Raw genomic sequence first — 56,201 nt, 5'->3', positions numbered from 1 at the left:
TACTGGTGAAATGGTTCCCGAAGATAACAGCAACGAACATGATAAAAATAATGAAAGCACGGAAGGAAACGTACATCAGAGTCATTGGAATGAGTCAACGGAGCGACCAAGTATGGTTGTCATCCGGTCATTAGCAGCATGCTCTGGAAAAGATCCACTAACATTAGACCCAATTAACCACAGTGCTGATCTTGAGGCGTTAGACAAGCTATTCGGAAATGGAAAAACCGATATCAGTGTCTCATTTTCTGTAGATCAGTACGAAATCACGATTACTGAGGGATGTATTGAGGTGAGAGAGTGTCCATGAAAGAACTTGCCACTGAGATTCACAACGTCTTGGATCGTATTGTCGGGCCTGATCTGAAAGCACTTGGGTATTATACACCAGACGATTATGGAGCGATCTATCTTTGTGACGAGATGCGTGACGAGTACACAGAAGACGAGGTTGAAGCCATCCTCAAAAATGCCCTACTCGAGACAATCAGCCAACCTGCGCACGAGGATCTACATGACGAGAGACTATATGTAACAATCCGAGTCTTCGAGAAAAAGGCTGACATTACGATAACAACCGGAGAAAATTCTGGAGTGATTTTTGCACTCGATCCAGAAGGCGAATACTCCTATCAAGAAATTATTGATACGGTGTACGAAACAGTCGATTTGGACTAACGCACTAAGCGGGTACTCTGTTAAGAGATGAGGGAGATTACTCTGATAGTGAATATAGCTTCTGACGGGCATCTTGAAAGCTCATTCTCTGCACTATCACCCCCTCTTCCTCGAGTCTTGCGATAGCATATCGGACAGTTCGAGCCGCTAAAAGCGTCTCCTCTACAAGTTGTTTTTGGGTGAGTTCGTCTTCGTATTTGAGGACTCTATACACCAGTTTTGCGCTGGGTGGCAATTCCCCAAGTGCAGTTTTCTCTGTAGTATGGGTCACGAGGTATGCTATCATTCCCTTCTAATTGGGCGGCTTAGAGAGTTTCGGTTCATTCATCAGATGCCTTCGGATTTTAACAAGTAAACACTCGACACGGCTTTCGGCATTTACTTATATCATGTCACATGATGGCACAGTATGGTAGTGCGAATAAATGTAGAAGACGAAGCCGCCATCGAACTATCTAATATTGATGTCACTGTATATGGTGATTCTATAGAATTTTCGGTAGACGGAACAATTTCGGAGGTGCCAGACGAGATCCTGACCGAACTCTCAGGCGAACAGCTATCGCCAGTAGAAATATCTTTCAGGCAAAAATAATATATCGGAACAACTATCTTAGGCTAGCCTAAGCGTAATACTATACAGATGACGGAACACGAAGCAGAGACCTTCTCAAATACTCCTAATAGCATCCAAATTGTTGAAACCATTGCTGAGCAAGATGGCAGAGATCCGACCGAGGTTGACTTCACGCTGAATGACCATGTGGATCCTGATGCGCTTAATTCACTCCTTGAGACCGGATCTGAAGGATTAGTTGTCACGTTTACAATTGACGACAAAGTCGTTACAGTCGCCAAGGATGGGACAATCGAAATAACAGACGAAGAGTAGCCAGCTGGTTTTTCAACAGCAAGAGGGAGCCATAGAACACTTCGCATAGCGTTCCTTTCGCTCAATTTGGACCGAACTATCCGTTCACTACACGCACGTATATCCGTTAATCGAGTTACTCGTCTTTCCAAATAATTCCGTTAGTTGCCGAGGTCAACACAGTCTCATCATCCGCGTTCTCACAAACAACGTCTGACGTGAATTCGTAACGGTCATCTCGTTCCTTAACTGTGTCAAACGTTGATCGACACGTGATTGGTTCGCCAGTGTAGACCGGCTGATGAAAGTTGAATTCCATCGTACTGGCTAACACTTCGTTGTCGCTACCCAGTTTCGTCGGCAGAGTCGCGGTCAATAATCCCTGCACCATCACCTGTCCGTCTTCATCCGGCTCGGTATGACGGGGTTGATCGTCACCAGTGAGTTCTGCAAACTGCTGCACATCTTTAACTGTAAACGTTCGCTCAAATGTTCTCGTCTCACCTTCAGTTGGCTGAGTCATCGGAATCGACTTCGAGAAAGAGACTCGTAGTATAACAAGATAACGTTGACGAGATAAACGAGTTGTCTGCATGCAACGTTCCCTTCCGCTACTGACGCGCAGTCTGGGAATTGCTTGGCTATACTGAGCAAGATGTGCTTCACCTATACTTATCGAATCAGGGTGCCTACATAGTAGGTGTGAGAGCTGTACTATGACACCCTCCTTAACTGATTAACGCTCGGTACTCATCCTCCAACTCAACCAGATACATCTCCGAACTAATCCATCCATCCCAATCACCCAATTAGAACAAACACCTGCAAGCTCCGAACATATCTCAAACAATCCCCTCATCAAACCCTCACTCCCGATCCACTAACTGCACCTCACGGGAGATCCTAGTACAAGACTCAATATTTTATACCACAGCCGGCTTACGAGATTTATGCAAGAACGCGGCCTTCACATTCTCGAGTTTCCTGCGGATCACCACACGCCCATCTCAACCTAATCTCTCTTCGGTAGCTCACTACCCCTCTGCTTTAACCATTGACCAACTCCTTACCGTGGATCTTCAGACCTGGTGAGACTGACGCCGATTCTAAACCAACCATACCACATAGTATCCTATGTAACTTGCTTAACAGCACCTATGAAAACAGAGACGACTTCTCCGTAGAATATTTTAGAGATACTCCTCCTCCCACTCAAGGCGCTCACTGATCAACTCCGCCCCATCATCAGTAATCTCATAGAAGTTAGTCCGACGATCCAGCTGGCCTTTCTCGACAAGTTCTTTGTTGACAAGGATATCCAAGTTCGGATACAGCCGCCCATGGTTAATATCCGTACTATAGTATGTCTCAACCTCATCCTTCACATCTTGGCCAGATGGCTGGTCAGTGCCAGCAATCACGTACAACAGATCTCGCTGGAATCCCGTCAAATCGTGCATTGGCAGGTACTCAAATACTCTCATCGGTCAAGCAGCTAATCGTAACTCGCCACATACATCCTATAAGCCTCTCTCTACACGCCCTACAAGCTGCTTCTACGATTTCTACGGTAGTTGCGTAGCCGCCTCCGGAATTTATAACCCATCTACAACCTCTAGTCTATCTACCGATGACAGATCTGATAGATACCCTCTCTACAGAGAATGTGGTTGCTTCTACTAGTATTGACCAAGAACTCAACTTAGAAGCATTATCAAACGATCTTAACGGAGTAGACTATAATCCAGAGCAATTCCCCGGCTTAGTCTACAGAACACAGAACCCAAAAGCCGCATCTCTGATTTTCCGCTCTGGAAAATTGGTCTGTACCGGAGCATCCTCAGTCGATGATGTGAACTCCGCTATTTCCATAACCTTCGAACAACTCCAAGAGCTAGGGATCGAGATATCAGATGATCCCGAGATCATCGTTCAGAATATTGTGACTAGCGGAGATCTAGGGGGTACATTGAACTTGAACGGGGCTGCTATCGGGCTTGGGTTAGAACATATTGAGTATGAGCCAGAGCAATTCCCTGGATTGGTTTACCGTGGCGAGGATTTAGATGCGGTAGCTCTCCTCTTTGGGAGCGGGAAAATCATAATCACTGGAGGCACGGAAATCGATGAAGCAAAAGACGTTATTCAGAATATTGCCTCAAAGCTTCAAGACTTAGGTCTGCTGTAAAGTAGAAATGATCAATATATCCCAAAGGCTACCGAACCAGAGATGAAAGGAGATGCCTGAATGTCAAAATTGCGGCACTCATGTTACTGTACAATATGCTCGTGTGTTCACTCCGGATGGCGTTGATGAACCACGGGTCTGTCCACAGTGTCCCGATAAACTTCGAGATGGCGCAATTATTCGGGAGGCAAAATCACAACGCCGGGGATAGAATACACCGTACTCTACACCGGACATGGCAGTCCGTTTTTCTTCAACTTGATCTCGGCTGACTTCCGCGGTTGCTATAGGACGCTTACTAAGCAAGATAGGGAACAGAAGGTATACCTTAGGCCACCCTCTATTCTATTAGAACTGGTTCATCACCTTTCTTGCAATTTGTTCAGCTTCTTCCCCACGCTCTACATCCATCCCGACAGCAATCTCTTTGACCCCTTCACATGGATCAATCAGAATCACCCGGTGAGCGTTAGCAAAGCCCGGCTGTTCGTAAGTCTTGTACGGATTCACTCTCACTTCCGCTCCCGACTCTTCGTGATCGAATCGAGCGATCAGCTTGAAGTTCCCGGAGAATTTGTATGTGGTAACTTCCCATCCTTCAGGAAGATCATCTGGTGGCTCTGCTTTTCTCATCGTTTCCCCTCTACCTTCGCAAGTCCCTCTTCAAGCGTGCCCTCAAACCGCCAGTCTGCGAGTTCAAATGCTCGTTCTGTCTCCTCTCGAGAATCCCGAGGGAAATCATCGCGTCCTGCTATCTTGACTCGCCAATCTAAGTACTTCGTGTCTGAGACCTCCACCACGTAGAGGAAATCCTCATCTCCGTGGATCCCGCTTGCTGGGTCTTCTACGCCGTGGCCGAGAAGATAGGATGGAGTTGGCGAACACTCCTTCCAAGAGTCAACCTTGAGGACTTCAGCAACCGATTTCGGCGATTCGTTGTAACTCCCACTCTTGTCTCTGAAGGACTGTTCCAACGACCAAAGCTTGTCTACGAAGACGAATTGAGCAGCCGTATATGCTGCAGTCCTCTTTGCCATTGTTACCTGCAAGAGTCGTTTGAGGTGATCGAGATTCGAGAGGACGTTTTCAGGATTTCCATAGGAATGACGGAAAACCTGAGAAGCGTATTCCGATTCTTCTTCAGTGAACCGGAGTTGACAGCGGCAGCTCATAGCGAATACCTCGTTGGATCAAGATCGGTATTTCTCGAGATTGATCTGACTCGTTTGACCTGATATTCGCCGGTTGCTCGGTCGCTCTCACCCCACGAACAGATCGGACAGCCCTTTCCATGTAATAACTTCTCGCGTTTTCCCATCGACATCTCGTTACAGAGATAGTAGAACCCCCACGGCTCGCCACACAACCCACAAGTAATGTCGTTCATCATTCATTCCCCCATGTCTGTACGACTCGATACGAGTAATTCTCCTGGCTTGGCCCACATACTGCGTGTGTGGGTCGCTATACTATCGGCTAAGCAATTCTTTTGGACTTTCATAGGTAGTAACCTCGAGAATCGGCTGAATTACGCGTTGTATAGCCGATTCAATACTTTCAGAACCACACCAAAACAATCAAATTTTTTAAGAGTAGTTGAGATGAGTTCCAGACTGTGCCGACACAGATGGTTCTCTATTGTGTAGGTGCTCGGCGCAAGATCACATAATTATGACTCGGCGGTGCCACCAGGCCCGAACTTTCGATAGGCCCGTTTCAGGTCTTCCTTCGTGAACCGGAGATATTCTTTCGTCGTGTCGAGAGAATTATGACCCATGATGTCAGCTAAGTTCTTAATGTCCATTCCGTTCTTGAGTGATTGAACAGCGAAGCCATGTCGAAGGCCGTGAGGAGTGATCTTATGCCGAGGATTTCCATTTGCGTCTATATACATCGTCTCCTGAATTCCAGCTGCTTCCGCAGCCTGGAGCACGGTACGATTGATCTGCTGAGGGTGGAGTTGTTCACTTTGCTCAGTCAGGAATATATAGGGTGACTCTTCGGCGTACATCGAGCTATTTCGGAGGCCGCCATCAAGCCAGATATTCAACCGATCACTGAGATCTGATTGATAGAAGACAGTCCGGTTCTTCCCGTTTTTACCTCTTACGTCGATGTAGCCCTCGTCTCTATTCAAATCGCTTATCCTGAGATCCACGACCTCTTGTCTGCGCATCCCTGTCTGCCACATCAATTCTATCATCAGTTCATTTCTGATTGTCGGGCTAGGTACGTTTTCCAAGAGCAGGTCTTTTTGCTCCGATGTGATGTAGAAAATCTCCTCTTTCAACTCCTCGCTCTTCCGAGAGGGTTGTTTGTAATCGACGATGTCTGCTTTGTCCAGGTTCACATCGTCTGCTGGATTTTCGTCTAGGCTTTTCTCTTTTTCATGAAGAAAGGTCAGCAAGGTCGAGACTGTCGAGTACCTATCTATGACCGTTCCATTCGAGTAGCCTTTGCCAGTGAGGTAGATCGCGTAATCCTCGAGATCGAGCGGTTCCACCTCAACCAATTCGCTCTGGGGATCCCGTTCAAGCCACTCTGAGAAGAGGATGAGTCCATATTCTCTCGTTTGAATCGTCGTCTTTGCTTTTGTTGCTCGCACTCGCCTGAGGAATTTCGTTGCCTCATCAAGAACGAGACACTCTACGACATCGACGTTCTCGCATGGGTTGGTAGTGACCCTCCCTTCCTCCGCCAGATAGCCGTAGTATCTTGTGAGACTCCAGAACACGGTATTCCTGATCTCGTTGTAGGGCTGTTCCCAGTTGTGCTTGAGCCACACAACGAACTCTCTCAGATTAGTCCCTGTGACCGTTTCAGCTTCCAGTTCAGTGGTATCGAGCCACTGAGAATAGAGGGTGAGGGCCGTCGTATGGGACTCAATCGTAGACGCTGCTAATCGGCGCTCTTTGCACTCTTCGATGAAGGTGTCTTCAGAAGCTATCATTGTGCTCACTCTCGTTTGTAGTAGTGAACGATCTCGTCCTCACTCTCTGTTTGACAGATTGAGTGAGTCGTATTCCGCAATCGTTGGACAGCCATCTCGACAGCGGATTCGTCTGCGTCCAGATGTTGAGCCAGATCTTCAACCGAACCAGTATTTCCAGGCTTCCCCTCCAGCTTCTTCGCCTCTGCTTTGTGGATATCGTGGATCGAGGTAGGTAGTTGCTGATAGACGCGAGTAACCAACTCGTCAAGGTCATCATCACCATAGCGGTTAGCTTCGATAGCTGAAAGCCGCCGATCCATCGAACTGAGTTTGGTGGTAATCCCACTCAGCTTCTCGAGAATCTCCTCTGATGAATCGTCTTGTTGATACGGAGATTGGGGTTCGCCATCATTGGCCTCTGCTTGAGCTATCTCTTTTTCGGCTGCCGTTCTGAGGAAGTGCGAGAGGGTTGCATAATCGCTTTTCTCGACAAACGACTCCCATCCTATCTTCTTTGCATCATTAACTCTAAAGTTGACCTGTTGCTTTTCATTATCTTGATTAAGATCTTGCTGCCCATTGTTTTCTCTATGTGTCTTTCGGTTATTTGACATACCATATAATGGTACGTTTGCCAATTATATAAAATGTATGGACGTTCATCGACATTCAGAGGATGTATACAGCAGATTTCAGGCGGTAGAACGATTTCTATCCGTTTATACCGAGTCGGGTGTGTTGTCGCTGCTAGAGTCGCGCGAGACGGGTGTTTTGCTCGCGTCGGTGGTGTACAACAGCCAGTCACTGGCGGCGTCCGTTGCCGTAATCTTCAGTCGATTGTGCTTCGCTTCACGATCGGGATAGCAACCGACCGTGACCTCGAATCACTCCATTGCCTCCTCGAGCGCCCGAACGATGTTTGCCTCTGGTTCGACGGTATAGAGGTGAGTGGAACGGAGTTCTCCAGTAAACTCGTCAGCTACGGCCGCGAACATAGCTTTCAGTTCATCGGGAATCCCCGGCAGGACATAGCCGTTCTCGAGAATACAGCCCGGTGAGAGGCCCGCGTCGTTCAATAACGGACGGCTCCGTTCCGGGAGTGCGGCCTCAGCCTCAGTGTCCACGTTGAACTCCTGATCTGGAAGTCGTGCTTCGATTTCGGCCACTCGCTGTTCGACCGGTGATCGGACCAGTTCCGAAATGATCAGTTCGTGGTCGAACGCGTCTGCAACTGCCTCTATCGTCACGTCGTCGGGGGTACCACCGATCTCACCGGTAACGATAACGCCGTCGAACGTCTTGCTGTATGCACTGACATGGTTGGCGATAATTTCACGACCGTCCGGTAGAGTGACGACTCGCGTAACCGAGACACTGCGATCGATAAGCTGTATCGCTAGGCAATTCGCGTTCGTGTTCACAACGTCACCGATATCCCAATTCAGCGGTACAGTGCCGTGGGATTCCCGCGTCTTCAGGCGCGGGAGGATGTCAATCTCAAATATCATAGCCCAGGAAACGGGAGACACGGATCATCGCTGGAAACGGCGGCGGGTGTTGGGCCAAAATCCAGTCGAGGGCGATACACATCGTCCAAATCACGTCATGGGGTGGCAACCTTACTGCTAACTACCTGATTCAAGGGGGACGGCCTGTGTCTACAATTAGGCGGACCAACCCTCCACGAATATACCTCTATCTAAACGTGAAACAGATGCATCAAAATTCATAGCGGACAATATCATCTGCACCACACTCTGGGCAGACCTCAGCATCAGACTCCACTGTTTTCCCGCAGCGGCGGCATTCAAACAAAGTTTGGTGTTGGCTTTGTCCGAAGATGCATTTCCAGTTAAACATAGAAATTAGCCTTGTTCTGGTGTGTATTCCAGCAAATTCTTATGGGGTATTAGAGAACGTGTTTTGGTGACAGGGCGTATGGAAAACGTGACCCCCATTTTGTTCACGTTCTCCAGTGCATTCCTTAGAGTGGCTTTCCCATATAGGTGATCCAACCACAGTGAAAGTAGAGAAGGCTCTGATACTACTCTGAAAGTTCGAGTACAGATTTTATTCACGACGAAACACGGAACGGACGTATTCACTCGCGGTGAGCACGTCACGACCGAGTGCCTTGTCTGTGGCAAGCAACCGACGCTTGTGAAAGGTTTTGGTGACGACCGCGAATGGATCCATATGGGAGACGATCGGAGTTGCACGCTCGAGGTGACCGACCGATGAGTAGCCAAATCCCCGACGGCAAGTACACGAATCTCTACTGTCCAGAGTGCCAAGCCCACCCAGACGATATCGAGGTCGTATTCGACCGCGAGGACTGGTCGGTACTTCGCCACCCCTACTGTCTCACGCCGCTCAACGCAGCGATCGACGCCGACCAGCCGGTCCAGGCACGCCACCCACCAAACGGGACGTTCGACGACCGACTCTTTCAGACCGACGACTAACTGACTGATTTTCACTCGGAACGAGGGGTGTTACACTCGAAATCCGGTGTGTCTCGAAAACACCGCGAGCGGCACGAGTCAGGAAAAACGCCCGCTCGCGGGGTATGGGGTCGGATTGTGTCGCGCGGTTGGAACGCGACATACAGACCAAGGACCGCTATCCTGTTGAATTCGGTGCCTACAGGGATTGGACCGTCGCTAGCCTGTCACTACAATAGCTATCAAGCGCTAGCCGAAAGCCAAGGCTGGCCGTCATGTCTGTCGGTCGGAGGTTGCTCTGAGGTTGCTCTGTTGCCCCCTTCGAGGCCGACTGTCACGGTGACGGCTGCTTTCTGAAAGCCAAATCACGGATCCGGGTCACAACACCGAACACTGTATCTGAACTGATTATGTGGATAAATTGTGTGTATCTTGTATCTGTATATGATCGATATCATGCAGACACGACTCGACGGTGGCGTGAAAGCGCTCGCCGAGTACTGTCGAAAGGATCCGAACGATATCTACGTCGACCGCTGCGATTATGGTGACGCACATCTGAACAACATACTCAAGGCCGGTGCGACGGAGACGAAGACGTTTCGAGAGATGAATCGAATGCTCGAACATTACGCGACGACCGACGTTGTGCCGCTGTTCGAACTTGCCAATTCGCAGCCGTTCTCGGAGTATATGTAGTTTCTCACCCGCTGATATCGGCCCGGGCCACTATCCCACGCGACAGAGATGTCCCACACGGTCGGTTGTGGCGGCCGGCCAAAAAGGGACATCAGAGAACCTCGGTATTCGCGTTTTCCCCTTTCGCCGATGGAATTACGCCTCTCGAGTCTCGACTGTCTCGTATGTCCAACGCCCTTGATCCTGACGACCTCGAGTACGTCGTCGGTCGTGCCCGCCGATTCGATCTCGGCGTCGTCGATACCATACTCGGCGTAGGTGTTTCCGTCGTAGGTTAGTTCGATCGACAGCTCTTCGAAGTTGTCGTTCGAGTCCGTCGTCGCCGTCGTCTCGTAGGTGATCGTTCGGTCCTCGTCTGCGCTCGCGTTGAAGCTGGTGACGGTGTCCGTCCTGTCGCCTGCAAGGTCGCCAGTGCTTGTAACGTCTGCCGCTGCCGAGCCCGCGAACGCTGCCATACCGCCGGCCATAACGACCGACAGGCTGGCGAACAGCGTTGCGACTCTGTGAATGAAGTCTCTCATTAGAGTTGTGTTGAATGGAGTGTGGTTGATTGTCAAACTGTACTCAAGATCCCGGGCAGGGGTAGTAGGGTGGAACTGGAGGCAGAATCGGTGGTGGGACGGTTGGAGGCGGGGGGACCCGACGTCCAATGGATTGAGCCTCTATTTATCGTCATCCTCAGCTCGTTTTTCACCCATCTCGATGTAGCCGCAGTTCGACGGGATGTCGTCGTGTTCTTACATTGTGGGGGATTAGTGCGCTACTCGTTTGTCGCTGAACTCGGAGTCCGTTTGTGGCCGATTAGGCGACGCAATACGATTACTCTCATCGGCACAAATACCGATCGTTCGGGGTTTTGCGGTTCGTCTCCAGACCCCATCACTAGACAATTCATATCTCTCCAGCGCGATCTCGCGGTCAGGTCAACGAGTCGAAAGAAGGGGTGAATGTGAAGGCAACAGAATCTCCCGGATGAGTAATCAGTATTTACACATGACCTTCGCCTGGGACGATCGAGTGAGAACGATGCATGGTCGGGGGAACGTCCGTGAGCGAGAGTGAACCAGGGCCGGACGAGGACTCGTCCGCTGACGGATCAATCGTCACCGAACAGACCCCGACGCCGGAGATTCTTAAATCGCTTATCAGAGCGGAGAACACGAGATACGCCGCGAAACAACGGGGCTCGCACTGTCAGGATTCTCGGCCGGTCTCGACATTGGGTTCGGACCATTGTTAATGGCGGTGATGTTGACGCTCTCACAGGGAGGGTACGGTGATCTCGGAACGGAGTTACTACTGGCGAGCGCGTACTCCATTGGCTTCATCTTCGTCATCCTCGGACGATCGGAACTGTTCACTGAACATACGACTATCGCGGTGATGCCGGTGCTCGCTGGTCGAGCGACGGCCCGTGGACTGGCTCGTCTTTGGGGAGTAATCTACATCAGCAACGTCGTCGGGGATACGCTATTCACGCTGCTCGTCGTTACATTGATGCCGAATTTCGGTGTCGCATCACCGGAAGCATTCGTATCGATCGCGCACAAGCTCGTCAACCATGATCTCGAATGGCTGTTCGTCGCTGGTATCTTTGCGGGCTGGCTGATGGGGCTGGTGGCCTGGCTGGTGACGGCCGCACAGGGAATGGCAGGCCGTGTCCTATTCGTGTGGCTCGTCACCGCGTCGATCGGCATCCTCCACCTCCCCTACTCCATTGCGGGGAATGTGGAGGTACTGTTCGGTCTATTTCTCTCACCGACGGTCACGCTCGCGGATTACATCGCGTTTCTCACCCTCTCTACGCTTGGGAACGCGATCGGCGGCGGCGTGTTTGTCGGACTGTTGAAGTACGGTCACGTCGTCCGCGGCGGAGGCTGAGAAGAACCCGCTATCGCTCGTCGGGTTGATCGTTTGATGCGGACATGTGCGTTAGAATCTGCGGTTAGTCGATGTCGGTGGATTGCGTCGTACATCGGGCGATGGGTGCGCGTGTCTAATTGTAAGGTTTTTCTCCCAAATTGGTTACTATTCGATTAGGTCGTCGCCATCGTCGCGCCAGTCGAGAAAGATTTGGATCTTTCTGAGTCGGTAATCGAACGAATCATCGAGCCACCACGTCCCGCGCTCACGCGCTGTCCACGCGGATCGGACGCTCGACACATGTGAACTGTCGAAGGTGCCGTTTTTGTCCCACTGTAATTCCTTGTCAAGAAACGATCCGAACTCAGCCCCGGAGATTGTATGGGCCGGGACGCGCCGGCGCTCGCGGTCGCCTACGTCGGCACGGCCATCGTCTCGGGAACAGACGTCGCCATCGAGGCTGCGGACATCATCCTAATGCGTGACGATCCGGTGGACATCGTGAAGGCGATCCGCATCTCGGATGCGACGCTCGTGAAGATCAAGCAGAATCTCGTGTGGGCGCTGGGGTACAACACGGCGATGATCCTACTGGCCTCACCCGGCCTGCTCCAGCCCATGCTTGCTGCCGTCGCGATGGCGTTCTCGAGCGTGTCGGTGCTGTCGAACAGCCTGCTGTTCCGCCGGTACACTCCCGACTACAAGCTGTTCGGCCACCTTCGCTGAATGTCCTCCCCTCTCGACGGATGTTCAATATTTCTCGAGGAGGTCATAGACACGTGATATGGGATCTCGACCATCATGGTAAGAATCGTCCCTCCTCGGCGGTACCGTCCGCACTGTGGCGGTCGTAGGGCAGTATCTGTTCCTCGCTGTCCCTGTCTCTGACGGGCAACTGTCGAGAGAGGGGGACGTCTTCGTCGAACGTGTGTTCGTATCCGTCTAGGAGTGACATGATGATCATCTTGGAGAGCGCGTATTGATTGTACACGCTCCCTCCACTCCTCTGAGCGGGTGAGCAACACCACGGTCGATCGCGTCGGAAGCACAGAGGGCTACAGAGAACCCAAGTGGTACAATCGAGAGGCTCTACTGAAATCCTTAGAACATGATAGGTTTGGCACCCTCTGCGGTAAGTACAGGCGGCTCAATTGGTTCACTACGGCAGGCAACGTCGCTACTCGAGGGAGTGTAGGAATCACAGGCAGCAGAGCCGTCCCAGTTGAAGCTGGTATTTAGCAGCCGGTTGAACCGGTGATCGTGGCTACGGGAGCGGAGAGGAAAGGCGTTGCGTCGTCTGCTACGGACAGCTGGATACGTCCCATCTCGAGAATATGAGATGGCCTTGTTTGCTCTGTGGAAGAGTTGTATCGATCCGTTCCTTTTTCTCTCGAGTATAGAGACTATCCCTTTTCGGATGATATTGGGATTAGTTCCGGGGACTGCGACAGGATCGGCGGCAGTGGGGCCTCTACACTTGGAAGTCACAATCTCTGGTATAATTCTGTACTGCTTGGAATGACACGTGACAGGACTAGAGGGGACTGTATCCTGTATTCGACACGGTACTCGAAGGACTGCCACCGTGACGGTCGGCCTCGCAGGGGACAACAGACCAACCTCCGAACGAACGGCAGACGCGATGGCCAGCTCTGGCTTTCGACTAGCACCTGATAGCCGTTATGGTGACTAGCGTCGATTCCAAGTTGCTTGGAATCGGAGTGGGGTTAATATGGGTCCAAGAGAATATACCTCATGTCGCGTATTCCCACACGCGACGCAAACCGATAGGCACCCACCTGCCACCAGTTGTCCGAACTTCTCAACCCTGTCCGGCGGCGGGCTACCCCTCCCGCCGTCGGACCTTCCGCTGGTTGAGCTTTCCTACCGACCACCCACCAATATCTGTTGGCGTTGGACTCAACAGGCTAGCGTGCCTTCTACCACCTGTCGCGTCACCCCCACACGCGACCCACTCGCCGTACCCCCAGCATCTTTCGGCGAGTGGTTTTCAAACGCCGTGTGTCCGGGCCACGAAGTTGATAACACCTGCCATGGTAGCCCCGGGTGTCGCGTCCAAGGTATGCGCGACAGTCTGTTCGATCATCCCGTCCGGCGGTAGTCGTTGCCAGACGCTCTCGCCGGGCTGGGGGCTATTCGGATTTTGGGAGTACGAGCTGGTTAGTGAGAATTATCTTATTCCTCAAGTCCGACAGATCCGATCTCCACCAATATCAAACCATTCGCGATCGTCGCCGAAGTCTTTCACGAGGGCGGCCTTCTTGAGTACCGGAGAGTCGGTCGCTACTCATCGATCGTCCTCCGAAAGTCCATCAATCGCAGCGCCGCGCTCCCGGCGTATTCGACTGCACTCACCGCGATCGAACAGAGTGAGCGAGCGGGCCGACGACCGACCCGTAGGGGAGGGAGGAGTGCTTTTAATAAACATTTTGCTCTGCGCTCCCTCGCTGTCGCTCGGTCGCCCGGAAAAATATTTGCACACCTACGTATCGGTTGGTTTACTGAAATCGGAAGGAAAACAGCCCTCTAAGAATCGTTCTATGACGCCCTCCTAGTCACCAAGTCCCATTGCACCGATTTGTTCTTGATACCGGTTTCGAATGGTAACCTCGGTTACTTGAGCAACATTGGAAACTTCCTTTTGTGTCTTTTTCTCATTACAAAGGAGTGCGCTCGCGTAGATCGCAGCCGCGGCATATCCAGTCGGTGATTTTCCTGACAACATCCCTTTTTCAGCTGTCGTATCAATGATTTCATTTGACTTTGCCTGTACTTCTTCGGATAAGTCAAGCTCAGAACAGAATCGGGGCACGTATTTTTTCGGGTCAACAGGCTCCATCTCAAGATTAAGTTCCTTGGAGAGATACCGATACGTGCGACCAATCTCCATGCGTTCAACGCGTGAGACAGCCGCGACTTCGTCCAGTGACCGCGGAATCCCCTCCATACGACAGGCTGCATACAGTGTACTCGTGGCAACGCCCTCAATTGAGCGTCCGCGAATGAGGTCCTCGCTAAGGGCACGTCGGTAGAGGACGCTAGCGACCTCCCGAACAGATCGAGGGACACCTAACGAAGAGGCCATCCGGTCGGTTTCAGAAAGCGCAAACTGAAGATTTCGTTCGCCAGCATCCTTCGTTCGAATCCGCGTTTGCCATTTCCGCAGCCGATTCATCTGACTCTTCTTTTCTGCAGAGAGGGACCGCCCATAGGCGTCTTTATTTTTCCAGTCGATCGTGGTGGTTAGCCCCTTATCGTGCATCGTCTGGGTCATCGGCGCTCCAACTCGAGATTTGCTCTCCCGTTCCGAGTTATTGAATGCGCGCCATTCCGGGCCGTGATCGATGGCCTCTTCTTCAAGAATCAACCCACAGTCCTCGCAGCTCACTTCGCTCTCATCTGGACTTCTAATGAGTGTACTTGAGTCACATTCAGGGCAGGTCTGAACGTCCTCTTGTTCAGTTGGTTCGCGCTCTGTCTCATCATCACGCTCTTTCTGACGAGTCGGGCGTTCCATCAGTCAATTGTCTGTTGGCTCTCTGGAAGGTTAAACACTCAGGGTAGTACTAATAGATCGGATTGACTGTTGATCGGCTGGTGCAACCAGTAACCGAGACCGTACTCTTCTGGAGTGACTCAAAGTACTGGATATCCCCCCCTTAGACATCCGGCTCACCCTCTGTTCTCTCGAGCGTGAACTGCTCGAGGTAGTCCAGCCCGCGATCGTCTTGGTTGAGGAACTCCTTGATCTCCTCGCGTTCTATCGGCCACGGAAGCGGGATATGCTGGACTGGTTCGGCACTAACTCTAGTGCTGCCGTCTTCATCGAATTGTTCCCACGGGTTAGTTTCGCGACCAAACCAGATCCCCTGGTGACCCTCAACGCCCGGCCCGTCCATGACCATGAGACAGTCGTACGTCTCCTCCTTTTCCTCCTCGTCATTGCCGCTCTGAGCGCTCTCGTATCACTCGTCGGAGCAAAAGCATCGGAGCGGCTGTGTGGTCACATGCGCTGGTTTCCCGCGGAAGGTTCCACGATAGGCAGTCCCACTCTCGGCCGCTGCGGATCCACGAACTGCGATAGTCGTCAGTCATCGGTTTAGCACACCACACCTCCGTTGCGACCGATCCCATCAATCGGCATGTCTCGAGCCCAGAGCGTCGCCGTACACGAACAGGACTCATTGTCGGTCGGCCAGACGCCACAGTCGGGACAGGCGTCGCGAGATTCGGCGTAGTGATCGTCGAAGCGCTGTCGACGAGGTCGATTAGATAGTGGCACGGTCCCATTCTGCGGAACTACTCGTGAAACACGCGGTAAGTACAGGCGAACGATGGAACGCTGTAGGTTGCACTCTACCAAGTCACTGTCAAGATCCATATATTAAATAACATCTACTATATCATCCATCGACTGCGGTGGTGACACGCTATTAGTTATGGTTCCGTAATCCAGCTAATGGGATCAATGGGGATTCAATACCTCTGGTGTGATGCACCCCGTCAGAAGTCCGTATGAAAAAAGCACATCTGTTGAGTGAGAACCTAATGCAGTCAGTTGATACTGAATGGAGGAGACGTAGACAGGAGTTGTCGCCCCCTTTCTATGGCGTGATCAAAGCGCCCACGTCATGCGATCCATACCCGAGAGGTGACAAATGAGCCTGATCGCCGAGTTCAGCATCGTCTCTCCGCTCATAAAAGAAGCCAGAGTAGCCCCAGAGATGGTGCTTCATACTGAAGACATACATATGACGCAATCGGGGGAGGGAAAACACGTCTTCTGGGCTTCTGGTGACGATTTCGACACCTTCGAATCAGCGCTCCAAGCTGATCCCACTACCAAAGAGTATACCTGTCTCACTGAACTCGGTGACCGACGCTTATATCGTGTGACATACACTGAGGACGCTGTAGAGGAGTTATTGTATCCAAAAGCGGCTATGCATGATATTGTTTATCTCGATCTTACAATCTCACCTGAGGAGTCTCACATTCGTGCTCGCATCCCCACTCTGGAGGCGCTAAAAACATATCGTGAAACCTGCAAAGAGGAAGGAATTCCGTTTCACCTTCACCGTCTCTATCAGGAAGAGCCTGATGACCCGGCTGAACGGTTCGAATTGACTCCTGCACAGTACGAAGTGCTCGTTCGAGCACATGAACGTGGCTACTTTAGCAATCCACGCTGCGTCACGCTCGAAGAGTTGGCCGATGAGTTCGATGTTTCGTCGTCTGCACTTGGGCGGCGACTGCGACGAGCACTAGACACACTCATTGAACAGACGGTCCGTTCAGACACCGACGTTATCACTGATCAATCATCGTCTGAACGAGATGCCACTTAAACACGTAGATACTGACTACGGAGACTCACACGTATGGAGTGCTCAATAGGAAATAGATGTCAAGCACAGATTCCCCTGTCAAGTATTCGTGCAGTGAGGATGACCCCGTCAGCCAAACAGTCATCGCTGCTGTTGCGGAGGCATCAAATCGTGATCCGATTGAGTTAGATCCGCTCTACGAATATATCGACCCTGATGCCCTGAACACTCTCTTTCACCACCACTCCAGTGATGAGGGAGATCAAGACGACGTGTATCTGGAATTCACCTATACAACGTATCGCGTTGCAGTGACCGCCAACTACATTCACGTCACTCAGTTAGGAGGAACATAGAGCAGCAGTACAGTCGACCTGTAACACACCTCATGACAAAGAAACAGTCAATTGATGACACCGAATCGCTTCGTTCCTCTCTCCAAGGGGTCTTAGAAGAAGCAGCAACCAACGATGTCGAGATAGAAGGGAGCCTCCGAATCCAAGCAACGGCTGATCATCCAAATTGGGAGATCCAGATTTGGCAAATCGAATGACCGATAACTACTAGAAACACATCTAATTTGATGCAAACCTCGGTGTGTCGACGATCGTCATCACTTGTCACCTCTCTCTGGACCGACCCGCGTCACGCGACCAATCCTAGCGTGGGCACCAGCCAGTACCAGCGAAACGTGCTCGAGCATCGAGATATCGGTCACGATCGTGTTCCCATTCTTCTGGAGGACGAGGACGCCGCTGTCGTGGAGCCAGACAGAGACGCCAACCTCCCCAATGATGCCATCGATCTGGTGAGAGTGCTCTCGACGGAAGTGAGAGACGCTCGTCACCGCAATCGATCGCCGCCTGCACGCCCTGGCGAAGCGCCCACACTTGCGACTCGGTGAGCGTGTCCTCAGGTGCGTTACTCTCGTCGACGTATGTCAGCAGATCGGCCACCATCACGCCTCACCTCCGACGATCTGATCGATCTCGGCCAGTTCACGCGCTTCAGCGGCCTCGTCCGCATAACCCACGTCGGTGGCATAGCGCTCGAGGACGGTCACGGCTCCATCGTCGTCCATGGCTGCTCGTTCGAACAGCTCTTCAAGAACAGTGACAACCACACGATCGGAGATCTGACGGCCAGCATCGGCTGCCTCGCTCTCGATGCGGCCAAGCCGCGACTCCGGATATGCGTAGGTTTTCGAGGGCCTGGACTTTAGATTTGAACAGTAGACGACATCGAACACGCGATCGTCTTCGGCTGTATCGAATCGCGAGTTGCCGTAATTATCGAGCAGATTGTAGTTGTTTACTTCAGACCACTCGGCGACTGTCTGGCCAGTGTCTGCGATCACGTGGACTGGCCGCCCCTGTGCGAGATCCAAGCAGACGTCACCAAGTTTGATCGACTGTTCGCTCATCGGCTCACCTCGTCGTCACTGAGAGTGCGAGCGAGCGTTGCAGCCTGCTGTTCAATCGGCTCGTGGTGGGCGTGTCTGACATTCAGGAGCGCAAGGTACGCTCCAAGCCCCCACAGCTCTGCTCGGTGCAGTTTGTCAGCAAACTCCGTGAGAACGTCGTCAGTCGTCTGGCGACCATCGGTGAAGCCGTTGATCCGAGCTGCAATCCGATGAGGGATTGCATCTCGACAAGAAGGATCTCGTCCTGTGTAGTCGGCCATTGTCTCGACGAGTCCCGTAAATCCCTCAACACGTCCGTCGACCGTGACGTCCCACTCTTCGAGGTCATCCTCGTTGACGGCGTACGTCACAGCGTCGGGTTCCTGTCTCTCGAGGAGAGCCTCGAGAGCCGCTCGCTTCCAGCTGCGGTAATCGCGGAACCTCCAGAACGTGGCGAACTCTTCGAGCGTCTCGATCGAGTACTCGATTAAGATGTCGGCGCGAACACGCTCGGTTGTCTCGTCACTATGGTCAGTGATCCGAGTGACCGGCCCACTGGCAGTCGCGAGGAACCGCCGTGAAAGCGGCGTCGTGTAGTCGGTTGACTGCTCGTTATCGGGCGTTTCCGCTGTCTGTGCTGCCGTCGCGTCTACTCGTAACATCTGTGATACCCTCCACCCCTCTCGAGGGTGGAACAACACCACGTGCAGTGCGTTCGTGCGGATGCTGGTCGACTCTGACGGATTCGAACCATCGACCACTCGGTGTCTCACACGATCTAATGGGTCCGATCGTGTTATGAGCCGAGCGCTCTAACCAGACTGAGCTAAGGGCCTGTATATCGGATGAGAGTAGAACATATCATAGTTGTCCCTATTTGAAAGGCCAAGCCTGTTCTTCGCGAGCTATTTCTGGAAAAATGACAATCCAATAATTTTATTTATTTGGGATGGTGCTGTGGAACACCCATATTGGATTGGTCTGGCACGGCATTGTGTGTGGGTAAAGTGTTGCAGTAGACCAGCACGTTAACCGACCAGAATCCACTGCCGATATTCTGAGCTTCGAATACAACGGTGCTGGCCGTCGGGCCAGCGCGCCAATGCGTAGAGGTTCGGTGTTGCCGGCCCGCCGTAAGACCGTATTATCCCACGCGACGGTTACAACTCGAGTGCGATAACTCTAGTCGTCTAACTCATCACGAACCATCTCGCGAATATAACTCTCGAAGTCGAATACCGACGGCTCGGGTACGTCCGATTACAGCCGATGTGCCGCCTCGGGAACAGATCGATAGATGGGCCTATACCACGTGCGTGAGAAACACCGCCCACTACCGAATCATCCCCAGACTCCGCGCCGCATCCGCCGATACGACGATATCCCCTTCGAAGGCCGACACCGGCCACGTCGTCAATCAACGCCGTCAGTCCCTTGAGATAGTTCTGATTTCGATTCTCTCGAAGCGTGAGTGTCGCTTTCTCCGCGTGTTCGGTCACCCGATTCTCTCGAAGCGTGAGTGTCGCTTTCTCCGCGTGTTCGGTCACCCGATTCTCGAGAAAACGCGTGAGCGTCGGCGTCGAACCCAGCGTGATCGGTGGCAGCGAGCTCGAGTACATTGCCCGATGTTCGGATTTAGATGCTCGCGACACGATCGCGTTGCTCTCTCATAGCGTCCGGACTACCGCAAACGGCTCGGCCGACCGAGTCACATGGGCTGTGAGCGACGACTCAAAACCCGACGCGGACCAGGCCGTGGTTTGCTCCCGACTCTCAGATCTATCTCGTGAACAGCGACTCGTACTCGAGGTCATGGCGAATACCCATCCCGCGACAAGCAGTAGAGTGTATGAAGCGTATTGTGAGCGCGCGGCCAACCCAGTCCACGATCGAACGCTGCGTGGGTGGCTCCCGAAACTCGAGCGCTATGAGTTGATCGTGAAATCCGAGTCGGAGTACGAACCCGTCTACGAGGTTCGGGAGATCGTGTTGAAAGAACTCGAAATTATGGTATAGACGCGGGTTAGGAGCCGTCTGTTGGCCATTGTGTCGATCGTCTGCTACTCTGATAGGAGCTCGCCCCCGTACTGGTCTTCCCACTCGCGACGTGCCTCGATCTCGCGGCGGCCACGAGCCGTGAGCGTATAGACGTTCGTCCGTCGATCAGCTTCGCCTTTCTCGACGAGGCCCTTGTCGACGAGTTCGTCCAGATTCGGGTAGAGTCGGCCGTGATGGATTTCCTTCTCGTAGTACTGCTCGAGTTCCTCTTTGAGTGCGAGTCCATGTGGTTCATCCTGGCCGGCGATCGTGTACAGCAGGTCACGCTGGAAGCCCGTTAAATCGTACATATTTGTTCGGTGTTCTATCAGGGCATAAGAGTGTCGAAAACAGCATGGGAAACGGCTATGAGAGGAGATTTAGACGATACCAGATTTGTCAGTCTTCATCGTCTGGATCGTCTTCTAGCTCACTCGCGTCGAGATCGTCCCACGCACCCTCCTGTTCCCAGTCGACGATCGGCGTTGGTTCCATCCCCGAGCGGTCGCGTATCTTGTCCGTGTATTCGAATCGCTCTCGGGGATATCCAGTGAGATCGGCCAGGATCGACAGTGCGTCGGGCTCGTCACTCTGCAGTGGCCTTGAGGATAATACGACCTGCTGACGGACGACGAGCGAGAGAACGGTGAGGTCGCCCTCTCGTCGCGACCAAAGTCGATCGTCTAAGCCAACAGTCTCGAAACGAACGCACAGCCGGTGGAGTTGTTCGCTCCGTGACAGGGGTAGAGGGATCAAAGACGATGCAAACTGCCAGCCGGATCATGAATCTACTCGCCGTTGAGTTCACTACAGAGTCCGATTCGACCGTCGGGAATTCCCGCTTCGGCGTATTCGATGCGCCTGAGCACACTAACACGAGCTGTGACTTCTACGGAAAGTTCGGGCTTGTTCCGACCCAGAGCTGTGAAACTGCCTGTGATCTTGGCGTTCAACTAATCTGCTCCGACTTCGAGAGCGCGTAACTCGAGACGATCGACCAGTTTAACGGTAGTTACACCTGACCATGTCTACATCATCATCATCAGCACATCCGCTCGAGCGACTTGAACCGACCCAGCGGACGCTCCGACGCGCCCAGTACGAAGCCTTCGAGTTCGAACTTGTCGTGCAGGGTGTCCTCGTTCGCAACGCCAGCCATGCAAAGCCCGAGGATCATGAGTACCTAGTGACGATCGAGGACGGCTTGCCGCACAGCTGTCCGTGTCCAGCAGACGAACACCACCAAGGTGCGTGCAAACATCGGGTTGCAGTCGCGATCCGAACGTCCGTTCTCGAGGCTGCACGCAACGCACAGCGAATTCGCGAACTTGAGGCCTGCGGAGTGCAGGCCACAGCGAATCCACCGGCGCCGTAAGTTACCCACGGATAGAGATAACTCCAAATCGTGGGGGAGCTCTGTCAGGGCCCATCCAGATTCTGCACGGTTCTGAGTCAACACATCTGTAGGATACAGCGCCTGTGTCCCTTATTTTCCGATTTCGGGTAGTGATTGACCCTGGAGTCGTGTTTGGAGTTCATCCAGCTGTTAGACGCGGGTCGCTGTCGTCGTGTCTTCTTTGATAGCCGACGTCCGGGAGTCATTTAATCAATAAGCAATTGATGCACTCTCTTACGAGATCGTGTTATACAATTTAGTGGTTATACTGAACTGGCACTGTAGATTGAAAGTAAATCCTCCATCATGTATAGGGAATGGGTGTCAAAAGATGATAACTATACAGCACGGGTTCAGTCAGGATATGAAAATCCGGTCGAACTCAATGAAGGAGCTGTAGTGTATTAATCACTGAATTAAGTGTTACTGGTATTCTTCAATGTAGAAGTAGATCACGACTCCGAGCCCGAGACCCAGAGAAGTTAGTGATAGGAAAGAAGCGGTGGTGTGTGAGACAAGGAATCTAATATTGAAGAATAGCAGAGTCGATATCTCGAGTTGGTGGGTTAAGATCGGCATCAAGATAACGAACAGACACGGTATCAAAACGACGTAACGCTCATAGAGATTCTCCCAAAGAACTGCTTCCAAGAAGTTTCTGGAGTCACGGAAATTTAGATACACTCGGCTAACGAGAATAGCGAGTGCTAAGAACTGAGCAGGAAGGATGGAACCGGAGATTGATGCAATCCACTGTTCGATCATCAAGCCCATCGCGACCGCTCCTAAACTTATGAAGAGAAAAAACCCGTGTGAAAAAGGTCCTTGTAGCAAGTCAGAATCACTCGGTGTCATCGCAGTCCACATTCGGACTAGCACTGCATAGAAGAGAAGCATCGTGCCCATCTCGATCAAACGGTACCCCATGTCGGAGAAGAACACGAATAGTAGGGCGATGAGCAAGGCAGAAACAGTGGGTATCACCTCATCCGTTTCAAAGAAGTCCTTTAGTCGCTCCAGATGGTCTTTCATTTGAGGCATAACACTGCAAGATTCTTCCTGTCAACTCACAATAGGTCTTCTGCTACACTGAGATAATTGTACAGAAAGTTAGACGGCGCTACCTCACATTTCGACAGATGTCCTCAGTGCGAAATAGACCGTTCGTTGGATAGCGACTGCCGAAGTCAACCAGAACCTCTCTAGCGTCCTCGAGTCCATCACGAACGGTGAGCCTGCCGACACGGCTATAGTCACCGGACTCAGCGGCACCGGTAAGATCTGAATCTCGAAGTTCGTCACTGAACAACTCTGAGAAGAGGTTCTCGACGTCGAGACCACCTACGTCAACTACTGGCGCAACTATACCCGATTCCGGACGCTCTACCAGATCCTCGACGACCTCGGCGCCACCATCGACACCCGACAATCGACGCCTCACGACGAACTCGTCGACCGCCTACAGCATGACGGCCCGCGAACGGTCGTCATCCTCGACGAGGTCGACCAACTGGAGGAGCCCAGCGTCTACCCTCTCGGCGGTCGATCGAACGGGTTATGCGATGGCTGCGATGCGGATCCTGCAGGCCAAGAACCCCCGACCAACTCGAGACAGTATCTCGTTACTACAGGCGTTAGTCAGCTCACCGTACGCTGCTGCTCGAGCACTCCAGCAACTCGCCGGCGAAGACGAGAGCCGCGAGCTCCAGCCGGACGAACTCCGCTACGCGTTGGGAACACTCGAACCCAAGCAGTTGCTCGCCGATCTTCTACCGACAGTTGGCCGAATCGTTCAGACGCTTCTCACAGCCGAAAGCCGCCTGTCACAGCGTGCCCTTGCCGACCGAGCGGGCGTCTCAGCACGGACCATCCGTAACTATCGCAACTGGCTCGAGGCGTTCGATCTCATCCGGGTTGATGAGACTGGATACCGCCTAGCTCTATCGTTCCAGACTACTTCCGAGCGCCGCGATTCGCTTGTTCCAACTGTCCTCAAGGAGAACCAGACACTCCTCGACGCCGCTGACGCATTGCTCGAGACAATCCTCCCGCCAGAGCGATACAGTGATCCCGACGACCCACTTGGCAGCGTACTGTTCTGGCCGCCGAACCCCCAGCGATTACTCAATCACCAGCGAGTTGGTCCGTGGCTGCGATTAGCAGCTGCGCTCACAGCAACAGGATCTACTGGGAACAACCAGACCGTGCAGATGGGTCCACCGCTCGAGCTGCAAGCGCTTTCCTATATAACTCCGTAGGATTTACTAGCTGGTGTTCTTTCGGTTGGGTACGCCGTAATCGATGTGGACTTCCGGTGTGCTCGGTGATTCGGATGCAGCGGTTCCGTTCCAATCGAGAACATGCACGTTCGCCAGTTCTCCAGAAAACCGGAACCGTTGGACTCCGGTTTCGATCGTCCCCTCGACAGCATGTTTCGAGACTACTGTGGGTTTCTCGAACGAGTCAGTCTCAACTGGTTCGATATCACCATCGACGCTAATTTCGTAGTTGGATGGCACTCCACGACCGATTACTGTAACAATATTTGCCATAATTCTCCCACTTGGCATACAGTGGTAGACTCAATTTTCCCAGTATAAGCCTTCTCATTGACAAAATAGTCGGAACCTCCAACATTCTCGAACGAACGAATATAGGATGCACTACAACTCGACGTACTGATCTTCCCACTCTCGTCTATCCTGGATCGCTTGCTCTCCTGCGTCGCTGATCGCATAATAGTTCGTCCGTCGGTCGAGTTCGCCCTTCTCAACCAACTCCTTGTTGACAAGCGTATCGAGGTTTGGGTATAGCCGGCCATGATTAATCTCGCTTTCATAGTTTCCCTCTATCTCCTCCTTGACATCTTGTCCGGACGGGCGGTCGTCACCTGCGATCACGTACAGGAGATCTCGTTGGAAACCGGTGAGGTCATCCATCTCACGTGAGTATTCAACGATGCTGCATTTGACTTCTTTCCACGGAGAATTGTATGTCTCCGCGCTGTGAAAGTAGAATATTGTGCCCTGTTAGACATGTTTCACGGTCAATCGATGCAGGAACGCAGCGGCTGGATCGGTGCCTCGTCGTCCGAACACTGCGACAGCAAGAATGAGCTTCGAGTCTAGGTCTATTGCATCGTATACCCAAGACCAGTTACCGTTGACCTTGACAGCGGTTTCATCAATAGCGACTCGCGACGGCTGCGCCGCCGCCGGGCCTGGAACGCTGTCAGCTAGCCGATGTACCCAGTGGATCGCTTGATGAGAGCGTTCAACGCCGAGTGAGTAAAGAACCGCTTGTGTCTCCCGAAGCGAACAATCGGTCGCGTGGAGCCGGACGGCGAACACCCTGACGGGCGTCGCCGTCCGCTCACGCTCCCAACATTCATCAAATTCCGCCGCGTAGCTCTCGCTGAGCAGGTCTGAGAACATCATTCCAAACCAACTCTACGACCTGCTCACTTCTCAAACCGCGCTAACTAGTGTCGCTTCAAACCTCAACCGGTACGCAGGACAACGATGCCGTAACCGAGATCGGCTGATCAGTTCACAGCTGAAGTAACACTAGACGGTGCCAACGGTGGCGTAACATAACTGCACCAATCACATGAACCCCTATTTAGTTTTCTCACTACATGACTACCACATACATCACCCGAAACTTTGGACGGAATAAGTGAGCGCGGCGGCGATGTATTCCACAGGGAGTATCTCGTGGTTGCGAGAGCGTAGAAAATGCTTTTCCGTAGTCGATCTCAATTGATCAACAACAATGGGTATCTCGACTGTACTGTTGGACCTCGATGACACCATTTGTAAACACCCCCAAACTACCCAAGATCTGCTGCAGGATGCCTTTGATGCGGCGAGTGTGGACCCGTTCTTTGATGCCACTGCGTTCGAGAGCCTAATTCCAGAAATTGATGCGGACTCAACACCCGATCTTCGCGAGCGCTGCTTCAAGCGTCTCGCAGAGGATGCCAACCGCGACCCGAGGGATGCACTGGCTGTTGCCAACGCATTCGAGGATCCTGAACCTACTGCAGTAGAGTTTCTTCCAGGCGCCGAGGCTTCCCTCGAGCAACTTGCCTCGAACTACCGTCTTGGTCTCGTGACCAACGGGGACCGGATGTACCAGCGCGCGAAGCTCGACACGCTAGGTATCCACGAATACTTCGATGTTACGACGTACGCCGAACCGGGCCGCAGTGTGAAACCCGATCCCAACCCGTTTTACCGGACACTCGACACTCTTTCGGCGACTCCTGACGAAGCGGTACACATCGGGAACTCGCTGCGGTCGGACGTCGTTGGTGCGCAGGCCGCAGGCGTAACGGCTGTCTGGCTGGCACGCAAGAAGAAGACAGTAGAAACGATAACCCCGGAGTACAGCATCGAATCAATGCGTGACCTGCGTGCGCCACCGTGGGTATAGACTCAGTCGATCACATCGAGAGACTCACGATCTCCTCCAGTAGACACTGAATCTACGTCTATGATGTCTGGATAGCCATTAGAACGATGGAGATGTCTGACGTCGGTCAGTCGCTGTCGGCGGCGATCGCCACCGACGTGACAGTGTTACCACTCCCGAGCGTGCCCCAATTCAGGGACAGCTACCGGAAGAACTGGTCGTCAAGTGGTTGACTCGCTGGGACAGCTTTGTGCACACCGAGGGCTGTCCAGACAGTACGAATCACCATCTCATAGAGCTCCGTGAACGACGACTCCCAGAGGCGGCGCCCCCACGGCGGGGTGCCGCTACGTACATCCAGTGGAGGTATCGCCAGACGTTCTGCAGCAACAGATTCACGACAAACAGCAATAACCAAAGCCCGGCATCCCGAGAACTGGTGAGAGCAAGGCTCTGCTGGCTAATCGGTAGCCTGATTCGATGCCGAAGCACTTGCGATAGTGCTCTCGTGCATCCCGTGGCGTGGCGATGAACGGCGCGTCACGGCTACGCCGCTGACGCGCCACCCCGTTATGACGACGGCCTCTCAGTCGTCGACAACCGCGTAAGAGACGCAGCACGTGAGATCGTCGCTGCCAGCGCCGGCACCAGTCCACCATTCATCGAAGAGGCCTACGTCATCCCCCAGTTCGGAAACTGGCCGTTCGCGTTCACACGGATCGACGCCGTCTATGTGTGGACACAGGGCAGCTACCAAGTCGGTCATGATCCCGACGACTATCCGCTGTTCCTTGCCGTTCGTGAGCAGAACGTCGACACCTGGGAGGCCTTTTTCGAGTCGTTCAACCTTCCCATCACATCCGAACGGCTGCCCCAAGACGAGCTAGCAGGATCGTTACAGGTCGTCCTCGATCCACAACCGTCACTCGAAATTGAGCGCGTCGAAGGCTATCCGATGATCCCGAGAACAGAGACGATCGAGTATATGTGTAAGAACTACGCCCAGTTTCAGTCGGCGCTCGCGATGCTCGACCGGATATACGACGACTACGATCTCGGTGTCAGCTACTGGGAGACGGAACGGGGTAATACTCCTGTTCTCAGGACCAACTGTGCAGCTGCCGATCTCCACCCACCGATAACCGCGTACGTTACCTAGAGAGTGCCTTGCAAGTCAGTGCAGGTGCATCGAGGACGGCGAGTATCTGACCCTCCACGGCGCTCGTTGTGGTGTCGGCGAGACGCTGTATAAGGAACACGGCGCGCAACGCGCTCAACGGACACTCCGGCACGCCGATCCGAAAACGACCTCTGAAATGTACTCGCACATCGAAGCGAGCGAGCTGGGCGAAGACAATACGGGCGTGTTTGAAAACGAGTGAATCTGTCAGCGACAGTTCCACAACCGAACGATCATTCAAACGGCACAGGACCGAGGAAGAGATCGCCCGCACTATCATTTACCGCTTCGTCGGCGGCCACCTTCGCGTGAGTCTCGCAGTAGTACTTGGTCGATCGCTCATCACCCACAGGATTGTAAATCACCACATGCGTGGCTTTGTTGGGACACTCCTCACGCTCGCACGAGGCCATGAGACATTCTCCATCGTCTAAACAGAAGTAACCCGACCTCTATCGGCCATTCACTAGCGATGTCTAATTCTCGAGACCATCATTCTAGAACCCGCTCACGCACAACCCCTGCCGTCTCTTCCCAACCCTATACACGCCTTCTAACCGCTCCCCCGCAGGTCAGCCAGACTCGCGTGCTCGCAGACGATCGCTTTTGAGGTCGCTTTAGAAATCTCTGAGATAGCTTTAGCGATGGTCCGGGTTGTTTTGTTCCAAACGTCGACGTGAAATACGAGGCGGAGCTTGAGGTCCTTCTCGTCACTGAGTTGATCGACGAGGTCTGAGAGTAGTCTGGCCGACGAATAGGCGATGACGTACTGTTATGCATCATATTCTTCAGCGTCGTATTCGGCGATTTCACGTGACCCGCAGACAGGACACTCCGACGTAGTGAGTTCAAGTGTTGTCCCGCAATCTCGACATTCGTAGACTATATTGTCGTCGGTTGATAACCACCGCCGGACTGCGGTGGAGAGTGACATACGTTCAGTACGAACCTGCCCAGTGCAGATGACCGTTTGGCTTTCAACTGCATGTGTGACGGACCGACTATCATGGTTTGCTATTCGGTCCCAATTTCGGTGACAGCGTCGCCTCCCTGAATTAGACAGGCAAACAGCTATTCGTGTCGCTGTCTCACACTCATACGGTCTGCCCTACTGGTACTCGCGTCCCACCCGAGAACATCTAGGGGCAGATCACACAGCGAACTGACACGGCACACGTCTCATGGCGAGTGCTGCACTGAATCACTGCGAATCCAGGCCCTTGGTACTGTCCGCGGCCCGTGGCGAGTACAAGCGCGAATTCCCCGTGCTTGTACCGCCCGACTGTAACCGTGGAAAGCATATCATGAGTCTATGACGGCCGCGGCTACTGTACCCGGCTGAGAACATCCACAGTCGCCTCACTCCCACTCCGAGATAGCCATATTCCTAATATTATATTATTAATAATTATTATCTGAAGCAGTAGAAGAGCCGCGGGAGACCGTATCCCAGACTACAGTCTATCGGCACCCACATAACGGTCATTGAATCCTTCCAAGAACAGCCCCGGCCGTCTCGGCCTCAACCTCATACACGTTTTCTAACCGCTTGCGCTCGCTCGCCCGAAGGTCGTCTAAATTATCGAAACCCCTCGTGATCGCCTTACTCGTCTTTGGCCCGACGCCGTTGATATCTTCAACGGTGAGCGAATCGGAGATTCGCGATCCTCGTCAGAGATTTCCTCTAACGTAGATCAGGTGAATCTGGTCGTGCCGGTCGTCAACGGCCTCGCCGAGCCGACACTTGTGTTCGGGTTTGTCGATTGTTCCCTCGGCGTACAGCTGGCGGGCTTCCTCGATGGGGCCTCGTTGGTCTGGAGGTAGGTACGGACGATGGCTGCGAGGATTACGGCCAGCACAGCGTTGTAGGAGAGTGTTTCGAGAGTTTCGAGCATGGTAACCGTAGATAGTAGCACGATTTCTTTATTCAAAATACTGCTTAAAACCGAGCCAGGAGATTCGATAACTACGTGTACCCACTTACCGTCTATCCTCCTCTGGTCAAAGTTGGATGTCCTCACACAGTTGTTTATTGGATCGGTCCCAGCAGATAAAACCAACTATACATGCAGTTCGATAACTACTTACCACATTCCGGAGGTCGAACCGGCTAGGATAGTCCCTATCAGAAAGACCGCTAATAGGAGTAGGATTAGTACTGCCAACAATAGATTAGGCCAGTTCATTTCTCACCAGACTCTGGTCTCTCGTGGCTGTTAAAACGGCCGGTAAGTAGTTCATTCCCCTAAACGGCAATTACGTGTGCTTATTAATCATTGGAGAGGTATATCCTTCAACGAAAATTGACGGATAAAAATTCGGTAATTGTGTATGTGAACCGATACCTTATTCTTATTATCCCCCGGGGATATTTATCAGTAATGGATTCGCAGGACGAAGAACTCATTCAGCTACTTGCAGATACCACTAACCGAGCAGTTTTGACCGTTCTTACGGATGCGTCACACGGACTTTCTGTGACCGAGATTGCTGAACAACTTGTTTTGGAGGACGAAGGGAACATTGAGCAGACGGTCATCTCGCTCCATCATAATCACCTCCCTCGACTTGACGAAGCAGGATTCATCAAATACGACTGTGATGAAAGCATCGTCACTGACGAGAACTACTTGAGAAGTGACGCCGGGTGGAGGGACATAGACGTACTCGACGAACTGCTCTCACGGTCTGGATAGGAACGCAGACCAGACGATAGTACCGTTGGGCGACTTGAGGGGCGCAAAGACGTGTACGACTACGGTTGGAAGTTGACCGATGAAGCTAAGGATGAACTGTTTCTGATTTACAGTTCCGACGAACTTTTCGACGAGGAATGTCTCCCCATGCGGAGAGAGCCATTGAACGAGGAGTTGAGTTACATACCGGGACGAAAAGCCCAGAGGTTCGGAAGTTCTTTCAGGATCGCCTTCCAGAAGCGACGATATGGGACCACCGGATGGACTGGATGTATGAACAGCCGAGTTGTCCCAAAGTAAGTCGGCTGATTGTCGCCGATCAGGCGAAAGTCGTCGTTGGTCTGTAGGACGAAGATGCTGATGGGACGAAAACGGAAATCGCAATGGTCGGTGAAGGAACGACCAATCCCTTGCTGGTCCTTATCCGTGAACTATTCGGTCCTCGATTAGATCATCTCGATTACCAGAGTGATGAGTTCGAGAAATGAGTTGGATAACTGCTTCACCTGTACCGAACGGTAACTACGTGTACTTACTGATCAGTCACCGTCAGTAGCTTCTTCAAAATCTTCTTTGTCTACGTGGGAGAACGATGTCCCGCCGCATCTGCAACTATTTCGAGTCCCAATTGGGAGTATTCCTTTATCGCCAGTGGTCATAGCCGCATATGCGTTTCCGCATCGGTCTCAGACAGCGAGAAGATTTCGACCCTCCCCATACGTTAAAAATTCCTGACTCCGCTAAACTACTTAAATTTGATAGGGTGTTAAAACAGTTCCGATTGATCACCACCTCCTGTACTCACCATGGATTTCCCGGATCGTTCTGAATAAAGAAATCGCGCTATGATCTACTGCTAACGATCGGCCGAAGCGGTTATCCCGTCGGTCATTGGCCCGGACTGTAATGCATGCCCGTCGACTTGAAAACAACACCCTTCTGATTACTGCGCTTGTCGAGTATCACGACGCCCTCCGCGATCGCGACCCCGAACGGGCTCGCCGGGAGTGGACACGGGCACAGGATCTGGCCGCCGAACACGGGAAGACGATTGACGAAGCAGTGGGGTATCGGTTCTGAGTACGGCGATTCGCTCACTTTCACTCCGGCACGGGAACCCTTATTCGCGACCGGCCGTAACGAGATAGTGTGTCGAACTGTTACGTAATCGGATACGACCTGCAGGATCCCGGACAGAACTACGACGATCTCACAGATGCGATCGAAGACTACGGTACGTGGTGGGGCCACCTTGATTCGACGTACATCGTCAAAACAAGCGTCAGTGCGTCAGATATCCGCGACAATCTCCATGAATACCTCGATCCGAATGACAAACTGTTAGTCGCGAAACTGTCTGGAGCGTGGGCCGGCTCTAACCTTGGCGACGCGGCAGACTGGTTGTACGACCAAATGCAGTCCGAACGGCTACCTTAATTCCAAGACCATATATACGAATTCCTCACTGCGAACATCGAGATGACGACTGCCCTAAGCTGGCCGCGAAACGGATGCTCGTGTACTTCCGCGAGACCGGCTCGCTGACGGCCGTCATGACGTTCGTGTCGCTGATCACATACGGGTTCGTCGTCTTTGTACCCGGCAACCCGGCCCGCACGATCCTGCGACAGCAGCGACAGAGTCCGCCGTCAGAGTGCGAAGTCGAGGCTTTCCGCGCCAAACATAGGTTCGACGAACCGTTCCTCACCCAGTATCTCGCGTGGCTCGGCGACGCCCTCCATGGCGACTTCGGGACGTCGTACTACCGCTCTGAACCCGTCACGTCGCTGTTGCTCGAGTACCTGCCGAACACGCTCGAACTCGCGCTGGCGGCGATCGCCGTCTCGTTGCTGCTCGCCGTTCCGACCGGCGTGTTGAGCGCCGTCTACCAAGGCACTTGGATCGACCGTACGAGCCAGTGTGCCGCGCTAATCGGCGTCTCGATGGCGAACTTCTGGTTCAGGTACGTGATTCCTCGTGTGTTCGCTCTGGCTCGGGCTGACGTCGGTCTCCGGCGTCGGCACGCTCAGCCATCTCGTGCCCCCCGCGATCACCCTCGGTACCGGCATGGCCGCGATACTCACTCGCCTCGTCCGTGCGTCGATGCTCGACATCCTCGAGACCGACTACGTTGCGACCGCGCGACCGAAGGGACTCCGCGAGCGTCTCGTCGTCTACAAACATGCGCTGCGAAACGCGCTCGTCCCCGTCGTGACGATGGTTGGCCTCCAGTTCAGTTTCGTGCTCAACGGGGCTGTCGTCATCGAGGTCGTCTTCCAGCGACCCGGTCTCGGTACGCTACTGGTCGATGCCATCTTCACACGCGATTACCCGATCGTCCAGGGAATCGTGCTCGTGACCGCCTTCGCCTTCGTCGTGACGAATCACCTCGTCGACCTTGCGTACGTCGCGCTCGATCCACGGATCGAACGTGAACGGGGTGGGCGTCGATGAGCGACAGTGAGACCAGACACGCCGAACCGAGCCACCAACTACGGACGCTCGTAGAGCGCCCTCTTCGGCTGATCCGGCAACGATTCGATGCCGGTCGTGGACTCCGGACGAACGCGCAACTCCACCTCGGCGGTGGGATTATCTACCTGCTGGCGCTCGTCGCGCTTGTCGGACGGTGTTCTCACCGTACGATCCGGCCACCCAGACTCTTGGCGCTCGCCTCGAGCGGCTCTCAGAACATCCAATCGCGAGTGCGATCGTCGAAGAAGCATCCGATGTCGAAGGGAAAAAAGGCGACACAGACACGACTGTCGACGAGTTCGAGCGCCACCGCCGCGGCGTCAGCGGCCGCGTGACGGTGAGGAAACGCTTGTCGGCCATCCAGCGTTATTCGATGAATATGAATGGAACCTGTCAGCGACCTTAAAGACAAATGTTGAACAGGCATACGCCGACGGTGACGTGCCAGTCCTCGTCGGCTGTAACGGGTATGTCCAGAACTTAATTACCGTCGGTGATGCTCCACGACCAGAGTGGAAAGTCGCTGTCGAGACGCTATTACGGAGTCGGGAAATCGTCGTGCTCACAGGCGACGAGGGCGGCGGCCGATCGCTTTCGTGATGTTGAGGGAGTTGGCGAGGTATTCGCAGGTGTTCCACCTGAAGCCAAGGCCGAAACGATCCGTCGACTCCGTTCCCGGGGAACGGTCGCTATGGTTGGTGACGGGAATAACGATGCCTCTGCACTGGCGGTCGCGGATATTGGAATCACTATGGGAGGAACGCAACTTGCGACAGACGCTGCTGACGCGGTAATCATTTCGGACGATCTCGAGGCAGTTGCGGAAATCTTTGCGATCGCTGCCAAGACTCACCGACGAATCCGCCAGAACCTCGGCTGAGCAATATGTTACAATATTATAGCGATTCCACTTGCAGTCGCCGGTCTATTGAATCCCTTGTTCGCCGCCGTCGCAATGGCGACCAGTAGTGCTCTCGTTGTCGCTAATTCCACGCGATCGCTAATTGATTCTGATTCCGTATGACTGCTCAATTGGAGAATCTCCAAAGGAATTAGTGGTCAATGAATAAGTATTATGGCCTAGCCAACGCAGCTATCGCCACCTTCTTGACTAGGTTTGTGTACCGAGAAAGGCGAAAGAGTTTTTTTCTGTTCTGAGACTGATGATGGTTAGCCTGTTGGCGAGAGGTGTTGGCTCTGGCGGTTAAGCAAGCTCCAAGTAAATCGAAACTCCTTATTTCGGTGTCCGATTTGAACGTATATGGGTAAAATTAGAATCGTCTGGGGAATCGGAAATGCTTCAACCGAGAAGGCATCGTATGATGCAGCGCTAGCAGCTGCGAACGTTCATAATTACAATTTAGTTAGTGTCTCTTCAGTTATTCCGAGCGATGCTGCTCTTGAGGTTATCGGAACCGCTCCCGATTTGGGAACAGTCGGTGATCGCTTGACTGTTGTTCAAAGTCGAAAAACGGTCAAACCCGGTGAGACAGCCGCTGCTGGGATCGGATGGACACGCAGTAAATCCGGACGGGGTATTTTCTACGAGTCAACAGGCGATACAGAGAATACTGTCCGTGAGCGCATTAAGACTGGTTTGACTGCTGGTAAGGACCATCGAGACTGGGAATTTCTTAGTGATGGAGAGGAAGTCGTCGCTGAGGCTGAATCTGATGTTGAACATTACGCTAGTGCCGTCGTACTGGCGATTTATGGGCGATCCTCCCCTATTATTTAATGCTCTAAATACGGGAGATCATCGTGTTCTAAAAATGCTCCTCTCGATAGGCCACTTCGATTTCTTTCTTAAGCGACATTATATATTCATCCAGAATATTTGGAATTTCGTCACTGAATCGTTCATTCTGGAATCAATATATCGGAGCAATAACTGCAATCGTGCCAAGAATACTCCCATCCGGGTTTTTTTACGATCCGACCGAATTCTCGTAATCCATTACATATTCCTCGTCAGCAAACGCAACTCCTCGTTCCTTGATCGCATACAGAGATTCAAAGAGCGATTCTTGATCGGTAATTGTTTTCTCAGTCTGTTCTCTTAACCCTCACTGGTCTACTATCTCTTCAATACGATCCCTTGGGTATTCAGCAAGTATCGCTTTTCCAGTTGCGACACTTTGAAGATAATAGTAGATACCGCCAACTGTAACAGACTTGGACGTGTGAGTATCCTTTGAATCAAACTAACTATCTGGATAGAACGATTCGTGGACAAGAATACCCCGGCCGTTGTTTTCAACGACAATCTCTATCTTTCCACCAACCTAACTAGAAAAATTTAATATGCCTTTATCGGTAAGGACGCATGCCTGTTTCCGTGATCGTGCGTATTCGCCGTGGTTAAGAAATCGCAAATCAACGTGGTACGTCTCACCCTCCTTCGTCTGATAGCCATGATCGATAGGCGTTCGAAGGTGCACATGTACCGTACTTCTCGCCATTGCTCGGTAGTTAATTCATCTAACGTCGCACCATCCAATCGCTGTATGGTATCTACTCAGTAAATTTCGTCTGTGTCATTAAAGCCCCCATCTGACATGAAGTCGATGTTTGGCGGCGAGAGACGTATTGGGGTGAAGTCAAGATGTCGAATCACGAAGAGATATTGACACGAATATACCATTCCAGAAAATTATTTTTTATTGATGAGAGAAATTATTTTGTATTGGTGGCATAGAAGTAAGTGGCACACGTAAGGAAAGACAAGATGAGCAGTCAGAAGAAGTCCCAACAGAGCGCAGGTACTGTCGAAGAGAACGCACTCCGGCTCGAAAAGGAGAAAGCAGAACAGATAATCGACGCACTGAACACTGACCTCGCGGACGCGTACGTCCTCTATCACCAGCTCCACAAGCACCACTGGAACGTCGAGGGCGCGGAGTTCCGCGATATCCACGTGTTCCTCCAGCAGGTTACGAGGACGTAGAGGACGCGGCTGACGAACTTGCAGAGCGGCTCCAGGCGCTCGGCGGCGTCCCGCACGCCAGTATGACAACGCTCGCAGAGAACGCGACCGTCGAAGCCGAGGACAAGGACGTCTATGGCATCCGGACGTCGCTCTCGAACGATCTGGAGATGATGGGTGACATCATCGAGAGCTACCGGGAGCACATCGAACTCGCGGAGGGACTCGGTGACCACGCGACCGCACAAATGCTCCGCGAACAGTTGGAAACGATCGAGGAACACACCCACCACGTCGAGCACTACCTCGAAGACGACACGCTCGTCCTCGAGTCGGCGACGAATTAAGGAACAGAACTCATAATGCTCGGTGACGTCTATATGCTAGTATCGGTAGGCTCAGGACACGTCGTTAGAGGTTGATCATAACCCAAAATCGCCCGAGGAAGTAGTGATGATTACTGAAACTTTGCTTGGACCTATAGTTGACGATAGTTCGTCTAGGGATTCGATGCATATTACGGTAATTGGTGCTGGTGAGGTCGGGAGAGCGATTGCTGCTACTCTGTCGGGCCTTCATAAAGTAGTCATCGTTGAACGTGATCAGCGTATCGTAGAGGAACTTACGTATGCACACGACGTGCTTGCTGTACACGGAGACGGACGTGAGATTAAAACACTACAGCAGGCCAGAATCGAACAGGCAGACCTTGTTATTGCGTGTACCGATGATGACGAGGTGAATACAGTTATCTGCGGTACCGCAAAGCTGATTTCTGATGCTTTCACTATCGCTCGAGTCAGACATCGAACGCTGTATGAAACGTGGGATGGGCATCCAGATGCCTTCGGTGTTGATCATATGATATGCACAAATCTACTGACGTCTAAGGCAATTTTTCGCATCTCTGGGCTTCCATCGGCTCGAGAGGTGGATACCTTTGCTAACGGCCTTGTACGAATGGCTGCGTTCGAAATTGGGCCAGATAGTCCTATTATCAAACGACCCGTGCGCGAGATAGATAGTGATGATTCATTGACGTTTGCAGCGATCTTCCGCAACGAGGAACTGCTAATTCCAAGTGGAAAGACAGTCATTCAACCGGGTGATAGCATAGTAGTTATCGGAAGTACTCACGCTGTGGAAAATTTCGCCTATGTGATTTCGACGTCATTACGGAGTCAGACAGACGACATTATTATTGCTGGAGCAACTAAGGTCGGAGTTCAAACGGCTAAGCTATTCGAAGAACATGGATATAACCCTCGTTTAGTCGAACAAAATAGCGATAAAGCCCGTGAAGTTGCCGAAGCACTCCCAAACACGACAGTGTTTCATGGAAATCCAACTGATATGGATTTCTTAAATCGGGAGCAGGTGGGGGAAGCTGATCTAATGATTTCTGCATTGGAACATGATGAACAAAATTTGCTCGTAACGTTGGTAGCACGTCAGCTCGGTGTTGACGAAACAGTAGCTGTCGTCGAGAATCAGGAGTATACCGGATTATTCGAAACAGTTGGTGTCGACGTGACTGTCAACCCACGTGAGGAAACCGCTGAAGAGATCGTTCGGTTTACTCGATTGAGCCCTACTGAGAATATTGTTATACTTGAACATAACCGTGCAGAAGTGATTGAAGTTGAGGTTGCTCAGGATAGTATCCTCACAGACCGCAAGATTTCGAATTCGATAACTGATCTTCCAGATGGAGTTGTTATTGGGGCGATCGCTCGCGACGATGAACTCGTGACTCCACGAGGCTCAACGATAATCAAATCAGAAGATCATATCATTTTGTTTGTGGATGCTGATATACTCGACGAGGTTACTGAAGCAATTTAAAACAACATTCGCTACAGTTGGCCTTGTTTAGACGTGGAGCAACAGCCCGTTCCTTTCGTTAATGACGCTACAAACCAGCCGCTCAGTTAAACTACGGATGTAAGATGTAACCTCCTCCAAAAGGATACAAGTGGCCGATGGTACTACAAAATGGCATGGTTTCTGAGCAATTCGACGCGTTCTTGCTTGACCTTAACGGGGTAGTGTATCTCAGGGACGAGGCCCTACCGGAGGCGGTCGAGTCGGTGAATCGCCTCGATGAACTGGACAAGGAACTACGATTCCTGACGAACGACCCACGCCCTCAGCGTCAGACGATCGCGAACAATCTTCGCAAACTGGGGATCGATGCGGAAGAAGACGAGATCATCACGTCGGGCTGGGCGACCGCCCACTACCTCTCACAACAGGATGTGACCACCGCTGCTGTCGTCGGTAGCGAAGGGCTGGAAATCGAACTCCAAGAGGAGGGCATCGAGGTCACGGACGACGATCCCAATGCGATGGTCGTCGGCGCGGACGAGAAGACGTCGTATCAAGACATCCAGCGGGCGGCGAGACACATCCATCGGGGAGCGACCTTCGTGGGGACGAACCCCGATGGGTCGTTCCCGACCCCAGACGGGCCCGCACCCGGGGCCGGGGCCATTGTCCGAGCAGTTGAAGCTGCGGCGGGGACAGAGCCGATGGTCGTTGGCAAACCCGAGCCGCTTATGTTCGAGATGGCTCTCGACGGGTTGGCCGACGACGTGCAAGCGGTCGTGATTGGCGATAATCCTGCCACGGACATTCTCGGCGCCCACCGTGCGGGACTCACCGGGATTCTAGTGGCCGAGGACGAACCAACTGCCGCATCTGCTCGTGATCTTCAGCAACCAGATTTGACTATCTCGACGCTTGCAAATCTCTTCACGGACACAACCGACACGTGGGAGGCACTTCCCTATTCGTGGCCGGACGAGATACGGCCGGGTGTCGCTGCTGTCGTAGTGAATGACGCAGATGAGGTGCTGTTGCTAAAACGTGCCGACAAAGAGCAGTGGGCGCTCCCGACTGGCACGGTCGAACGGTGCGAACCAGTCGGGGACGCTATTACACGAGAGGTTGAGGAGGAGACGGGATTGCAAATAGCGGTTAAGCGGTTGATGGGTGTCTATTCACACCCGGAACAGCAGGTGTTTTCGTATCCCTCAGGCAAGGCAGTTCACTTCGTCACGAATTGCTTTCGGTGTACCGTCGAGGGGAGGGGGACACCCGAGGCCGACGAAGAGGAAGCCCTCGAAGTCGGATTCTTCGACAGGAACGATTTGCCGTCGGACATCCTCCCGATGCAACCGCAGTGGATAGCCGATGCAAATGATACGGATGGCTCTCCTTCAATTCGATAAATACACATGCTGTACTGACCGAAGTTACGGAGCAAGTTCGACATTTCTCACAGCCGCTTTCAGAACGGGTTCACGGAACTGCCCGAATCGCGTCCGCGCCCGAAGCGTGTCGCCGTACTGCTGCGTGAGCACGAAAAACACAGCCTCGACGATTGACCGTCGATGATAGGTATCGTCGTCATGGCGAGCATTATGCGCCATATCTAGCGGGGCGAACTCTCAGTGTTTGATCACTGGCCGAACGTCGGCCTCACGAAGTTCTTCGTGGAGCTTGTCCCAATCATAGCCCTTGTCAGCGGTCACGGTCTGTAGCCGGTCGAGGTTCCGTGTGAGTACCTGCCGCCCAACGCGGGTGTCATGTGGCTGCTTCATCGAACAATGAATGGCTAACACGGTGCTAGTTTCGCAGTCGACCAACGCTGTCGCCTTTACCGATCTGAAGGTATAGTCTGTCCGATTTGCGTAGTGGCGACAGCAGAGTATCGGTCGAAGCCAGTCGCGTCGATAGCCTGTACGTCACCGCTATCGTGGAGCTCAGCGGAGAGTCAAGGAGAGTTCGCCAGACTGCGATCTTGAGCTGCTGCTTCCGTGCGCAGACGGTCGTAAAGTCTGGCAGCTCGCACATTTCGAGATTCAGTTTCTCGACGATGCCATGCATCTCGTGAAGGACATCGGGGAGCCGTCGATATGGCAGATCAAGGTATTCCCGGAGACCGTGGATCATAACGACACCCAGTCAGCGTAGCCACCGTCGCCCTTCTTGACCGGTGGTGAAGCATCACCAGAGACAGCGCGTTTTGCCAGCGTTACGAGGCGATCCGTAAATTGAGAGAGACGAGAGGGCACACTGCTCAGTTCTGGCTTTGAAATAGGTTAGTTTGCCGAAGTGAGTCGCTGCTCTGGCATCTAAACAAAGGCCCTACAGTTTGAAAGCTCCAGCTACAAGTAATGGAAAGACGAGTGTGGCCTCTGCCTCGACCTGTGTATAGTTTGCTTGCTCTTCCTTGATTTTACCCCATGAGACCGCCTCGTTTGGCGGTGCACCCGACAGCGATCCATCTCCCTCCATGCCCGTCGAGATGTAGACGACGTAATCCGCCCCGCCGCGGAAGAGATTCGTCATAATCGCATGGTGTTTCGGTACACCACCCCCAACCGCGATGAGCCCCGTCGTGTCCGCGAGCAAGCCGTCTTCGATGAGTGAGTCGTAGTCATCCAGAATCTCGATTCCGACGTCTGAATCGTAGCCCTGGCGATAGTAGTAGAGAAAGTTCCCGACTTCGGCGTCGGTTAATGCCGGGCAGTACACTGGGACGTCATTGTCCGCCGCCTGCTTCAACACTGAATCCTCGTCGTCGAGCGTCTCACCTAACTCACGTGCGAATGCCGTCGGTGTCCGAACTTTCTCCTCCGCGAAGAACTCATCAAAGAAATCATACAGATACTCCTCCAGCCACACGTACCGATCAGAGGGAACGAAGAGATTACCAAGTCGGTTGATGCCTCGTTCCCGAAGTGCTGCCTCGTCTGCGTCCCAGTCTCCCATCTTGAACGGTTTTGCTGTCTTGATGACGTCCTCAGTTAGTGACCCGGATGTCGTGATGAGAACATCTACGTACCCTTCTCGGACGAGGTAGGCAACGGCCTCGCGCAACCCCGATGAGATGATATTTGATGTGAATGTGAGATAGATTGTTGCATCCGCTTCTTGCATACGTTCTGCAATATCGATGGCTTCTGCGAGCTGTGTTGCTTGAAATCCTGTTGACGCATAGGAGTCGAGCATCTCGTGGAAGTCGAACTCGCCGCGAAAGTCGTAGCCACGTACGTCTGGTGTATCAAGTTCTTCCTCACTCTCGGGTACGACGTAGTCGTGAGAGTCGTCGTTATCCATACGATTGGATAACTCGACAAGGGATTTGAAGAACCCGGAATCTGTCGATCAGTTCTCGATACACCCAAGGCCATCAATACTGGATTATTCACTATGCCTAAGCCGAAGGTGGCTGTCCTCCGCCCTGACGACACTCGGGTCGACGAAGCCGTCTGCTATCTTCAATCACTGGAAGTGTCGCCAATCGCAGATCCAATGCTGTCCATCTATCCAACAGGGCAGGCTCCACAGCAGGCAAAATACTGTATCTTCACCAGTCCCACCGGAGTTGCACTCGCTGAGGAGCAGAGATGGCATCAAGATGGGACGACAGTATGTGCGGTAGGTCGCCAGACAGCAACTGAGTTACGAAATTGCGGCTATTCAGTCGACGTGGTTCCTTCGACATTTACTTCCACAGGACTCGTCGAGGAGTTGGCAGACGAAGTTGAAGGGAAGTCGGTCGAGATCGCTCGCAGTGCACACGGAAGTGATGTACTGATTTGGGGGCTAGAAGAAGCTGGTGCATCTGTTCATGAAACGCATCTATATCGCTTGAAACGACCGGATACTGCCGGCCAGTCAGTTAAACTCGCCGTAGACGGTGAGTTAGATGGAATACTGTTTACGTCACCGAAGACGGTCGAGCATTTTTTTGAGATCGCTGCCGAACGTGACGCTCTCTCCTCGCTGCAATGCGAGCTAGAGGAGTCGGTTATTGGTGCAATTGGGACACCGACAGAGCGTGCTGTCCGCAGACACGGAAGTTCTGTCGACATTATACCAGCCAGAGCAGATTTTAGGCGGCTAGCTGAGGATACGGTGAACCACATTCGAGAGATACAGCAGTAACTTCACATCGTCTCTAAGGATCCAGAGGGAGAGATATTATAAATTCCTGGCGGTGAACCAAGTCATTCCAATGATGAAAGCACCGGTACCAGAAACCAACAGTGTTCGTCGATATCCGAACATCGTTGCGGCTCCGACACTGAGCGGCGGGCCGATCGTCGTCCCGAGTCTGAGTACGCTCGTCCGAATACTCATGATACTCCCGCGAAACTCGTCCGGCGCTCGTTCGTTGAGTGCGGTATCTGTGATCGGTTCTGCGAGGCCTTGACCGAGACCGAATAGTAAGAGTGCGCCGGCGACGACATAGATGGAGTCCGCAATGGCGACAACGACGAGTCCGATCCCGTAACTTACGAATCCGAGCGCGATCGATTGGAAGCTCGTGAGCGACCGAAGCACGCGATCACCCTGCATTGCAGTTACTCCCATTGTGACCGCGGGTAATCCCACGAGAAGACCGATACCTGCTGAAGAGAGGTGATATTCGTTGGCGAGCAAGAACGGAACGGCGGTGAGCTGAGCGCCATAGAGGATGACGAATATGCCGAAGATTGCGAGATAGAGCACGACGAAGGGGAGCATCGGTGTGGGCCCGGTGAGGAACTCACGGAGACTCGAGTTCGAGTTGTTCTCGTCCCGATGTGGCTCCTCGAGCAGGAGAACCCCAGGTACAGCGACGAGCAACGCAAGGAGAAAACACGCGAAGGGGGCTGACCATGCGAGTGTTGCGAGCGCACCGCCAAGTAATGGATATCCGGCAGCGCCAACCGCAAGAATCGCCGCGTTGGTACCGATCAACACCCGTCGCTGTTCACCGGTGAAGAGGTCCCCCAAGAGTGTGACCGTGAGCATCATGATCGCACTACTCGCTGCACCCTGAATCGCTCGCAGTGCGAGAATTATGGTAAAATCAGAGATGAATATGATGCCACCCCCACTGAGTCCGAAGACAATGAGGGCCGGGATCAAAGCCGGTTTCCGGCCGATTCGATCTGTCAGCAGCCCTATCGGGAGTGTGAGAAAGATCCCAGGTAGTGTAAACGCCGATAGCAAGAGACTGGCTTGTGACTCCGAAATGTTCCAGGCCTCCTGCACCGCTGGAAGTGCAGGACTGATGAGTGAGACGCCCATTACAGCGACGAGTGTACTCGCAAAGATCACCGCTGCTGCCGGAGATTCTCGGAGGAGTCGTGTCTTTCCCATTCGTTCTACTGGTATCTCCACAATTGGAGCCTGTAAATCATCCGCTATTGGGTAGTCTTTGCCCTGTGTCAGAACTGGAGGCCAGTTCAATTTGCGCCAACGAGCGAGGTCTTCCGACCGGGGAGTAGGGAGGTCGCAACCGTCGGGAGCGACCTCCGACCAGCCGAACGGCGACTCTGGGGAGCCGTGAGGACTACCTCGCACGTTGCGCAGTTTCATCTGCGCGTAGCGAATCAGCTCCGATTTACGACGAATAGCTAACTAGTCGCGTTTCATCGCGACGAGCGAGTTCGGCCGCACTGACCTCCCGCTGTTCTGCACTGCCTTCGACCCGCCAGCGCCGCCATTTGCGCAGCAATCGCTCACCAAGTAGAGACAGTCAACAAAATAGAGGATCGCTTACTCGACGAGGCGAGCGATGTCGTCGTCGAGTTGACTGTAGATCTCCTCGGCGCGTTCCTCGTCCTCGGGGGAAAGCTTCCGGATGGGCTCGCGGACCTCGCCGGCGTGGAGGCCGGCCAGTTCAAGGCCCTTCTTGACGGCGGAGACGCTGATGGCGCCGGGGATGGTGTTCTCGACGCCGGTCTCGTCGCGGAAGTTCTGGTAGGGCATGCAGATGTTACGCAGTTCCCGAGCGTGCTCCCAGTTTTCGTTCTGGAGGGCCTCGAACAGCGCGAGGCCGACCTCGGGGCGGAAGTTGCTGACGCCGGCGGAGAAACCCTCGATGCCCTCGACCCAGTAGGAGACCGCGTACGGCTCGGCCAGGCCGTTCACCCAGACGACGTCGTCGGCGCCGGCGGTGACGGCCTCGCCCAGCTTGACGGGGTCTTTCAGCGTGTACTTGATGCCGGCGACGCCGTCGACGCGAGTGAGATCGGCGAGGAACTCAACGGAGGGGTCGAAGTCGCGGGCGTAGGGCACCAGCGGGGCCTCGGCGGCGGCGTCCAGTTCGTGGTAGTAGTCGATGGCCGCCTTCTCGTGGATGTAGGTGTGGTCCATCGGCATGATCATGTGGGCGTCCACGCCGACGTCGTCGTACGCACGGATCAGTTCCTGGGCGCCCTTGGTGGAGCCGCCGACGCCGGCGAGCACGCAGGCGTCGTCAGGCAGGGCCTCGACGGCGGTCTGTGCGCCGTCGATGCGCTCCTGCTGGGACAGCGAGTGGTACTCGCTGATGTTGGCCGTAGCGAGGAACGTCCGGATGCCCTCGTCGTACAGGTCCTGGGCGTTCTCCGCGAGCTTCTCGTGGTTGATTTCGAGGTCCTGGGTGAACGGTGTGAGGAGACCGACGGCAACGCCGCGCAGACGCTCCTGGACCTGGTCGGCTGACAGTGACATAATTCGTGAGTACGCCGGCTGTAACATATATCCATCGTTTACGGGAGAAACGGGGTCGAACCAGGGCGACGGCGGAGGTCCCACGAACCGGGGTCAGGCGTCGAAGGAAGTGACACCGAGATGCGCATAAATTTCCTTCAGGCGGGCCTCGTCCTCGGCGGAGAGTCCCACCAGCGGCTCGCGGCTCGGACCGCCGTTGAGCTTCGCCAGTTTCAAGCCGCGATTGATCACGGGAGCGTTGTTCCCCGCCGACATGGTGCTCCCGGCACCCGGCTCCTCGCGAAGGTCCTCCAACGGCCGCAGGGCGCGTTGAAACTCCCGGGCCTGATCCCAGTCCCCGGCGTCGAGCACGTCGAACAGGGGCAGGGTCGCCTCCGGTAGGAAGTTCCCGATGCTGGTCGTGTAGCCGGTCGCCCCCTCAATGGCGAACTTCACGGCGACCACTTCCTCGCGCTCGCTGAGGTCGACGAGCACGGAGCGGGGGACCGTCAGACCGCGCTTGTAGATGACGATCAGGAGGTCGATATCGTCGCAGATCCGGTGGTAGTAGTCGGCCAGATCCTGCTCGTGGATGTAGGTGTGGTCTGGGCGCATGGCCCTCAGTGCGTCCGCGACGACGACTTCGTAGGCCTCGGCCAGGTCTCGGATCTCGGGGACGTTCCCGGCGGCGCCAGCGACGACGGTGGCGTCGTCGGCCGTCGCCTCGACGTGGATCTCGACGACCGGTTTCCGCTCGGCGTCGGTCAGCGAGTAGTACTCGCCGGTGTGCCGCAGGGGACGAACAGGCCGCCCACGCCGCCTCCATCGCGGCGAGGTCCTCGTCCAGCGCGTCGTGATCGATCGCGCGTCATCGGTGAAGGGGACGGCGGTGGTAAACCCGATGGTTTCGAAGTGCTCGCGGAGGTCCTCGTACATACCCGATGCGAAACTCAGGTCGGAATTAAAGCTCGGCCGGCGCTCCGGGTCGTGTTTAGAAGAATAAGCAAGTGACTGCTACCCATAACTGCTAAAGATACAGTTTAATTGGACTACTATATATAGTCCACTTATGAATTGAGATTCTTTGAGTTTCACTCGTGTGAGCGGCGTATGCTTGATACCAGTACTGATTTATGATCTGGCATCGGCTGAGGCCGAATCATGCACAGAGATTTCGAGATTCCACTAATAATGGCGCTCCGTCAAAAGGAGCATGTGCCAGATTGGTTGATCAGACTGGCGGACACGCCTGCTTTCTATCCAATAACCCCATATCAAAGACACTAGTTGAATCAACTCAGAGCTCTTCGGAGCACTCAGGTAAAGCCCGATTTAGCAGTGCCACATATTCTGTGACGATCGCTATTTTTAGACTGAAATCCTAATCGAACTGTTTGGGTTACAAGCGTAGGTCTGTAATCCAGATCCTACTTAGTGAATCCGTTCCACACTGAACCGTGAATAACAACAGTACATTTGTTATGGTGTCTGGGTAGCGTATACCAGATTAGTTGCCGCTAGTCCAAGTATAACGGATCTTTATAAGTCTCGGTGGCCTGTTACATCTACCACTATTTCCTAAGCTACTAAGGCTAGAATCAGCGCTCTGGCTCTGTTGCTACTCTCCTCAATTGACATTCAATTGGAGGACTCTACCATCCGATCACGACCGATACAAAGAAACAAATCGCTATACGAAATCGCACGACGGCAGGAGCGTTTCAAAAAGACCAGCGTTCCAGAGTTCAAACCGTGAATTCAGCAGTTAAGCGCTCACCCACTACACCGTGGAAACACGTACTTGAATTCGTGAGTGGGCTGAAGAAGTGCCTCGTACCTTATCTCTCGTAAGGGGCGAGTTAGAGTCTCATCGTCTGCTCTCCATCTCTATATATCGGTCTGAAGCATCGCCGTCAGCCATCTAAACGTCTGGACGACAGAACATCATTCAGCCAATTATTTCCCCGAGTGCATTTACAACATGGTCAGCGTGGTTTTTATCGATGATTAGTGGAGGTAGAAGTCGTACGACAGTCCTGCCTGCAGGCAGTGCAAGGACACGATGATTCATCGCCAACTCCTGTAGGATACGGTTTGCTCCGCGTTTAACCTCAATACCCACCATCAACGCCTCTCCGGGGATATCCCGGACTCGATCACCAAGTTCTGCCTCTAACTGCTTCTGCAGGTATGTTCCGATCTCGGCAGCATGGATAGGGAGGTTTTCATCGGTAATCGTCGATATTGTTGCTTCAGCTGCCGCTGAGATAAGAGGGTTCCCGCTGAATGTCGACGCATGGTCGCCATATTCTTCTGCAATCCAGTCGCGATACAGCGTCGCACCAATGGGTAATCCGTTTCCGAGTCCCTTTGCACTTGTGAGTATGTCTGGCACAACGTCTACACGCTCACAGGCCCAAAGTTTGTCTGTCCACCCAACTCCGTTTGAACCTCATCCAGAATTAGCGCTGCTCCAGCTTCTGTGGTCGCCTCACGGATAGTCTTCATAAAATTGGGAGAGGCAGGGTTGATGCCCCCCTCGCCTTGGATGGGTTCGACTATGACAGCCGCTGTATTGTCATCGATTGCCGTCGTTATCGCGTCAACATCGCCATATTGGACGAACTCTACGTTCTCAAGAAATGGCTCATAAGGGTTTTTACATTTGTCCTTCCACGTAGTGGAAAGCGCGCCCATTGTACGACCATGGAATCCCCGTACTGTGGCGATGGTTTTCGTGCTACCGGTGGCTGCACGAGCAAACTTCAATGCAGCCTCATTAGCCTCGATTCCGAAATTACAGAGCCACACCTTCTCGATATCACCGGGCGCTACATGTCCCAGTGTCTCGGAGAGCTGACTCCGCATTGCAACGGGATACGAGCCTTGTACATAGGTCAGATCCCGAAAGTTGTGTTGTGATGGCATCCGTAACCCTATCGTGGCCATGACCCAACGGGACACATGTGTAGTTCGCACCCATATCGAGGTATTCGTCCTCGTTGTCATCGTAGAGATACGGACCATCGCCTTCGACGATCTCGATAGGTTTCTCAGAATACACGAATCCACTCATGTTTAGCTATCACAGATAGTACCCTGAAACGTGCTGGGAAATATCTGTCCCACTCCTCTACAGATGTGTTTATGACAGATTTCTATCGAACAGTCTAACCACCCCATGTGAACTGTTTTCACGGATCCGCTACGCTTATTGGTAATCAGTTCCAAGATTTAGATTCCCATGGGTATGGGTAACTTCGACGAACAAGAGCATGAACGCCGTGAGAAGAAACTCTCCGAAATTGAATCAGACTCTGAAGAGCAACCGAGAGAATATCGGGGCCAAATGACGTTTGAGACGGAGGACTCTATGGAAGTGTTGCTCGACCGTCTAAAAGAGATGAAGTCCAGGGATAAATGACAAATAGTTAAAAGATGAAACAACTGTCTCAACTTGAGTGGATTGATACTGGGCCAGGATTAAGTTCGACACGAGGTTAGTAGCCCTATGGAAACCCTCCTGCTCGATTCTGAAGTAACACAATCAGTACCGATAGAGGCTGTAAATGCAGTCGTAGAAGAAGCGTTCCAAGCCTACGAGCAAGGGACTGTGGTAATGCCACCGAAGTCACATATCGATCTGCCCCAGTATAATGGTGATTTTCGGTCAATGCCTGCATATGTGGGGACTGATTCGTGGGAGGGTGCTGCAATTAAATGGGTTAACGTCCATCCGGATAATCCATCAAACAATAACCTGCCAACGGTAATGGGGATAATTATCTACTCCGATCCAGAGACGCTTAGTCCGTTAGCTATCATGGACGCCACCGTTCTTACTCGGAAGCGGACTGCGGCAGCTGCGGCCGTCGCTACAGATCATCTCGCGGCTGACGATGCTCACAGTTTAGGCCTTATCGGTGCCGGAACGCAATCGTATGCTCAATTTGAAGCTCTCACCCAAGTCCGACCAATCAATAAGGCCATCGTGAATGATGTGGACGATGACGCGATAGACACATTCATTAACACATATCCCGGTTTCGAGATTCAGGCCGGTACCGTTCATGAAGCGGCCGCATGTGACATTGTCTCAACTGTAACCCCTGCTGAAGAACCAATTGTTCCGCTTAGCGCGGTCAATCCTCAAACGCATATTAATGCGATCGGTGCCGATGCCGAAGGTAAACAGGAACTCAGTACGAATATTCTCACTGAAGGGTGCGTTTTCGTCGATAGTTTTGACCAAGCAATTCACGCAGGTGAGATCAACGTGCCGTGGGGTCGAGGAGATCTTGATGAAGATGATATCTACGCCGAACTTGGTGAGTTAGTAAGTGCAACCGATGGGTTGGCAATACCACAAAATGAACTGACAATATTCGACAGCACCGGTCTCGCAATTCAAGATGTCGCTGCCGCGCATGTCGCATACGAATATGCAACCGGACTAGGGGATATCCCATCTACAAGCTTATTCTCTAAATGACATCTTCTGCGTTGTTCACGTCGCGATTTACCGTGTGTTGGGATATTATGGTTCGTGGGTCACACGTTCTTGTGAGACTACTAGCCTCGTAGATTTGTCGAACAGGCGCACCGCAGGCTGTGCCATCCAGCCGATATCCCTATCTCCTCCATTACAGGTGAGATTCGGGAGTCCCTTCTGTCGGATGTTCTTGACTCCATTCACGTCAGCAATGGCGACCAGTTCACAATCTTCGCAGACGTACAACCACCGATACGCTGGCTATCGTCCGTGGTCCCTCACGAGGTGCACGATTTTGACGTGTCATGTTCGCTCACGTGATCGACGCTGATGCTGTGTTCGGCAGCTTTGTATTCCAGCATCTCGGTGAATCGGTCGAACGCCAACCCGTGCAAACCGAGGTTGCCGTGGTCGCCTCAATCAGTACCATCACTGAAACCAATCAGGTCGCCCACGGCGATCGTCCCAGCATTCCAGGCGGCACTTCGGCCACCACATCCTTCGAGACAGCGTGGAAGAAGTGGTGGCAGCGTTCGCGGCGTTTCCGGTCCAGCCGTTAGCCTCACGAGAATCGCTGTCTTCGCACGTCGTTCGCTCCTTCTGGAAGTAGTAATCATCCTCCTTGAGTGAACTACCAGGATACAGCAGGGGTCGTCACCGACTGCAACTGCCGGTAAATAGTAGATATCGGGTCGATACCCGCCACCCGGTGGATCGCCAACGTCTCGTCGACAATGCATACGGTTCACGCGTGGACCGACATATGAACGGCAAAGCGGAAGATAGACTTGGAGACGACTGCGGTTTTCTCAGATACCGACGGTGATCGATTAGTGCCCGGGTTGGTCGGCCGGCGCTTCCATGCTCTTGATCCGGAGGATGAGGATGTTGTTGGTATCATCCTTGCCATCGAGAACTCCGTTGATGACCAGTTTCGATAGCGGCGTCGGGCCGACGTTAACTTCGTCGCCCTCGGAGAAGCTACGGATGGAACCCTGGAGGTGGATTTCTGCACGGCAGAGTTCGGGGTGGTGGACGCTTGAGAGGTCAATTTCCTCGACATTAGCGTCCTCGACGGTTTCGCCGTCGTGGAAAAGTGGGACTGACGCCGGCTCTTCCATCTGTTCGACATCTAGCGCCTCGTAGGCATTCGCAGTGGGTTTGTATCCCCCCTTCGGCCCTGGGACGCCCTCGACCAACTGGAGCGCCTTGAGGCTCTGCATCTGGTTTCTAATTGTACCAGGGTTACGGTCAACTTCAGCGGCAATATCCTCGCCCTTGACGGCGTTCTCCGTCTTAGGATAGAGATTAATCAACGCCGTGAGAATAGTTTTCTGACTCGACGTAAGCTCGATCGACGACATACGATAGCCTTGGGTGGGCAACCGATTAAAGGTGTATGAATGAAGAACACCTCGAAAGCGACCTAGGTGGCGACAACCGAAAACGAATTTGTGGCTCTCGCTCCCGGATCACGTTATCGAAGGCGAGCCCATCTCCAGAACCGGTGTCGAGAGCTTTATCGGTTAAATCTCGCATCCAATTCCCTGCCAACGACCACCCCCTCGGAACACCCGGCAACCTCGCCGACGAAGTCAAATTCGTGCGGGTGAAGGGCCCAATGATGGCTTCCCGGCCAACGTCGATGTCTGCTTTCATCTTGTTACAATCTCCTCCATCCGTGTTCGGTTTAGCCGAGAAATCGAGAGATTGTGCATCGTTGACGAGGTTAGCGGTGTAGACCAGTGGGAAGTGATCATCGAGGTTGTGAAGCCACTGAGCGTGAAGGGACGAGAGTTCCTCCAGGAACTCTCGCCCCCGACGTCGTAAGATGAGTTGTTGGAGTCGTACCTCAACGTGGTCGGGACCTTGACCGAGAAAAATGGCAAAGCCCGAAACTGCGATCGAGGAACGCACTGGGTTTCCTTCAGAGATCCAAGTGCTGATGACCATCCCATATGTCAGCTACTTCCCCGCGTTACTGATCTACGCGAAACTTGGAGAAGTCGATCGGTTCGACACCCACAGGGAGGTTGTGAGTTATATGAGACTGAATCCGACGATCCGCAAGTCGTCCGACTCGCGGATGGACGGAGGTGTCTCGAAACACGAATCTGGACGGGTTCGGTGATCCGACCTCAGCCGTGCGTAATCAAGGTGGAACCTCCGGCTTCAAGGAGCGACCGAAAGGAGTGAGTAGGCCGGAGAGGAAACCGACAGGGTGCGGCGCAACCGGCACACTTTGACAAATCGACTCTCGAACGCTTAAGTACCGCCGGTACTTCTCTGAAGTATGGTCGTGCGTCGAACCGCCATCGTGAAACTTGCTGTACCCGACGAGCAACGCGACGCACTCCACCGAACCGCCGAGCAATATCTGTACTGCGCGAATCGAACCGCCGACTACTGCTGGTCCGATACTTCATACACCGAGTGCAAGAATAACTAACGGCAGGTCCGAGACGCACTCTACTCTGACCTCCGCGAGGAGACGGAGTTACAGGCACAACTCGTCCAAGCCGCGATACGTCGCGCCGTCGAAGCCGTCAAAGGCGTTGTCGAACGGTGGGAGAGGGGACAGCGTGTCTCCCGTCCGACGTTCACCGCCGAGACGATGGACTACGACACTCGAAGCGCGACCTTCTACCGACGCAAAGCGTCGCTGGCGACAGTCGATGGCCGGGTCGAATGTCCGTTCGTTCTCCCGGCAGACAGTCCGACGCCCTACGAGCAGTACGTACTCTCCGAGGACTACGAGTTCCGCGAGAGTACACTCCGATACGACGCGGTGACCGACGAGTTCTACCTCAACATCTCGACGCGGCGGACTGACGGTGACTACGCAGAGGTTTCGGTAGATACTGAGCACCAAACAGTCCTCGGTATCGACCTCGGTGTCAACTCGTTAGCCGTCTCCTCGACCGGTACATTCTGGCAGGGCGACGACTACGACCACTGGTGTCGCGAGTTCGAAAAGCGGCGTGGAGAAATGCAACAGTGCGGCACCCAAGCCGAGCACAACGCCCTGCTTCGCCTATGCAAACGAGAAGAATCGTGGCGCAAACAGTACATTCACACCGTCGCCAATGGACTCGTTACGGAAGCTGTCGAACACGACTGCGACGTAATCGTGTTTGAAGACCTAACGGTCATCCGACAATAGATTCCGCAGGCGAAGTGGCATCACGTATGGGCGTTTCGACGCCTGTTCGAGTACGGCTCCTACAAGGCCCGGGAACGCGGTGTCTCCGTGGAGACAGTTGAACCGAACCACACATCCCAACGCTGTTCTCGGACGGACTGTGGGTTCACGCACGACGATAACCGCGACGGAGAACACTTCGAGTGCCAAAAGTGCGGGTACGAGGTGAACGCGGACTACAACGCCACAAAGAACATCGGGCTACAGTACGCCCGAAAGCGACGACACAGACTCCGTTTCTCGCCCAAGTCGGGGGGCGGAGACGCACCAGTAGACGTGCGTGTGAATGGTGGGACGGTGAACGGCGAGAGTCACCAGCCTATTGCCGGTGACTGATTGCCGGGAGTCCACATCAAAGCCCCCCTCAAGGACCGAGGCGCATATGCGACGAGAGAATAGGGTGGGGTAGTTTACAGTGCGTACACAGCGGTGTACAACAGTAAAAACGAGTATCTGAGCCGGTTTTTCTACCGGTTGAATTAGTCGAATGAATTTGAAGAAGGCGATTGTCGCAACGGCACGGAAACTACTCGTGTCGGTGTGCTACATGCCCCACCGAGGGAAGGTGGACTATCCACTCGAGGTGAGTAGCTGAGGATCTGAGGGCCGCTAGGAGTGATCAACGCAACCGCAACTATTGAACCCCGGTGATGAACACCGACCGTGGCACGTGGAAAACGACAAATCGAGCTAGGATAGGCGTGCCTCACGATGTCTCTTTCGACCTGTTCAGAACTTATGCAAGCTACTTCGAGCAGCCCTCAGTGACCGGCTGGAGCCAACGGGAGCAACAGTTTTCGCTATTCACGTTCCCCACTGCCGGTGGAACGGCGATTCATCGCCCTGTGGTCTGCTAGTTCTACGATCTCATCATTGGAATCGTCGATATAATCTGAATCGTTATTACGTCAGCCGTGATTTATTCGGCCAGCAGAATTTCTATAGGTGGCCTACAGAGCACGTTCGACAGCAGAACCACCGTCGAACGCTTCTTTAGCCCTCTCAAAGAGGATCGCTGCTATCTCATCTTTTGAGTCCTAGGCCGTCAACGCGTGGAAACACCCGTTGGCTTGGTGCTAAGTGATCACTTCCTCACCGCACTAGGAAATCGGCTTGCCGATCTGGCCGCCAACCTTAGGAAATCGAAGCCGTGGTGATTACCGAACGAGGTCTATTCTGCGCTGCCCTTGTTCTCCGAGGATGTCTAGGTCGGTCGCACCATCAACTCTGAACTGGACGTGCATTACAGGTCTTGATTCGATCCTATACCCGCTCGCTATAACCTCGATCATTCCGTACCATAGCGTTCTCTCGATAGCATACGACTTCACGCTGCCGTATTTCGTCCTCATCGCCGTCACGCTCGGAGCGTTCGGACACGTCTGGATTCACCTTTGAGACAACCTCTACGGACGGCGGGATCCATACCCTGATAAGGCTCCAGAACCAACCTCTATCCACCGATATACTCTATGAGTTCAGACCAGGACCACCTGCGCGAAACCGACACCGAGGCTCGCTTCGAGTTCAAGAAGTAAGAGAAGTCGGCATTCCGCTCGGAGAAAGGACTCACCGAGGAGACGATCCGGGTCATCTCCGAGGACAAAAACGAGCCAGAATGGATGCTCAAGCGCCGGCTTCGCGCCTTAGAACACTGGCAGAACATGCCGGTGCCAACGAATTGGCCGGGCCAGCCCGACCTCTCGGAGGTAGATGTCGCCGAAATCGTCCCCTACATCCGGCCGGACATCGACGTCCGCGGCGCCGTCGACGACTGGGATGAGCTCCCCGAGGACATCAAGGACACCTTCGACAAGCTTGGCATTCCCGAGGCTGAGAAGAACGCTCTCTCAGGCGTCGGCGCCCAGTATGAGTCCGAAATCGTCTACCAAAACATGAAGGATCAGTGGGAAGAGAAGGGCGTCGTCTTCATGGACATGGACAAAGCGGTCCAGGAGCACCCCGACATCGTCAAAGAGTACTTCATGACGAAGTGCGTGCCGCCGAGCGACAATAAATTCGCTGCGCTCCACGGTGCGATCTGGTCGGGCGGCTCCTTCGTCTACGTCCCCGAGGACACGGTCGTCGAGATGCCCATCCAGGCGTACTTCCGGATGAACTCCGAAGGGATGGGACAGTTCGAGCACACGCTCATCGTCGCCGAAAAGGGCTCGGAGGTCCATTACATCGAGGGCTGCTCGGCGCCGAAATACTCGGAGTTCAACCTTCACTCGGGCTGCGTCGAAGTGTTCGTGGACGAGGGCGCGCACGTCCAGTATTCGACCGTGCAGAACTGGTCGAAAAACACCTACAACCTCAACACCAAGCGTGCCATCGTCGAGGCAGACGGCACGATGGAGTGGGTGTCTGGGAGCATGGGCTCGAAGGCAACGATGCTCTACCCGGCCACGATCCTCAAGGGTCCGGGTGCGACGGACAACCACATCACCATCGCCTTCGCTGGTGAAGATCAGAACATCGACACCGGTGCGAAGGTCTACCACAACGCGCCAGAGACGAGTTCGACCATCGAATCCAAGTCGATCGCCAAGGACGGCGGCCGCACCAACTACCGCGGCCTCGTCCACATCGCCGACGGCGCCGAACATTCCTCGACGTCGGTGGAGTGCGATGCGCTGATGTTCGACAACGAGTCCACCTCGGACACCATGCCGTACATGGAGATCAACGAGTCGAAGGTGGACGTCGCCCACGAGGCAACTGTCGGCAAAATCGGCGACGAGGACGTCTTTTACCTCCAGTCCCGTGGCCTCGACGACGACGACGCCAAGCAAATGATCGTGGCGGGCTTCATCGAGCCCATCACAGAGGAGCTGCCGATCGAATACGCAGTCGAACTCAACCGCCTCATCGAACTCGAGATGGAGGGGAGCCTCGGGTGAAGAAGCCCTTCCTGAGACCAGCCATAAATCAGGTGTAAAAAACCGACCGAAATCCCACAGAAATATCTGAGCACAGGGAACATGTTGGGCGCCGCGCGGTGCCCACTCTCTTCGACATTCAGCCGTCGCCCACGCATTCAACAATTCCTTCGCAAGAGCGTAGCAGATTTTCCCATTGAGTTAGTAGGTGCTCGAATTTGGCGAGTCTCTTCGAAATGTCTTGGCTCGGCACCGCTGGATCATCAGTCGAATCTTTCGTAGATCCACTATCCCTCGCTATTTACAGTAGACGCCAAATCTAATTTGCGCCGTTGCTGGTAGGGTCGCTATGGTCGAGATTGATGAAGCAAAACAGGTCTGTCGCGCCGCCTCAACCGTCGTTTATCCGGCGCTCGACTTTGGCATCAAACCGTGTGGGAGCTACACAAGAGAGAGCTTCGAGAAACTCCTCTCTCGTGTCACCTTCGAACAAGAGTTCGCCAATACAGCTGGGAAAACGTGCCAACTCAACAACGGCGAGCCCGTCGACGTCACGTCGACGGCTCGCAATGGACTCGCAAAACCACTTCTCTACCATCTCCGGAACCTGGAGGCGGACGCCATCGACGACCAGTTCGATGGCGTCCGCGATGATCTCTTCGAGATTCTCCGGAAACAACGACTCTTGCCCAACTGTGTCGATGTTGCGATAGACAACCATCAATGGCGGTTTTACGGTGATGTAGACACTGACCACGTTCTAATCACCTATCCCGATCAGGGAACAACTCGAACGTACTGTTTTGCGACGATCTGTATCGTTGCACCAGGAACGCGGTTTACACTCGATGTACTGACATTGGAGGCGAACGGCTTTCACGCCAAGCGCGAAGCCGTTCACTTGCTGCTCGAAACGGCACAAGAGTACGTCTCGATCAGACACGTCTACCTCGACAGAGGCTTCTACCAGGTTCACGTCGTTGCGGAACTCGAACAGCTCGACGTCGACTATATCGTCCGTGCACGCCCGAGTAAGGGGATGAAGGCCCGTCTCAGCGCCGGCGCTGAGACGGTCGTTGACGAGTATCTCATGCAGCGAAAACGTGAACCGACCGCCTCAGTTGCAGTGACTGTGTTTGCTGTGCCACATCGGTCAACGGAGGACGAGCACGTCTGGTTCATTACGAATTTCGACCTTGAGCCTGAAGCGGCGAGAGCGTACGCGGCGGCGTTCCGCCGCCGCTGGGGAATTGAAACCTCCTACCGCCAGATCGGTGACTTTCTCCCGAGAACATCGTCGCCGACGTTCTGGGTACGGCTGTTCTACTTCCTGTTCGCGGTTTCGATGTACGATCTGTGGATCCTCGCAAATGTACTTGTCTCAGCTGGTGCTGTACCGGAGAAACCGCCAATCTCGACACGTGTCTTCAGGGAATTCGTTAGTGTGACCGATTACGGATAGGGGAAGATCAGTCCGACCGAGATAATCGGTCAGAACGCCGTAACCGAGTGGCAACGCTCAGAAACGCCGCTGTCGGCGGCGTTTCTTCGCTACGTTCCTCGCTGTGTCACATAGATCGTCGGAGCGCTGCAATC

Annotated in this window: 53 protein-coding genes, 1 tRNA gene and 17 pseudogenes; 35 read left to right on the top strand and 36 right to left on the bottom strand. The window is 53.4% G+C overall.

The annotated features are described in order from the left end of the window. The first annotated feature begins 10 nt into the window (after window positions 1-10). Entirely contained in the window at window positions 11-310 is a 300-nt protein-coding gene (locus HYG81_RS39930) for a HalOD1 output domain-containing protein (RefSeq protein WP_226777685.1), read from the top strand. Then, on the top strand, window positions 307-678 hold the full coding sequence (locus HYG81_RS39925; RefSeq protein WP_226777684.1) for a DUF7522 family protein: 372 nt from the start codon (window positions 307-309) through the stop codon (window positions 676-678). Before HYG81_RS39930 ends, HYG81_RS39925 begins: the two co-directional genes overlap by 4 nt. Window positions 679-715: 37 nt before the next feature. Here HYG81_RS39925 and HYG81_RS39920 read toward each other — a convergent pair whose 3' ends face one another. Then, window positions 716-964, bottom strand: coding sequence for a MarR family transcriptional regulator (locus HYG81_RS39920; RefSeq protein WP_226777683.1), 249 nt, complete (start codon window positions 962-964; stop codon window positions 716-718). 123 nt (window positions 965-1,087) lie between these two features. Between HYG81_RS39920 and HYG81_RS39915 the strand changes: the two genes are divergently transcribed. Together HYG81_RS39915 and HYG81_RS39910 are read left to right on the top strand one after the other, a co-directional pair. Further along, entirely contained in the window at window positions 1,088-1,273 is a 186-nt protein-coding gene (locus HYG81_RS39915) for a hypothetical protein (RefSeq protein ID WP_226777682.1), read from the top strand. Window positions 1,274-1,321: 48 nt separating this feature from the next. Continuing rightward, window positions 1,322-1,570: a HalOD1 output domain-containing protein gene (locus tag HYG81_RS39910; protein WP_226777681.1), complete on the top strand. Its 249-nt coding sequence runs from the start codon at window positions 1,322-1,324 to the stop codon at window positions 1,568-1,570. Window positions 1,571-1,685: 115 nt separating this feature from the next. Here HYG81_RS39910 and HYG81_RS39905 read toward each other — a convergent pair whose 3' ends face one another. Both HYG81_RS39905 and HYG81_RS39900 read right to left on the bottom strand, forming a co-directional pair. Beyond that, window positions 1,686-2,072 (bottom strand): MaoC family dehydratase, encoded by a 387-nt coding sequence (locus HYG81_RS39905; protein WP_226777680.1) that lies wholly within the window; start codon window positions 2,070-2,072, stop codon window positions 1,686-1,688. 667 nt (window positions 2,073-2,739) lie between these two features. Then, window positions 2,740-3,009 (bottom strand): PadR family transcriptional regulator, encoded by a 270-nt coding sequence (locus HYG81_RS39900; RefSeq protein WP_226777975.1) that lies wholly within the window; start codon window positions 3,007-3,009, stop codon window positions 2,740-2,742. A gap of 170 nt (window positions 3,010-3,179) precedes the next feature. Here HYG81_RS39900 and HYG81_RS39895 point away from each other — a divergent pair, with 170 nt between their 5' ends. Together HYG81_RS39895 and HYG81_RS45875 are read left to right on the top strand one after the other, a co-directional pair. Further along, complete coding sequence (locus HYG81_RS39895; protein WP_226777679.1) at window positions 3,180-3,737, top strand: TATA-box-binding protein; 558 nt, start codon at window positions 3,180-3,182, stop codon at window positions 3,735-3,737. Window positions 3,738-3,789: 52 nt separating this feature from the next. After that, a complete protein-coding gene (locus HYG81_RS45875; protein WP_425607556.1) occupies window positions 3,790-3,948 on the top strand; it encodes a DUF7563 family protein in 159 nt (52 codons plus the stop codon). 137 nt (window positions 3,949-4,085) lie between these two features. Here HYG81_RS45875 and HYG81_RS39890 read toward each other — a convergent pair whose 3' ends face one another. The 6 genes and pseudogenes from HYG81_RS39890 to HYG81_RS45595 all read right to left on the bottom strand — a co-directional run bounded on the left by HYG81_RS39890 (window position 4,086) and on the right by HYG81_RS45595 (window position 8,529). Beyond that, window positions 4,086-4,370 (bottom strand): hypothetical protein, encoded by a 285-nt coding sequence (locus HYG81_RS39890; RefSeq protein WP_226777678.1) that lies wholly within the window; start codon window positions 4,368-4,370, stop codon window positions 4,086-4,088. Beyond that, window positions 4,367-4,909, bottom strand: a complete 543-nt coding sequence (locus HYG81_RS39885) for a hypothetical protein (RefSeq protein WP_226777677.1) — start codon at window positions 4,907-4,909, stop codon at window positions 4,367-4,369. Before HYG81_RS39885 ends, HYG81_RS39890 begins: the two co-directional genes overlap by 4 nt. A gap of 497 nt (window positions 4,910-5,406) precedes the next feature. Beyond that, a complete protein-coding gene (locus tag HYG81_RS39880; RefSeq protein WP_226777676.1) occupies window positions 5,407-6,687 on the bottom strand; it encodes a tyrosine-type recombinase/integrase in 1,281 nt (426 codons plus the stop codon). Between the two features lie 5 nt (window positions 6,688-6,692). Further along, complete coding sequence (locus tag HYG81_RS39875; protein WP_226777675.1) at window positions 6,693-7,283, bottom strand: hypothetical protein; 591 nt, start codon at window positions 7,281-7,283, stop codon at window positions 6,693-6,695. 105 nt (window positions 7,284-7,388) lie between these two features. Further along, a pseudogene (locus HYG81_RS39870) lies at window positions 7,389-8,114 on the bottom strand (competence/damage-inducible protein A). Window positions 8,115-8,388: 274 nt separating this feature from the next. Further along, on the bottom strand, window positions 8,389-8,529 hold the full coding sequence (locus HYG81_RS45595; protein WP_340674442.1) for a zinc ribbon domain-containing protein: 141 nt from the start codon (window positions 8,527-8,529) through the stop codon (window positions 8,389-8,391). A 377-nt stretch (window positions 8,530-8,906) separates the two neighbouring features. On the opposite strand from HYG81_RS45595, the gene HYG81_RS39865 reads away from it, so the two are divergent. Continuing rightward, window positions 8,907-9,134: a hypothetical protein gene (locus HYG81_RS39865; protein ID WP_226777674.1), complete on the top strand. Its 228-nt coding sequence runs from the start codon at window positions 8,907-8,909 to the stop codon at window positions 9,132-9,134. A gap of 608 nt (window positions 9,135-9,742) precedes the next feature. Here HYG81_RS39865 and HYG81_RS39860 read toward each other — a convergent pair. Continuing rightward, on the bottom strand, window positions 9,743-10,333 hold the full coding sequence (locus HYG81_RS39860; protein ID WP_226777673.1) for a hypothetical protein: 591 nt from the start codon (window positions 10,331-10,333) through the stop codon (window positions 9,743-9,745). Between the two features lie 509 nt (window positions 10,334-10,842). Between HYG81_RS39860 and HYG81_RS39855 the strand changes: the two are divergent. Together HYG81_RS39855 and HYG81_RS39850 are read left to right on the top strand one after the other, a co-directional pair. Next, window positions 10,843-11,693, top strand: a pseudogene (locus HYG81_RS39855) (formate/nitrite transporter family protein). Between the two features lie 369 nt (window positions 11,694-12,062). Beyond that, window positions 12,063-12,401, top strand: a pseudogene (locus HYG81_RS39850) (heavy metal translocating P-type ATPase); the annotation flags it as partial. Window positions 12,402-12,474: 73 nt separating this feature from the next. Here HYG81_RS39850 and HYG81_RS39845 read toward each other — a convergent pair. The 3 genes from HYG81_RS39845 to HYG81_RS39835 all read right to left on the bottom strand — a co-directional run bounded on the left by HYG81_RS39845 (window position 12,475) and on the right by HYG81_RS39835 (window position 15,601). Next, the gene (locus tag HYG81_RS39845) at window positions 12,475-12,630 is read right to left on the bottom strand and encodes a hypothetical protein (RefSeq protein WP_226777672.1); all 156 of its coding nucleotides are present in this window, start codon (window positions 12,628-12,630) and stop codon (window positions 12,475-12,477) included. 1,617 nt (window positions 12,631-14,247) lie between these two features. Beyond that, entirely contained in the window at window positions 14,248-15,213 is a 966-nt protein-coding gene (locus HYG81_RS39840) for a transcription initiation factor IIB (RefSeq protein ID WP_226777671.1), read from the bottom strand. 142 nt (window positions 15,214-15,355) lie between these two features. After that, the gene (locus tag HYG81_RS39835) at window positions 15,356-15,601 is read right to left on the bottom strand and encodes a hypothetical protein (RefSeq protein WP_226777670.1); all 246 of its coding nucleotides are present in this window, start codon (window positions 15,599-15,601) and stop codon (window positions 15,356-15,358) included. Between the two features lie 753 nt (window positions 15,602-16,354). Here HYG81_RS39835 and HYG81_RS39830 point away from each other — a divergent pair. Then, window positions 16,355-17,044 (top strand): helix-turn-helix domain-containing protein, encoded by a 690-nt coding sequence (locus HYG81_RS39830; RefSeq protein ID WP_226777669.1) that lies wholly within the window; start codon window positions 16,355-16,357, stop codon window positions 17,042-17,044. A 56-nt stretch (window positions 17,045-17,100) separates the two neighbouring features. Further along, entirely contained in the window at window positions 17,101-17,379 is a 279-nt protein-coding gene (gene ddfA, locus HYG81_RS39825) for a DdfA family disk-determining factor (protein ID WP_226777668.1), read from the top strand. Between the two features lie 257 nt (window positions 17,380-17,636). Here ddfA and HYG81_RS39820 read toward each other — a convergent pair whose 3' ends face one another. The 4 genes from HYG81_RS39820 to HYG81_RS39805 form a co-directional block, all read right to left on the bottom strand. Beyond that, on the bottom strand, window positions 17,637-17,870 hold the full coding sequence (locus HYG81_RS39820) for a hypothetical protein (RefSeq protein WP_226777667.1): 234 nt from the start codon (window positions 17,868-17,870) through the stop codon (window positions 17,637-17,639). Window positions 17,871-17,981: 111 nt separating this feature from the next. Continuing rightward, the gene (locus HYG81_RS39815) at window positions 17,982-18,446 is read right to left on the bottom strand and encodes a hypothetical protein (RefSeq protein ID WP_226777666.1); all 465 of its coding nucleotides are present in this window, start codon (window positions 18,444-18,446) and stop codon (window positions 17,982-17,984) included. Continuing rightward, window positions 18,443-19,087, bottom strand: coding sequence for a hypothetical protein (locus HYG81_RS39810; RefSeq protein WP_226777665.1), 645 nt, complete (start codon window positions 19,085-19,087; stop codon window positions 18,443-18,445). Before HYG81_RS39810 ends, HYG81_RS39815 begins: the two co-directional genes overlap by 4 nt. 65 nt (window positions 19,088-19,152) lie before the next feature. Further along, window positions 19,153-19,261: transfer RNA gene (locus HYG81_RS39805), tRNA-Ile, on the bottom strand. A gap of 730 nt (window positions 19,262-19,991) precedes the next feature. On the opposite strand from HYG81_RS39805, the gene HYG81_RS39800 reads away from it, so the two are divergent. Next, the gene (locus HYG81_RS39800) at window positions 19,992-20,441 is read left to right on the top strand and encodes a Cdc6/Cdc18 family protein (protein ID WP_226777664.1); all 450 of its coding nucleotides are present in this window, start codon (window positions 19,992-19,994) and stop codon (window positions 20,439-20,441) included. 44 nt (window positions 20,442-20,485) lie between these two features. On the opposite strand, the gene HYG81_RS39795 is transcribed toward HYG81_RS39800, so the two are convergent. Further along, window positions 20,486-20,773 carry a PadR family transcriptional regulator gene (locus HYG81_RS39795; RefSeq protein WP_226777663.1) on the bottom strand — a complete coding sequence of 96 codons (288 nt, stop codon included), beginning with the start codon at window positions 20,771-20,773 and terminating at the stop codon, window positions 20,486-20,488. Window positions 20,774-21,486: 713 nt separating this feature from the next. On the opposite strand from HYG81_RS39795, the gene HYG81_RS39790 reads away from it, so the two are divergent. Next, window positions 21,487-21,837 (top strand): SWIM zinc finger family protein, encoded by a 351-nt coding sequence (locus tag HYG81_RS39790; protein WP_226777662.1) that lies wholly within the window; start codon window positions 21,487-21,489, stop codon window positions 21,835-21,837. 444 nt (window positions 21,838-22,281) lie between these two features. Here HYG81_RS39790 and HYG81_RS39785 read toward each other — a convergent pair whose 3' ends face one another. Continuing rightward, window positions 22,282-22,890, bottom strand: a complete 609-nt coding sequence (locus tag HYG81_RS39785) for a hypothetical protein (RefSeq protein ID WP_226777661.1) — start codon at window positions 22,888-22,890, stop codon at window positions 22,282-22,284. Between the two features lie 148 nt (window positions 22,891-23,038). Here HYG81_RS39785 and HYG81_RS39780 point away from each other — a divergent pair. After that, window positions 23,039-23,386, top strand: a pseudogene (locus tag HYG81_RS39780) (AAA family ATPase); the annotation flags it as partial. 34 nt (window positions 23,387-23,420) lie between these two features. Continuing rightward, window positions 23,421-24,116 carry an HTH domain-containing protein gene (locus HYG81_RS39775; RefSeq protein ID WP_226777660.1) on the top strand — a complete coding sequence of 232 codons (696 nt, stop codon included), beginning with the start codon at window positions 23,421-23,423 and terminating at the stop codon, window positions 24,114-24,116. Window positions 24,117-24,122: 6 nt separating this feature from the next. On the opposite strand, the gene HYG81_RS39770 is transcribed toward HYG81_RS39775, so the two are convergent. The 3 genes and pseudogenes from HYG81_RS39770 to HYG81_RS39760 form a co-directional block, all read right to left on the bottom strand. Further along, window positions 24,123-24,428 (bottom strand): hypothetical protein, encoded by a 306-nt coding sequence (locus HYG81_RS39770; RefSeq protein ID WP_226777659.1) that lies wholly within the window; start codon window positions 24,426-24,428, stop codon window positions 24,123-24,125. A 93-nt stretch (window positions 24,429-24,521) separates the two neighbouring features. Continuing rightward, window positions 24,522-24,797: a PadR family transcriptional regulator gene (locus tag HYG81_RS39765; protein WP_226777658.1), complete on the bottom strand. Its 276-nt coding sequence runs from the start codon at window positions 24,795-24,797 to the stop codon at window positions 24,522-24,524. A gap of 96 nt (window positions 24,798-24,893) precedes the next feature. Beyond that, window positions 24,894-25,295 (bottom strand): annotated as a pseudogene (locus HYG81_RS39760) (DDE-type integrase/transposase/recombinase); the annotation flags it as partial. Window positions 25,296-25,632: 337 nt separating this feature from the next. On the opposite strand from HYG81_RS39760, the gene HYG81_RS39755 reads away from it, so the two are divergent. After that, window positions 25,633-26,295: an HAD family hydrolase gene (locus HYG81_RS39755; RefSeq protein WP_226777657.1), complete on the top strand. Its 663-nt coding sequence runs from the start codon at window positions 25,633-25,635 to the stop codon at window positions 26,293-26,295. Window positions 26,296-26,476: 181 nt separating this feature from the next. Here HYG81_RS39755 and HYG81_RS39750 read toward each other — a convergent pair. Then, window positions 26,477-26,846 (bottom strand): annotated as a pseudogene (locus HYG81_RS39750) (ISH3 family transposase); the annotation flags it as partial. Between HYG81_RS39750 and HYG81_RS39745 the strand changes: the two are divergent. Continuing rightward, window positions 26,846-27,358, top strand: a pseudogene (locus tag HYG81_RS39745) (RNA polymerase subunit sigma-70); the annotation flags it as partial. The pseudogenes HYG81_RS39750 and HYG81_RS39745 sit on opposite strands and share 1 nt — an antisense overlap. A 103-nt stretch (window positions 27,359-27,461) precedes the next feature. Further along, window positions 27,462-27,656: pseudogene (locus tag HYG81_RS39740) on the top strand (integrase); the annotation flags it as partial. A 31-nt stretch (window positions 27,657-27,687) separates the two neighbouring features. On the opposite strand, the gene HYG81_RS39735 reads toward HYG81_RS39740, so the two are convergent. From HYG81_RS39735 to HYG81_RS39725, 3 genes are all read right to left on the bottom strand, one after another. Further along, window positions 27,688-27,867 carry a hypothetical protein gene (locus HYG81_RS39735; protein ID WP_226777656.1) on the bottom strand — a complete coding sequence of 60 codons (180 nt, stop codon included), beginning with the start codon at window positions 27,865-27,867 and terminating at the stop codon, window positions 27,688-27,690. 1,069 nt (window positions 27,868-28,936) lie between these two features. Next, window positions 28,937-29,053 carry a hypothetical protein gene (locus HYG81_RS45870; RefSeq protein ID WP_425607562.1) on the bottom strand — a complete coding sequence of 39 codons (117 nt, stop codon included), beginning with the start codon at window positions 29,051-29,053 and terminating at the stop codon, window positions 28,937-28,939. 95 nt (window positions 29,054-29,148) lie between these two features. Then, entirely contained in the window at window positions 29,149-29,475 is a 327-nt protein-coding gene (locus tag HYG81_RS39725; RefSeq protein ID WP_226777655.1) for a hypothetical protein, read from the bottom strand. Between the two features lie 360 nt (window positions 29,476-29,835). Here HYG81_RS39725 and HYG81_RS45590 point away from each other — a divergent pair, with 360 nt between their 5' ends. The 6 genes and pseudogenes from HYG81_RS45590 (at window position 29,836) to HYG81_RS39695 (ending at window position 34,363) form a co-directional block, all read left to right on the top strand. Beyond that, window positions 29,836-30,150, top strand: coding sequence for a DUF7344 domain-containing protein (locus HYG81_RS45590; protein ID WP_340674441.1), 315 nt, complete (start codon window positions 29,836-29,838; stop codon window positions 30,148-30,150). Window positions 30,151-31,056: 906 nt separating this feature from the next. Further along, window positions 31,057-31,230, top strand: coding sequence for a hypothetical protein (locus tag HYG81_RS39715; protein ID WP_226777654.1), 174 nt, complete (start codon window positions 31,057-31,059; stop codon window positions 31,228-31,230). A gap of 69 nt (window positions 31,231-31,299) precedes the next feature. After that, window positions 31,300-31,587 (top strand): hypothetical protein, encoded by a 288-nt coding sequence (locus tag HYG81_RS39710; protein ID WP_226777653.1) that lies wholly within the window; start codon window positions 31,300-31,302, stop codon window positions 31,585-31,587. Between the two features lie 74 nt (window positions 31,588-31,661). Continuing rightward, window positions 31,662-32,604: pseudogene (gene nikB, locus HYG81_RS39705) on the top strand (nickel ABC transporter permease). Window positions 32,605-32,824: 220 nt separating this feature from the next. Next, window positions 32,825-33,649, top strand: a pseudogene (locus HYG81_RS39700) (HAD-IC family P-type ATPase); the annotation flags it as partial. A gap of 237 nt (window positions 33,650-33,886) precedes the next feature. Further along, complete coding sequence (locus HYG81_RS39695) at window positions 33,887-34,363, top strand: pyruvoyl-dependent arginine decarboxylase (RefSeq protein ID WP_226777652.1); 477 nt, start codon at window positions 33,887-33,889, stop codon at window positions 34,361-34,363. Window positions 34,364-34,553: 190 nt separating this feature from the next. Here the strand turns inward: HYG81_RS39695 and HYG81_RS39690 are convergent, their stop codons facing one another. After that, window positions 34,554-34,664 (bottom strand): hypothetical protein, encoded by a 111-nt coding sequence (locus HYG81_RS39690; protein WP_226777973.1) that lies wholly within the window; start codon window positions 34,662-34,664, stop codon window positions 34,554-34,556. Between the two features lie 689 nt (window positions 34,665-35,353). Here HYG81_RS39690 and dpsA point away from each other — a divergent pair. From dpsA to HYG81_RS39675, 3 genes and pseudogenes are all read left to right on the top strand, one after another. After that, window positions 35,354-35,898, top strand: a pseudogene (dpsA, locus tag HYG81_RS39685) (DNA starvation/stationary phase protection protein DpsA). Between the two features lie 163 nt (window positions 35,899-36,061). Beyond that, complete coding sequence (gene trkA / locus HYG81_RS39680; RefSeq protein WP_226777972.1) at window positions 36,062-37,396, top strand: Trk system potassium transporter TrkA; 1,335 nt, start codon at window positions 36,062-36,064, stop codon at window positions 37,394-37,396. Window positions 37,397-37,551: 155 nt separating this feature from the next. Continuing rightward, the gene (locus tag HYG81_RS39675; RefSeq protein ID WP_226777651.1) at window positions 37,552-38,784 is read left to right on the top strand and encodes an HAD-IIA family hydrolase; all 1,233 of its coding nucleotides are present in this window, start codon (window positions 37,552-37,554) and stop codon (window positions 38,782-38,784) included. Window positions 38,785-38,808: 24 nt separating this feature from the next. Here HYG81_RS39675 and HYG81_RS39670 read toward each other — a convergent pair. Both HYG81_RS39670 and HYG81_RS39665 read right to left on the bottom strand, forming a co-directional pair. Further along, window positions 38,809-39,630, bottom strand: a pseudogene (locus HYG81_RS39670) (IS5 family transposase). Between the two features lie 73 nt (window positions 39,631-39,703). Next, on the bottom strand, window positions 39,704-40,678 hold the full coding sequence (locus tag HYG81_RS39665) for a deoxyhypusine synthase (protein ID WP_226777650.1): 975 nt from the start codon (window positions 40,676-40,678) through the stop codon (window positions 39,704-39,706). 93 nt (window positions 40,679-40,771) lie between these two features. Here HYG81_RS39665 and HYG81_RS39660 point away from each other — a divergent pair, with 93 nt between their 5' ends. After that, the gene (locus HYG81_RS39660; protein WP_226777649.1) at window positions 40,772-41,509 is read left to right on the top strand and encodes a uroporphyrinogen-III synthase; all 738 of its coding nucleotides are present in this window, start codon (window positions 40,772-40,774) and stop codon (window positions 41,507-41,509) included. A 36-nt stretch (window positions 41,510-41,545) separates the two neighbouring features. Here HYG81_RS39660 and HYG81_RS39655 read toward each other — a convergent pair whose 3' ends face one another. The 4 genes and pseudogenes from HYG81_RS39655 to HYG81_RS39640 form a co-directional block, all read right to left on the bottom strand. Continuing rightward, on the bottom strand, window positions 41,546-42,712 hold the full coding sequence (locus HYG81_RS39655; RefSeq protein WP_226777648.1) for an MFS transporter: 1,167 nt from the start codon (window positions 42,710-42,712) through the stop codon (window positions 41,546-41,548). A 399-nt stretch (window positions 42,713-43,111) separates the two neighbouring features. Beyond that, on the bottom strand, window positions 43,112-44,050 hold the full coding sequence (locus HYG81_RS39650; protein WP_226777647.1) for a dihydrodipicolinate synthase family protein: 939 nt from the start codon (window positions 44,048-44,050) through the stop codon (window positions 43,112-43,114). 93 nt (window positions 44,051-44,143) lie between these two features. Next, window positions 44,144-44,965, bottom strand: coding sequence for a dihydrodipicolinate synthase family protein (locus tag HYG81_RS39645; RefSeq protein ID WP_226777646.1), 822 nt, complete (start codon window positions 44,963-44,965; stop codon window positions 44,144-44,146). Between the two features lie 1,012 nt (window positions 44,966-45,977). After that, window positions 45,978-47,105 (bottom strand): annotated as a pseudogene (locus tag HYG81_RS39640) (aspartate aminotransferase family protein). A 168-nt stretch (window positions 47,106-47,273) separates the two neighbouring features. Here HYG81_RS39640 and HYG81_RS39635 point away from each other — a divergent pair. Next, on the top strand, window positions 47,274-47,453 hold the full coding sequence (locus HYG81_RS39635; RefSeq protein WP_226777645.1) for a DUF5786 family protein: 180 nt from the start codon (window positions 47,274-47,276) through the stop codon (window positions 47,451-47,453). Window positions 47,454-47,540: 87 nt separating this feature from the next. Then, window positions 47,541-48,521, top strand: coding sequence for an ornithine cyclodeaminase family protein (locus tag HYG81_RS39630; protein WP_226777644.1), 981 nt, complete (start codon window positions 47,541-47,543; stop codon window positions 48,519-48,521). A 278-nt stretch (window positions 48,522-48,799) separates the two neighbouring features. Here the strand turns inward: HYG81_RS39630 and HYG81_RS39625 are convergent, their stop codons facing one another. Both HYG81_RS39625 and HYG81_RS39620 read right to left on the bottom strand, forming a co-directional pair. After that, entirely contained in the window at window positions 48,800-48,883 is an 84-nt protein-coding gene (locus tag HYG81_RS39625) for a transposase (RefSeq protein WP_233289931.1), read from the bottom strand. 468 nt (window positions 48,884-49,351) lie between these two features. Continuing rightward, on the bottom strand, window positions 49,352-49,885 hold the full coding sequence (locus HYG81_RS39620; RefSeq protein WP_226777643.1) for an Rrf2 family transcriptional regulator: 534 nt from the start codon (window positions 49,883-49,885) through the stop codon (window positions 49,352-49,354). Window positions 49,886-50,282: 397 nt separating this feature from the next. Between HYG81_RS39620 and HYG81_RS39615 the strand changes: the two are divergent. From HYG81_RS39615 to HYG81_RS39605, 3 pseudogenes are all read left to right on the top strand, one after another. Beyond that, window positions 50,283-50,649 (top strand): annotated as a pseudogene (locus tag HYG81_RS39615) (transposase); the annotation flags it as partial. 165 nt (window positions 50,650-50,814) lie between these two features. Further along, window positions 50,815-52,059 (top strand): annotated as a pseudogene (locus tag HYG81_RS39610) (RNA-guided endonuclease InsQ/TnpB family protein). 69 nt (window positions 52,060-52,128) lie between these two features. Continuing rightward, a pseudogene (locus HYG81_RS39605) lies at window positions 52,129-52,318 on the top strand (IS110 family transposase); the annotation flags it as partial. 562 nt (window positions 52,319-52,880) lie between these two features. On the opposite strand, the gene HYG81_RS39600 reads toward HYG81_RS39605, so the two are convergent. Further along, window positions 52,881-53,075 (bottom strand): hypothetical protein, encoded by a 195-nt coding sequence (locus HYG81_RS39600; RefSeq protein WP_226777642.1) that lies wholly within the window; start codon window positions 53,073-53,075, stop codon window positions 52,881-52,883. A 120-nt stretch (window positions 53,076-53,195) separates the two neighbouring features. Between HYG81_RS39600 and sufB the strand changes: the two are divergent. Together sufB and HYG81_RS39590 are read left to right on the top strand one after the other, a co-directional pair. Beyond that, window positions 53,196-54,626: pseudogene (gene sufB / locus HYG81_RS39595) on the top strand (Fe-S cluster assembly protein SufB). Window positions 54,627-54,954: 328 nt separating this feature from the next. Continuing rightward, a complete protein-coding gene (locus tag HYG81_RS39590) occupies window positions 54,955-56,067 on the top strand; it encodes a transposase (RefSeq protein ID WP_226777641.1) in 1,113 nt (370 codons plus the stop codon). The last annotated feature ends 134 nt before the right edge of the window (window positions 56,068-56,201 follow it).

The organism is Natrinema zhouii (assembly GCF_013456555.2).
Lineage (GTDB): Archaea > Halobacteriota > Halobacteria > Halobacteriales > Natrialbaceae > Natrinema > Natrinema zhouii.
This window is presented reverse-complemented; position numbering and strand designations above follow the sequence as displayed.

Coding starts and splice junctions, on each gene's coding strand:
- HYG81_RS39930 (WP_226777685.1), top strand. CDS start 11: ATGGTTCCCGAAGATAACAGCAACGAACATGATAAAAATAATGAAAGC.
- HYG81_RS39925 (WP_226777684.1), top strand. CDS start 307: ATGAAAGAACTTGCCACTGAGATTCACAACGTCTTGGATCGTATTGTC.
- HYG81_RS39920 (WP_226777683.1), bottom strand. CDS start 964: ATGATAGCATACCTCGTGACCCATACTACAGAGAAAACTGCACTTGGG.
- HYG81_RS39915 (WP_226777682.1), top strand. CDS start 1,088: ATGGTAGTGCGAATAAATGTAGAAGACGAAGCCGCCATCGAACTATCT.
- HYG81_RS39910 (WP_226777681.1), top strand. CDS start 1,322: ATGACGGAACACGAAGCAGAGACCTTCTCAAATACTCCTAATAGCATC.
- HYG81_RS39905 (WP_226777680.1), bottom strand. CDS start 2,072: ATGACTCAGCCAACTGAAGGTGAGACGAGAACATTTGAGCGAACGTTT.
- HYG81_RS39900 (WP_226777975.1), bottom strand. CDS start 3,009: ATGCACGATTTGACGGGATTCCAGCGAGATCTGTTGTACGTGATTGCT.
- HYG81_RS39895 (WP_226777679.1), top strand. CDS start 3,180: ATGACAGATCTGATAGATACCCTCTCTACAGAGAATGTGGTTGCTTCT.
- HYG81_RS45875 (WP_425607556.1), top strand. CDS start 3,790: ATGCCTGAATGTCAAAATTGCGGCACTCATGTTACTGTACAATATGCT.
- HYG81_RS39890 (WP_226777678.1), bottom strand. CDS start 4,370: ATGAGAAAAGCAGAGCCACCAGATGATCTTCCTGAAGGATGGGAAGTT.
- HYG81_RS39885 (WP_226777677.1), bottom strand. CDS start 4,909: ATGAGCTGCCGCTGTCAACTCCGGTTCACTGAAGAAGAATCGGAATAC.
- HYG81_RS39880 (WP_226777676.1), bottom strand. CDS start 6,687: ATGATAGCTTCTGAAGACACCTTCATCGAAGAGTGCAAAGAGCGCCGA.
- HYG81_RS39875 (WP_226777675.1), bottom strand. CDS start 7,283: ATGTCAAATAACCGAAAGACACATAGAGAAAACAATGGGCAGCAAGAT.
- HYG81_RS45595 (WP_340674442.1), bottom strand. CDS start 8,529: ATGTTTAACTGGAAATGCATCTTCGGACAAAGCCAACACCAAACTTTG.
- HYG81_RS39865 (WP_226777674.1), top strand. CDS start 8,907: ATGAGTAGCCAAATCCCCGACGGCAAGTACACGAATCTCTACTGTCCA.
- HYG81_RS39860 (WP_226777673.1), bottom strand. CDS start 10,333: ATGAGAGACTTCATTCACAGAGTCGCAACGCTGTTCGCCAGCCTGTCG.
- HYG81_RS39845 (WP_226777672.1), bottom strand. CDS start 12,630: ATGTCACTCCTAGACGGATACGAACACACGTTCGACGAAGACGTCCCC.
- HYG81_RS39840 (WP_226777671.1), bottom strand. CDS start 15,213: ATGGAACGCCCGACTCGTCAGAAAGAGCGTGATGATGAGACAGAGCGC.
- HYG81_RS39835 (WP_226777670.1), bottom strand. CDS start 15,601: ATGGTCATGGACGGGCCGGGCGTTGAGGGTCACCAGGGGATCTGGTTT.
- HYG81_RS39830 (WP_226777669.1), top strand. CDS start 16,355: ATGAGCCTGATCGCCGAGTTCAGCATCGTCTCTCCGCTCATAAAAGAA.
- ddfA (WP_226777668.1), top strand. CDS start 17,101: ATGTCAAGCACAGATTCCCCTGTCAAGTATTCGTGCAGTGAGGATGAC.
- HYG81_RS39815 (WP_226777666.1), bottom strand. CDS start 18,446: ATGAGCGAACAGTCGATCAAACTTGGTGACGTCTGCTTGGATCTCGCA.
- HYG81_RS39810 (WP_226777665.1), bottom strand. CDS start 19,087: ATGTTACGAGTAGACGCGACGGCAGCACAGACAGCGGAAACGCCCGAT.
- HYG81_RS39795 (WP_226777663.1), bottom strand. CDS start 20,773: ATGTACGATTTAACGGGCTTCCAGCGTGACCTGCTGTACACGATCGCC.
- HYG81_RS39790 (WP_226777662.1), top strand. CDS start 21,487: ATGTCTACATCATCATCATCAGCACATCCGCTCGAGCGACTTGAACCG.
- HYG81_RS39785 (WP_226777661.1), bottom strand. CDS start 22,890: ATGAAAGACCATCTGGAGCGACTAAAGGACTTCTTTGAAACGGATGAG.
- HYG81_RS39775 (WP_226777660.1), top strand. CDS start 23,421: ATGGCTGCGATGCGGATCCTGCAGGCCAAGAACCCCCGACCAACTCGA.
- HYG81_RS39770 (WP_226777659.1), bottom strand. CDS start 24,428: ATGCCAAGTGGGAGAATTATGGCAAATATTGTTACAGTAATCGGTCGT.
- HYG81_RS39765 (WP_226777658.1), bottom strand. CDS start 24,797: ATGGATGACCTCACCGGTTTCCAACGAGATCTCCTGTACGTGATCGCA.
- HYG81_RS39755 (WP_226777657.1), top strand. CDS start 25,633: ATGGGTATCTCGACTGTACTGTTGGACCTCGATGACACCATTTGTAAA.
- HYG81_RS39735 (WP_226777656.1), bottom strand. CDS start 27,867: ATGGCCTCGTGCGAGCGTGAGGAGTGTCCCAACAAAGCCACGCATGTG.
- HYG81_RS45590 (WP_340674441.1), top strand. CDS start 29,836: ATGGATTCGCAGGACGAAGAACTCATTCAGCTACTTGCAGATACCACT.
- HYG81_RS39715 (WP_226777654.1), top strand. CDS start 31,057: ATGCATGCCCGTCGACTTGAAAACAACACCCTTCTGATTACTGCGCTT.
- HYG81_RS39695 (WP_226777652.1), top strand. CDS start 33,887: ATGGGTAAAATTAGAATCGTCTGGGGAATCGGAAATGCTTCAACCGAG.
- trkA (WP_226777972.1), top strand. CDS start 36,062: ATGCATATTACGGTAATTGGTGCTGGTGAGGTCGGGAGAGCGATTGCT.
- HYG81_RS39675 (WP_226777651.1), top strand. CDS start 37,552: ATGGTTTCTGAGCAATTCGACGCGTTCTTGCTTGACCTTAACGGGGTA.
- HYG81_RS39665 (WP_226777650.1), bottom strand. CDS start 40,678: ATGGATAACGACGACTCTCACGACTACGTCGTACCCGAGAGTGAGGAA.
- HYG81_RS39660 (WP_226777649.1), top strand. CDS start 40,772: ATGCCTAAGCCGAAGGTGGCTGTCCTCCGCCCTGACGACACTCGGGTC.
- HYG81_RS39655 (WP_226777648.1), bottom strand. CDS start 42,712: ATGGGAAAGACACGACTCCTCCGAGAATCTCCGGCAGCAGCGGTGATC.
- HYG81_RS39650 (WP_226777647.1), bottom strand. CDS start 44,050: ATGTCACTGTCAGCCGACCAGGTCCAGGAGCGTCTGCGCGGCGTTGCC.
- HYG81_RS39645 (WP_226777646.1), bottom strand. CDS start 44,965: ATGTACGAGGACCTCCGCGAGCACTTCGAAACCATCGGGTTTACCACC.
- HYG81_RS39635 (WP_226777645.1), top strand. CDS start 47,274: ATGGGTATGGGTAACTTCGACGAACAAGAGCATGAACGCCGTGAGAAG.
- HYG81_RS39630 (WP_226777644.1), top strand. CDS start 47,541: ATGGAAACCCTCCTGCTCGATTCTGAAGTAACACAATCAGTACCGATA.
- HYG81_RS39625 (WP_233289931.1), bottom strand. CDS start 48,883: ATGCTGGAATACAAAGCTGCCGAACACAGCATCAGCGTCGATCACGTG.
- HYG81_RS39620 (WP_226777643.1), bottom strand. CDS start 49,885: ATGTCGTCGATCGAGCTTACGTCGAGTCAGAAAACTATTCTCACGGCG.
- HYG81_RS39600 (WP_226777642.1), bottom strand. CDS start 53,075: ATGAGGACGAAATACGGCAGCGTGAAGTCGTATGCTATCGAGAGAACG.
- HYG81_RS39590 (WP_226777641.1), top strand. CDS start 54,955: ATGGTCGAGATTGATGAAGCAAAACAGGTCTGTCGCGCCGCCTCAACC.